This window comes from Marinobacter sp. JSM 1782161 (assembly GCF_011421605.1).
Classification (GTDB): Bacteria; Pseudomonadota; Gammaproteobacteria; order Pseudomonadales; family Oleiphilaceae; genus Marinobacter_A; species Marinobacter_A bohaiensis.
Genome location: NZ_WSSA01000002.1, coordinates 171,756 through 229,226 on the forward strand (window position 1 = coordinate 171,756; position 57,471 = coordinate 229,226).

Here is a 57,471-nt window from a genome sequence, read left to right on the forward strand (position 1 = left end):
AATGATTCTGACATTGATGGTCTTCGCTCTTTACAACGACCTGATGCGGTTGTGAGAATTGCGACCTTCCGTACGCGCATAAACAGGCGAATAATCTGAATGAGACGTTCTCTTCTGAGTGTGGCTCTGGGCCTCATGTCGACAGTAGGCTCTTTGCCGCCGGCTCTGGCCGATGAGTTTGTAGTTTCCGATATCGAAGTCGAAGGCTTGCAGCGGGTATCCGCCGGTACCGTCTTCGGGGCTTTTCCGGTCAGCATCGGTGAGCAGGTCAATGAAGTCACTCTGGCGGATGCCATCAAGAACCTGTTTCAGACCGGCCTGTTTACGGATCTGAGTGCCAGCCGGGATGAGGACGTTCTGGTGCTGTCGGTGCAGGAGCGGCCGGCCATCAGCTCTATCGATATTGAAGGCAATAAGGCCATCGAGACCGAGATGTTGACGCAGGCGCTCAACAGTGCCGGGCTGACGGAAGGGCAGGTGTTCAAGCGCGCGACGCTGGAGCGCCTGGAACTGGAGATTCTGCGTTCCTATGTGGCACAGGGGCGCTACAACGCCCGGGTCAAGGCGACGGCGCAGGAACTGCCGCGGAATCGGGTTGCCGTTAAACTCGACATCAATGAGGGCAGTGTCGCCTCGATCCGCCACATTAACATCATCGGCAACGACGCCTTTTCCGATGAGGAACTGCTGGACCAGTTCGAGCTGGAGACGTCCGACTGGTGGTCTTCCATTACCAGTTCCGACAAGTACGCGCGGGAGCGCCTCAGCGGCGACCTGGAAACCCTGCGCTCCTGGTACTTCGACCGGGGGTATCTCGACTTCAATGTGGAATCCAGCCAGGTTTCCATTTCCCCGGACAAAAAAGACGTCTTCATCACCCTGTCGATCAACGAAGGGCCGAAGTACACCATCTCCGAGATCAATCTGCGTGGCGACCTGATCCTCAAGGAAAGCGAACTGCGTGAGCTGATCAAGATGAAACCGGGCGACGTGTACTCCCAGCAGCTCGTTACCAGTACTTCCGAGGCGCTGTCCCGGCGACTGGGGCGTGAGGGCTACACCTTCGCAAACGTGAACGCCCGACCTGAAAAGTCGGACGACAACACCGCTGCGATCACCTTTTATGTTGAGCCGGGCAATCGGGCGTACGTGCGGCGCATCAATTTCGAGGGCAACGTCTCGACCCGGGACGAGGTCTTGCGCCGTGAAATGGTGCAGATGGAAGGCGGCGTCGCCTCCACCGACCTGATCGAGTACTCCAAGACCAAGCTCGAGCGGCTCGGCTTCTTCAAGACGGTCGACGTGGAGACCGTGCGCGTTCCGGGCGAGGACGATCAGATCGATGTCAACTACACGGTCGAAGAGCAGCCCACCGGCAGCCTGTCAGCGTCCCTCGGTTATTCCCAGAGCTCGGGCGTTATCCTCGGTGCCAGCGTGTCGGAGAACAACTTCTTCGGTACCGGTAAAGAGGTGACTATCGGCGCCACCCACAGTGACTCGGTCAAGAGCGCGAAGTTCTCCTACACCAACCCTTACTATACGGTCGATGGCGTCAGCCGGGGCTTCAGCATCTATGCCCGCGAAACGGACTACGACGAGGAAGACATTTCCTCGTACCTGCTTGACGAATACGGTGCGAGCCTTGACTTCGGTTACCCCATCGACAGCATCACGCGTCTGAATTTCGGCGTCGGCTATACCCGAACCAATATCAAGCTGGACGAGTTCCCGGCCCAGGAGGTGACGGAGTTCATCGACGAATACGGTGACTCCTTCAATACCTACCACCTGACGGGGTCATGGAGCCGCAACTCGCTGAACCGGGGTGTCCTGCCAACGGATGGTTTCAGCCACTCGCTGTCGTTGGACGTCGCGGTGCCGGGCAGTGACCAGACCTATTACAAGCTGACGCACCGGACCAACTTCTTCCAGCCGCTCAATGATGCCGAGAGCTGGGTGTTCCATACCCGCACCAAGATCGGCTACGGCGATGGCTATGGCGACAGCAGCGAGCTGCCGTTCTATGAGAACTACTATGCCGGGGGGTACGGCTCAGTCCGTGGGTACGAGGCAAACTCTCTGGGGAACCTGGCAACCAACGCCGCCGGCGATGATTCGGATCCGGATCCGTTTGGCGGTAACGTGCTTACCGAGGGCAGCGTCGAGTTGATCTTCCCGACGCCGTTTGCCGGCGATACTCGCTCGATGCGGACCGCGTTCTTCCTTGACGGTGGTCAGGTCTTCGATACCGCTCGTGGTTATGACCCGGAAACCGGCGAGCTGCGCTTCGCAGCGGGTATTGGGTTTCAGTGGATCACGGCGATTGGGCCCCTGGCATTCAGCCTCGGCGAAGCACTTAATCCCGGCGACGACGACGAAACCGAGATTTTCCAGTTCTCACTGGGCTCAAGTTTCTAGGCCGCCGCCGTTTCCAGGCACGGCTTAACCGGTACAATGCCAACAAAACGAGACGCACAGACAGGAGTTTTTCCATGCTCAAGAAGATGATGACCGCCGCCCTGGCCCTGATGCTGGCGGTGCCGGCACTGGCTGACACCAATATTGGCGTGGTCGACCTGCGGCACGCGCTGTTCGCGTCCGACAGTGCCCAGAAGTTCAGCCAGAAGCTGGAAACCGAATTCAAGGACGACGAAGCCAAGGTGCGCGAAGCCCAGGAAACGGCCCAGAGCCTCAAGGAACGACTGGAGAAAGATGGCGCTATGATGAATGAATCAGAGCGCAAAGAGTTGTCCGGCCAGTTCCAGGAAAAGGTGCAGGAATACCAGTATCTCAAGAACCGTCTCAACACCACGGTCAGCAATCGCAAAAAGCAGTTCCTGGAGGATGCCCAGCCGCAGGTGGATGAAGCGGTGAAAGCGCTGCTCGAAGAGCACGATCTCGACATGATCCTTCCGCGACAGGCGGTCGTTCTCGCCAAGCCGGACATGGATCTGACCGAAGAGCTGATTGAAAAGCTGAACCGGTAAGACGGCGGAAACGGGCAGGTTTCAGATAATTGGCCGGGGCCTGTCCGAGGTGTTGTGGAACCGGTTATTTGCAGGGAAAACGTTAGGTGGAACGCGTTAGGTGGGAAGGGCAATGACGAACACAGTCCATACGTTGGGTGATATCGCCGAGGCGCTGGGAGGCCGGGTCATCGGGGATGCCAGCACCGAAATCTCGGGCATGGCGACGCTCCAGAATGCCGGCGCCGGCCAGATATCCTTTCTCTCCAATCCTTCCTATGGGCGTTTCCTCAAAGAAACCGGCGCGTCGGCGGTCATCGTCGCCCCGGGCATGGCTGATGAGTGTCCGACCAATGTCCTGTTACTGGACAATCCCTACCTCGGTTATGCTCGTTTGAGCCACTGGTTTGATCCGGCACCCAAGCCCGGAGCAGGCGTTCATCCGTCGGCGGTCGTCGATCCGGCGGCCACTGTTGCAGACTCGGCGGCCGTTGGGCCCAACGCGGTGATCGAGGCGGGCGCCACGATCGGCGAGCGCGCTGTGATTGGTCCTGGTTGCGTCGTTGGCGAACGGTCCTGTGTGGGGGACGACACCGTCCTGGAAGCCCGGGCCGTGCTCTACCACGACGTTAGCGTGGGGCAGCGTTGCCTCATCCTCAGCGGTGCCGTTATCGGCTCGCATGGGTTCGGCTTTGCCAACGAGAAAGGCGTCTGGCATCGAATCGCCCAGTTGGGCGGTGTGGTGATCGGTGACGATACTGAAATCGGCGCCAACACCACCATTGACCGCGGCGCGCTGGACGATACCGTGATCGGCAATGGGGTCAAAATCGACAACCTGGTTCAGATCGCTCATAACGTCAGCATCGGTGACCACTCGGCCATGGCGGCGCTGGTCGGCATTGCCGGCAGCACCAAGGTGGGGCGGCATTGTGTGTTCGGCGGTGCAAGCGGTATCGGTGGTCACCTGGAGATCGCCGATCAGGTGCAGTTGACCGGTATGACGATGGTGACCCGCAGCCTGAAAGAGCCCGGCGTCTATTCTTCGGGGACGGGTGTGGATACAAACAAGCGGTGGCAGAAGAGTGTCGTGCGGTTCCGCAATCTGGATCAGATGGCGCGGAAATTGCGCGAACTGGAAAAGAAACTGCTTAAACGAGCCTGAGGCCGTACCTGATGATGCACATTGAAGAAATCATGGAATTCCTGCCCCACCGCTATCCGTTCCTGCTGGTGGATCGCGTCACGGAAGTTGAAAAAGGGCAGTCCATCGCCGGATACAAGAACATTTCCATCAACGAGCCGTTCTTTAACGGGCATTTTCCGGGCAAGCCGATCATGCCGGGTGTCCTGATTATCGAGGCGATGGCGCAATTGTCCGGCATTCTCGGGTTTGTGACCGTTGACCGGAAACCGTCGGATGGCGTGATACACTACCTCGCCGGCTCCAGTAAGGCCCGCTTCAAGCGACCTGTCGTGCCGGGAGACCAGTTGCGGCTTGAGTCCCGTTTTCTGTCGGACAAGCACGGCATCTGGAAGTTTGACTGCCGTGCGCTGGTCGGCGAGCAAGTGGCCTGCGTCGCGGAAATCATGACCGCTGAGAGAGAAGTTTGATGGCGACAAAGGTTTGGTCGGGAGTCCATCCTCAGGCGATTGTCGACCCGTCTGCAAAGCTGGGCAAGGACGTCACTGTCGGCCCGTGGAGCTTTGTCGGACCAGACGTGGAGATAGGAGACGGAACCGAAATTCTGTCCCACGTCGTGATCAAGGGGCCGACTGTGATCGGCCGCAATAACCGCATTTTCCAGTTCTCCAGTATTGGTGAAGAGTGCCAGGACAAGAAGTACGCTGGCGAGCCCACCACACTTGTGATTGGTGACAACAATGTCATTCGCGAGAACTGCACCATCCACCGCGGTACGGTGCAGGATCGCAAAGAAACCCGCATTGGCAGCGACAACCTGCTGATGGCCTATGTCCACGTGGCCCACGATTGCGTGGTCGGCGACAACACGATCCTGGCGAACTGCGCCACCCTGGCCGGTCATGTATCGGTGGGGGATTGGGCCATCCTGGGCGGTGGCACCATGGTGCACCAGTTCTGTCATATCGGCGCCCACAGCATGAGCGCCGGCGGCAGCATCGTTCTCAAGGATATCCCGGCTTATGTGATGGCCAGTGGTCAATCGGCGTCAGCGCACGGGTTGAATGCCGAAGGTCTGAAACGTCGTGGCTTCTCGCGGGAAATCATCTCCGAGCTGAAACGGGCCTACAAGGTCATCTACCGTCAGGGGCTGACTCTGGCGCAGGCCATCGAGACGCTCGAAAAGGACTTTGCCGAATCCTCGGAAGTCCGGATGCTGACCGATTCCCTCCGAAACGCCCATCGCGGCATCGTTCGTTGACGAAATGGCCGTAACCCTGGCGGCTTCCGTCGACGAACAGCCGGTGGAGTCTTCTTCTCCACCGGTGATCAGCGATCGACACCTCACCATTGGTATCGTGGCTGGCGAAGCGTCTGGCGACCTTCTCGGTGCCGGTCTGATTCGTTCGTTGCGTAAACGCTATCCCAATGCCCGCTTTGCCGGCATCGGCGGTGAGCAGATGGAGGCCGCCGGGTTTCACTCACTGGTTCCCATGGACCGGCTCTCGGTCATGGGGCTGTTCGAAGTGCTGGAACGTATTGGCGAGCTGGTGTCGATTCGCCGGCGGGTACGAGACTATTTCCTGGCGACACCGCCGGCGATTGTGATTGGTATCGACTCACCGGACTTCACCATCGGCCTGGAGCTTCAACTACGCCAGGCCGGCATCCCCACTGCCCATTACGTCAGCCCGTCGGTGTGGGCATGGCGGCGCAAGCGCATCTTCAAGATCGCCCGTGCGGTGGACAAGATGCTGACGCTGTTTCCTTTCGAAGCACGGTTCTACGAAGAACACGGCGTGCCCGTGGCCTGCGTCGGCCATCCACTGGCGGACGATATTCCGCTGACCCCGGATACGGTGGCCGCTCGTCGCGCCCTCGAGCTGGAGCCCGGGCAGCCGGTGCTGGCGATTCTCCCCGGCAGTCGGGCGGGGGAGGTCGATCGGCTGGGGTCGCTGTTCCTGGCGACGGCGCACTGGATTCAGCAACGGCGCGATGATCTGCAGATCGTCATTCCCTGCGTCAACAAAGCCCGGCAGCAGCAACTGCGAACGTTGCTTGATGAGCAGGACGTGCAGCTTCCGGTCAAGCTGGTTCTGGGACGCTCCCGGGAGGTTATGGCTGCCGCCGATGTTGTCCTGTTGGCCTCCGGCACGGCGACCCTGGAAGCCATGTTGCTGAAAAAGCCGATGGTGGTGGGTTATCGCCTCAACCGCATGACGTTCTTGCTGGCCTCACGACTGGTCAAGGTGCCCCACGTATCGCTTCCCAACCTGCTGGCGCGGCGTGAGCTGGTACCCGAGTTGCTGCAGGAGGAAGCCACCCCGGAAGCCCTGGGGCGAGCGGTGCTGGATCGCCTGAAACCCGGTCCTGACCTGGACGCGTTAAAACAGGCTTTTGCGGAATTGCATGAGACCCTGCGGCGCAACGCCAACGAGCGGGCCGCTGATGCCCTGGTGCCTGTAATCGAGGGGAAAGAACGTGGCCTCTAAACCACTCCCGCCGTTTGTCTGTCGTTATCAGGGGCGCTTGCTGGCCGGCGTCGACGAGGTCGGTCGAGGCCCGCTAGCCGGACCGGTGGTCACCGCCGCGGTCATTCTCGATCCGGAAAAGCCGATCGAAGGGCTGATGGATTCCAAGAAACTGACGGAGAAACGTCGGGAGGCCCTCGCCGAACAGATTCGCGACCGAGCCATGGCCTGGAGTCTGGGGCGTTGTGAAGTGCATGAAATCGACCGGCTCAACATCTACCAGGCGACGATGCTGGCCATGGAGAGAGCCGTCGGTGCGCTGGGGCCGGCTCCCGAGTTTGTGTTGGTGGATGGCAACCGGTGTCCGCGCTGGCGCTGGCCCAGCGAAGCGGTGGTGAAGGGCGATGGTCGTGTCGCTGCTATCTCGGCGGCCTCGATCCTGGCCAAGGTGGCGCGGGACCGGGAAATGGTGGAACTGGATCGCCAATATCCAGGTTACGGTCTCGGTGGCCACAAGGGGTATCCCACTGCGGCGCACCTTTCGGCCCTGACGGAGCTGGGGGTGACACCGATCCACCGCCGCTCCTTTCGTCCGGTGCGTGAAGCTCTCGACGCCGTTGGTGTCGCCTCCGGGGAGAATGCGCCGGTTTTCCCGGCTGACCTCTTCGATGCCTGACGGCCGTCAGGGCGACGGGGCGTCGTATGCCCGTTTCATCTCGTAAAGCCTCTGATCCGCCAGTCTGATGACGTCGGCAACCGTTGCGTTCTGCTCGGGTGTGACGCTCGCCATACCATAGCTGAACTGGATGGCTGTTTTCGAGTCGCCGAAGCGGAAGGGAGCGTCCCTGAGAGCGTTCTGCATGCGTGACGCGACGCGGCTTGCGTTGTCCTCCTCCTGTCCCGGCAGAAGGGCGACGAATTCGTCGCCGGCAAAGCGGAACAAACTGTCGTCTCGCCGAAGTTGTGATTGCAGTTGCCGCGTCACATGGATCAGGCAGGCGTCGCCGGCTTCATGGCCCAGTTCGTCGTTGATGGCCTTGAACCGGTCCAGGTCGAGAAATAACAGGGTGATGGGGTGATTCTGACGGCGGCCACGGCTCAGTTCCTGTGCCAGCGCCGACTCCATTTCGCGGCGATTGCGCAACCCCGTCAGGGGATCCCGGGTAGCGAGCCGTTTCAACTGTTCCCGGGCCCAGATGCTGGTCAATCCCGCTGATGTCTTCACGGCCAGTTGGCGCAGGAAGAAAGCATCCAGTCCCGGTTGGTAACGGCTGGGATCCGCAGCGCCCAGAACCAGGGCGCCTACCGGGCGGCCTTCCATCTGCAAAGGAAGCAGGGCCAGCGACTGAATGCGGCTGCTGAGGTGAGCGGGAATCAATGCTCGCAGCGGGCCGCAATCGGCGCTCAGTAGCGGTTGCTCGTGGTTATCGACGAGTTGAAAGAACACCTGGGTGTCGACAATCAGTCGCTCGGAGAGTGCGCCCTGGGCGTCCATCAGCTCCATGATTCGACGGTTGTCGTCGATATCGGTGAGAACAAACCAGGCATCGTCCAGGTCAAACCGTTCGCGGGCCTGTTCGGTGAGGCGGTCTGCGAACGTCGAAAGATCCGGGGCCTGCATCATCGCCAGTTCCATATCAAAGAGTTTGCTGGCAATGGCCTCGTTGTGTCTGACGCGCTGGATAAGCGACTCAACCTGGCTCGATGTCGATTTTTGATTGTCGTTCTCGGACATATCGGATTGGTTTCTGCTGATGAATCAACGGAGACAGGCGCTACCCGGAACCTCTTGAATACCCCGTATCGGCCGATCAGGCAAGGTCTATCCGGAAAACAGCACAGCGTTTTGCAATGTGTGAAATCCGAAGTGAGAATACGTTGACAGGTGTGGGTTTGGGCCGTATTATACGCGCCACTGAGATCGAGGCGGTTAAAGGCAACGCTTTGATTTGCAAAGGTTTGATACAGGTAAGGCAGTCTGTTAGTACGTCGGGCTCGCCATACCTGAAAAAGCCGAAGGGAGTCATAACGGCCTTCGGGTTTGAGGCCGACCTTAAGCGCTATCGCTAAGTTTGGTCTGGGAAGAAAAGTTTGATGCGGGGTGGAGCAGTCTGGTAGCTCGTCGGGCTCATAACCCGAAGGTCGTTGGTTCGAATCCAGCCCCCGCTACCAATTAAAGTCCGAATGAGTCATTCGGCCGTTTCCGGGATCGATATCCAGATAGATCGGTCCAAGTAATTAAGCGGAGCGACAATCAGTTTGATGCGGGGTGGAGCAGTCTGGTAGCTCGTCGGGCTCATAACCCGAAGGTCGTTGGTTCGAATCCAGCCCCCGCTACCAATTGAAAAAGGCCAGTCGAATGACTGGCCTTTTCTTTTTTGTGCGCGAGGGATTTTAAAGCATCGCTTTTATCGCTCAGCATTCGGCGAAGTGATTGACGCAAGTGCTTTAGAGGGCTTGCTCCCCGGTGCCCATCGATAAAGGCCGATCGGGTGACCTGTCTTTTCCTCCTGTTGCCGAGTCGCCCGGCGTGCGGAGGGGCGCTGCTCTCGTCGGAGCGATCCATTCTTTCTTTTTGTCCTTACCTGTCCCCCGAAAACTGCAATGTCATGGGGAATCGCTCGATGCGCAGATTGTCGCGTTCCACCCATTCCGGACTGTCGCCCCGAAATCCGTTTTTCTCGAAGAGCGAGCGGGAGATACGGCTGGCGTCAACGGACAGTCCGGACAGGCCCTCCCGTTTTGCCGCGTCGATCATTTCCTCCAGAAGCGCCTGACCGAGTCCCCGCTGCGCAAAGTTCGGATGGGTGTAGAGCATGTTGATGTGACCGGCGGGGTGGCGCTGGCCAAAGGCGGCAATACGGCCGCTGTGCTGGGCAATGAGCGTCATTCCCTGGCTCAGGAGCTGGGCCACGGCGTGAGGGTGGTCCGCCCATCGGCGCCAGGCTTCGATTACTTCCGGCTCGTAGTGTCCGGCGCCAAGCACGGACACGGACGCCTCGTAGAGCTGGCCGATGGCGTGGCTGTCGAATTCCGGTCGAAAGCGGCGGATGGTGAAGTGTAGGGTGTTGGTCGTCATGGTCTGGTCGATTCGGTGATGTCAAAAAAATGGCTAAAAAATGATCTGCATAATGACGTAAAGCGCATTAATGGACGCGTAAAATCCGTACAGTGACCCCGTAACGTCAATCTTATGGTGTCATGTAATGGCAAATTGCGTCATTAAACGGTCAATGATCGCAGCGGTCGGTCTGTTTTTCTGCCTGTTTCTGGCCGGTTGCGGCGGTGGAGGTGGCTCTGACAGCGAGACTTCAACATCCGCCAGTCCCTCCGAGTCTATCGTGGTTAGTGGTGGCGCGATCAAGGGGGTCATCGGCCATGGCATCGTCAATGCCTGGAATATCACCCGGGATGGTCGTAGTGGTCGTTATGAGCTGGCTGGCAAGCTTGGGCGTGCCGTAACCACGGATAGCCAGGGCCGTTTCCAGTTGCCGATCAGCGGTAAGAAGGACGGCTGGGTCCTGGTCGAGCTGACGGCCGACAATGAAACCCGCATGACCTGTGACGTGGTGCCCGCCTGTTTTTCCGGAACGCCGAACGCCGTCGCCTTTGGCGAAACCTTTCCTCTTTCCGCCGGTTTCCGGCTGCGCGCGGTGGTCAACCTGACGGATTCGCGTGAAGTCTACCTGACGCCCTTGTCTTCCCTGGCGGTGGCGCTGGCCGGTGGATCCGACGAAGGGCTGTCTCCGGACGCCCTGTTGGCGGCCTATGGCGAGCTGGAAGCCCACTTTGGGTTGAGCGCCGGCACCCTGCAGTTGTCGCCCCCGGATCTGGTGCGGCTGGACGGGTTCAGCGGCAGCACCGACGCGATTCAACTGGCCGTGATCAACGCGGCGTTTCTGGCGATGGTGGATGGCACGACCTGGAGCTCGATCGACGAGGTGCTGGCCGACAGTGAGGCATGGGTGCAGTCGGAAGGCATGCTGCCCGACAGCGGTGAGGCGACGGCGCCGACTATTGAACAGCTTACCCTGGAGGCCGCAGTGATCTCCCAGGGGCTTCGGAGTGAGGTGGCCGACGGTCAGGTACTGGCGGCGCTGGACGAGGTCTCAGACCGGACTGAAGCCTTCTATGCGCTGGTCGCCGGAGCGGATCAGGGCGACGGGGCAGGCAGCGGCGAACAAAGTGGGGAAGAAAGCGTCGATGGAGGCACGGTCATCATCGATCGTTCGGCAACCCTGAGCTGGGAGGCGCCGTTGACGCGCCAGAGCGGCGTGAGTATCGCCATGGGCGAACTGCAGGGCTACGAAATCGTGTACGGCCAGAGCGCCTCAGCACTGACGCATAGCGTCGTGATCGAGGATGCCAGCCTGACGCAGTTCACCATCGAAAACCTGGCTGACGGCGACTGGTACTTCGCCGTGCGCGCGATCGATACGGAGGGGCTGGTCAGCCCGATGTCGGACGTCGTCAGCAAGTCAATTCAGGGATGATTCACTCGGGGTGATGGTGGCCAGAGGATCGGCCACCGGCAGGCGCAGGGTAAAGGAGGATCCTTCACCTTCACGCGAGTGAACGCTGATCTCACCCTTGTGCTTGTCGACCACCACCTTGACGAACGACAGTCCCAAACCCGCGCCCCGGTTACCGGACAGCTCCGTGCTCTTCTGCCGCCGGTAGCGGTCGAACAGGTGCGGCAACTCATGGGCGGCAATGCCCATGCCTTCGTCGGAAATTGTCAGGCAGACCTGGTGCCCGGCGCGGAACACCTGGATGGTGACCGTCGATCCAGCCGGACTGTACTGCACCGCATTCGTCAGCAGGTTTATGACCGCCCGCTCCAGCAGTTCCGCATTGCCCCTGAGCCAGATGTCGTCGGCGCCGTGCAGTGCCAGATCGATCCCCTTGCTCTGCGCCTGCTCGCTGACGCTGTCACGGGCGTTCTCCACCACGGCCAGGAACTCGCAATCGTAGAATCGCGTCTCGGTCAATTGTTCGGCGCGGGCCAGCTGCACAAATTCTTCGGCCAGTTGATAGCTGCGCCGTGCCAGATTGCCCAGGTGCTCCAGTTGCTCCGGGCCGATGGATTCCGGCCGGCGCTTGAGCTGGGCGATCAGGGCCAGTTGCGAGACCAGCGGTGAGCGCACGTCGTGGGAGATGAAGTCGATGGCCTCCCGGTGTTGGCGTTGCTGCTCGCGCAATTCGGAAATATTCGAGATGTTGGCAATGATGCCGTGCTGGTCGGCGTCTGACATGCTGAACGGTGCCAGGTGAATCAGCAGATCCATGCCCTTGACCTGCAGGTCGACGGTTCGCGTCTGGCCGAGGGTCAGGGTGTCGGAGATGGTTTCCTGCCAGGGTGCCGCGTCCCGCGGGTCGTGGGCGTTGAGCAGTCCGGGCAACGACATGCCGATGAGGCTCGGTCGCGGCTCGCCGAACCATTCCTCAATGTGGCCGTTGACGAACTGGATCGTTGCCATGGCGTCGGTCACGATGACGCCGTCGGGCATGCGCTCGAAGCCCCGGGCAATGAATTCCCGCATGTCCGTCAGGGATTCGATGGCACCCTGCACCCGTTCGATGCGGTCCCCGATGTTCTCGCCCGGGTAGTTCCTTTCCCGGCCCTGGAAATACCCGGGACTATCCAGTCGCAGGCGTTGCAGGTAGCGCCGGCTGGCCTCCCGTCCCAGGGAGGCGGGCAGCATCAGCCCCAGCTCGAACGACCGGTCGCCGCGAGCGAAGCGGATCCAGCTCTGATCGCCCCGGTGGGTCCACAGACCGCTCTCCAGCGACTTGGGGCGATCGCGCCTGCTCAGGCCATGCTGCGCCATGATCAGATCGTCCTGGGAGAGCCACCAGCCTTCGGCCTGGAGCAGCAGGCGTAGCTCCTCAACGATGCGGATCGGTTGCTGCTGGTGGATGTCTTTAAGGCCGAGGCCCGGATCGCGGCTGAGGATATCCAGTTGGCGGTTGAGGAAGGTGTTGAGGAGCGTCAGCCGGCGCGTGCTCCACAGCGGGTAGGCGATCAGCGGCACCAGTAGCGCCTGGGACACGGGCACCCAGGTGCTGGCGTGGCGGAACAGCAGGGTTACCGCCAGCAGGAGCAGCGCGCTGGTCATCAGGCATACCCAGAGCGTGTGAGACGGCTTGAGCTGGGGCAGGGCCAGGCTGATGAATACGATGACCGCCGCCGCCAGCAGGAACTGCTGGTAAGCCGGGATCACCAGCATCAGCTTGTCCTGCACCAGGGCGGAATAGGCGTTGGCGTGGAACTCGACCCCTGACATCGGGCTGGCCAGGCCGGACAGCGGGGTGGGCAGGACATCGCCGAACCCGGGCGCGGTGGCCCCGATGAATACGGTCTTGCCGGCGAAGCGTTCCATGGACACCCGGCCGGCCAGTACATCACTGTAGGACGTGGTGGGGATGGAGCCCACACGCCCGGCCAGCGGAATGTAGGCGTACTGGCTGCGCACGTTGACGTAGGGGGAGACCTGCTGGTCGTCGCGCAGTGAGACCCCTTGGGCGTGATCGGCCAACTGCGCCGCGGCCAGCGAAATGGCCGGCCACGAGGCGCGCCCGAGACCGCTGTAGAGGTAGAGCCCGCGGGCGATGCCGTCCTCGTCCAGCTCGACGTGGACGTGCCCCAGGGCCGCCGCGGCCCGGGTGAGTGTGGGGGTGGGGAGCTGTTCGGACAGCGGCGCGTCGGCCGAGGCCGGATACAGGTGCACCGGCAGGATCACGCTCCCCTGTTCGCGCATGGCCCGGGCCATGGTCGGATCTTCGGTGCCCGGCTCGGTAAACAGCACGTCGAACACCACGACCCTGGCGCCGGCGTCGCGGAGTCGGTCGATCAGTTGGGCGTGACGTGAACGGGGCCAGGGCCAGCGGCCCAGCTCGCGCAGGCTTTTCTCATCGATGGCGACCAGTTCCAGGCTGCTGGACGGCGCCAGGCTGGTGCTGAGGGCGAGGGTGTCGTAGAGCCACAGATCGAGACGCTGGGGGATGCCGGCGAGTTTCAGGAGGATCGCAATGCCTATCAGGGGGAGGGCCAGTTTCCAGGCAGTACGTGTCAGTCTGAACCAATCCCTTTGCATGCGTCTCGCTTGATACGGTCCGCGTCATGCGGATCAATTGACGAAAAGCTCCCTGCCCGGTCCCCATCGACCGTTGATCGGGCCTTCAGAAAGCGCTTTTAGGCGCACAAAATACCGTCTTCCGGGAATGAGGCGCAAGGCCGCCGTGGTGTCGGCGACGCTGGCTTCCTTGATAATACGCTGAAACGACGGGTCTTCGGAAAGCTGTAGACGGTATTCGTCGGCTTTATTGACCTGTTGCCAGAAGATACGGACCTGGCTGTCCACGTAGTTGACGTTGATGATCCGGGTGGGTGGCAGCGTTCCGTTGATCATCAGCTTGCGCGGTTCGCTGGTGGCCTGCGAGGTGCCGCCGGCCTTGGTGACCACACGCCAGTAATATTCGCCGGGTTCCAGGGCGCGCGACGGGATGGCGTTGCTGTCGGGGGCCCACTCGCTGGTGGCGACCAGCCGGCTGAAATCCGGGGACTCGGCGAGTTCGATGCGGCCCAGCTCGTTGTTGCCCTGGTAGGACCAACTGAAAGACGGCATCTCGTCGTCGAGTTTGGCGTCGGGGGACGGCTTGTCCAATGCGGCAGCCAGGGCTTTCTGGTCGACCGTCAGGCTTTTGGTGACCGGCATGCCCGGCGTGCCCTGGTGGCTGATCGCGGCGAGGCGGATCTCATACCGGCCGTTTTCCAGGTTGCCCAGGTTCAGCTCGGGGCGATGCGTGGTCTCGCGGGACAGCCAGTCGCCACTGTCGGCGTCGAAGATGTCCACCTGGTAGCCATTGGCGCTGGCAACGGCCGGCCAGGTAATAGGCAGCGGCAGCTCGTGTACGGTCGCCGGCAAATCGCCCGGTGCCGGAGCCGCGGGCAGGCGGCGTATGTCCACCGGGCTGCGGGTGCCTTCTCCGGCCGTGCCGCTGTATCCGGCCGGCACGCTCACGGTCCGTCCGGCAGGGCCGAATGCCACGCGGCCTTCGATGACACGCAGGTGCGTCTGCTGCCGGTTCGCCTGCAGACTGAACTTGGTGCCACGTACCGCGGCCACCGCCGATGGCGTGTCCACCTCGAAGCGTGAGCCGTCCTCGACCAGGGTTTCCACCTCGGCGTCGAGTTCCCCCCGGTCCAGGCGCATGCGGGTGTCGACCATTCCGGTTTTGCCGAAACGGGACAGGCGGTTGAAAACCAGATGGGTATCCCGGCCCAGGCGGATCAGCGAGCCGTCCGCCAGCTGCACCACCGTGAACCCTGAACCGGTGCGAATTTCATCGCCGGCCCGTAACTGGATGTCAGTCGTGAGAATGCGCCGCTTACCGTTCACCCCGTCAATGTGCTGGACCGGGCCGGACACTGTTACCGCACGAGCCGGCTCCGGCTGTTTCTCCAGCCAGTTGACCGGGATCCGCAGACTCTGCCCAGGGGACAGGTCGCGGGATTGCTGGAAGCCGTTGTACTGCATCAACTGAGCCAGCGTATGCGGTTCGGACAACAACTCGCGCGCCACCGTATCCAGGTTCTCTCCCGGACGCAGCGTGTAGCGCCATTCGGTGACCGGTGATGTCGGGTTGCCTGGGGTTGCGGTCAGTTGTGACCCCATGGCCACAGGCAGTTCGCCGCGAGTTGCCGGAGCGACCAGCATGGTAATCAGGCCGGCAATCAGGCCAGCTTGCCTCAGGCGCTGTGCTTTGTGGGGTCGCTGCAATGCGGGCATACGGCGTTTCGTCAATTCAGGCTCGTGTGATTCGATCAGGGCGTGACCGGCTCCGCCAGGTCGGCGTCACCGGTCAACTCATCCATGGCTTCCAGGCGATAGCCGCGCTGATAGATGGTCTTGATGCGGAATCCGTTCTCCGGTTTGATCCCCAGCCGGCGTCGCAGACGGCTCATGTGGGTGTCCACCGTGCGCGTGTTGATGTCGCGCGTTACCCCCCAGACCCGCTCCAGGAGCATTTCCCGGGTCAGCAACCGGCCCTTGTTCTGGAACAGGAACAGGGTCAGGTCGAAGTCCTTGTCGGTCAGCGTCAGCGCCTCGCCGTGCAGGAGGATGACCCGCGATTTGGTGTCGATCCTGAACGGGCCGAATTCCTGGACCTGGCGCTCGACGTCCGGATTGCTGCGACGGGCCAGGGCGTGGATGCGGGCGAGCAGCTCCGCCGGCCGCGCGGGCTTGGACAGGTAGTCGTCGGCACCGGCATCCAGCGCCTGGACGATGTCCTGCTCGCTGTCCCGCTGGGTCAGAAAAACCACGGGAATGGGCCAGTTGAGCTGCTCGCGGACGCTGCGCAGCACGTCGATCCCGGTCATGTCGGGAATCTGCCAGTCGAGGATGAGCAGGTCATAGCTGCGGTGGGTGACGGCGCTCAGAAAGGACTGGCCGGTCTGATAGCTATCGCACTGATGATCATTGTCTCCCAACAGGCTCTCGATGTTGCGTGCCTGTGCCAGTTCATCTTCCAGTAATGCGATACGCATTGGGTGTCTCCTGCAATATTAGGCCCGGTTGTCCATGCGGTATCCGGGCCAGTATGGAAAACATTCTTGCAAATTGCCTCGGGGCGGTCAGTGTCAATGTGTTGCCGACTGTTAACCAAGCGTCGCGATTGTGCCACATCGTTGTAATAAAGGGCGCGGTTGCCTATACGGCGCGCATGCCGCGTCCCGCTTTTATCCGGCGGGGCCGGCCGTGGCTGGCCTGCCGTCCACATCGCTCACTGTTTGTCGGCACCCGGGGTAATTACTGCAGCCCCAGAACCAACCTTTTTTGCCGTGGCGCCGGACCAGCGGGGAAAAGCAGGCCGGACAGGGCGTCGGAGCCTGATCGGCGCCGTCAGCATGGTCCGTTGCGTCCTCGATGGGGCGGGTGCCTCGGCACTGCGGATAGCGTGAACAGGCCCAGAAGCGCCCGAACTTGCCTTCCCGCTCGCGCATGGGCGAGCGGCACTGGGGGCAGTGGACGCCGGTCTGCTCGGGCGCCCAATGCGTCGTACCCCCCATTGTAGTGCCGTCACGCAGTGGGGCCAGCAATTCGCGGATCTGGTCCTCAAGGGAGCCGAGGAAGGCGCGCGGGTCGCCTTCGCCCTGACGGATCCGCTCCAGCGTGGACTCCCAGACGGCCGTCATGTCCGGCTTGGCCACCGCCGATGGCAGGGCGGCGATCAGGTCCAGCCCCTTGTCGGTGGCCTTGATATAGCGCCCTTCGCGATACAGGTACTCGCGCTTGAACAGGGTCTCGATGATGCTGGCGCGGGTGGCCTCGGTGCCCAGTCCGTCGGTGTCGCGCAGGGTCTTGCGCAGCTCACTGTCGGCAACGAAGCGGGCGATGTTGGTCATCGCCGACAACAGCGTCGCGTCGGTGAAGTGCGACGGCGGCTGGGTCATCCTGTCTTTTATCTCGGACGACCGGCACTGCACTTCGTTGCCCTTATCCAGTCGGGGCAGGGCCCTGGACGGTTTTTCCGACGCTTCCTTCTTGCGCAGTTCCAGTTCTTTCCAGCCTGGTGCCACAACGCCGGTTTCGGTGGCGCGGAACGCATGGCTCTCGATGGTCAGATCCAGGCGACCTTCACGATGGATCGCCTCCGGGAAGAACTGCATCAGGTAATAGCGGGCCACCAGCTCGTAGACGCGGCGCTCGTTACGGCTCAGGTTACCGGCCGGCCGCTGCCGCATGGTGGGGATGATGGCGTGGTGGGCGTCCACCTTCTCGTCGTCCCACGCCCGGGAATGGCGGTTCAGTTCGGCGCGGTCGGCGAATTCGGTCAGCCCGGGCGCGACACCGCACAGCCCACGGATCACATCGTGTCGCTGACTGAAGTGCTCTTCCGGCAGGTAGCGGCAGTCGGAACGGGGATAGGTGATCAGTTGGTGCTTCTCGTACAGGTTCTGGGCCGAGTCCAGAACCGCCTTGGCGTTCATGCCGAACAGTCGGCCGGCCTCGATCTGCAGTATCGATAGCGACAGCGGCAACGGCGGGGCTTCCTGGCGTTCGCGGAAGCGGGCGTCGGTGATGGTGCCGCTCTGATCCTGGACGGCCTCGGCAATCGATTCGACGACCTTGCGGTCGAGGACGCGGTCTTCCTCATCCATGGCCGAGCGGAAACGTTCGTCCGGGCGCCAGCGTGCCTGGAACGACTGCGGTGTCTCCGACGGGGTGTCGCAGTTGATGGTCAGGGTGAAGAATGGCTTCGGTTCGAAATCGGCGATGGTCTGGTCCCGCTCCACCACCAGCCCCAGCACCGGGGTCTGGACGCGGCCGACGGAATAGACCCCTTGCTGACCCTGCTGCTGGTAACGCAGGGTGTAGGCGCGGGTCAGGTTGATGCCGTAGAGCCAGTCGGCGCGCTGGCGGGCCAGGGCGGAATGGGACAGACGCCGGAAATCGCGGTTGTCGCGCATCTGGTTGAGCGCCCGGGACACCGCCGCCGGCGTCAGGTCCTGGATCAGCAGGCGTTCGACCGGGCGGCCATAGCGGCAGTATCGCAGGACTTCGTCCACCAGCAACTGGCCCTCGCGGTCCGGATCGCCTGCGTGGATCACGGTGTCGGCCTTGGCCAGCATGCCTTCGACAATCTTGAGCTGGTCGCGCACGCTGTTCTTGGGCGCGAGTTCCCATTGTTCCGGGAAAATCGGCAATTCGTGCAGGCGCCACTTGAGCCAGCGTGGATCGTAGTGGCCGGGTTCTGCCGGCTCCAGGAGATGGCCGATACACCAGGTCACCACGTCGCGTTCGCCGCAGCGGAGCCAGCCGCGGCCTCTCTGGATTTCGCCGGGCAGGGCGCTGGCAATGGCCCGTCCGAGGCTGGGCTTTTCGGCAATAAAAAGACGCATGGCACGACCGCGGTTAAAACAGGCGATGGAAGATGGCGAAGCCGCTGTTGAGTGTCAAGCCGGGGAGGCCCGGATTACGTTACAATAACGGCATTCAGCAAAGGGAGGACTATTATGCCCGAAACAGCCGCACCCATTCAGTCGGCCATCGAGAAGAAACTGACTGACGGATTCCAGGCCGACCACCTGCGGGTGGAAAACGAAAGCCACATGCACAGCGTGCCGCCCAACTCCGAAACCCACTTCAAGGTCACCCTGGTCAGTGGCGACTTCGAAGGCAAGAATCGGGTCAAGCGTCATCAGGCCATCTACGGCGCGCTGGGCGCTGAGCTGCAGGCCGGTGTCCACGCACTGGCCCTGCATCTTTATACCCCGGAGGAATGGCAAACCCGCAATGGCGTTGCGCCCTCATCGCCACAGTGCATGGGCGGTTCGAAGCATGACAAACACTGAGTGCCCCGGGCACCGTCCGGTCGTCAACCAAGTAAGGATGCACAATGAGCCAGTTTTTCCAGATTCATCCCGAAACGCCCCAGCTACGGCTGATCAAGCAGGCGGTGGACATTCTCCGCAACGGCGGTGTGGTGGTGTATCCCACCGACTCCGCCTATGCCATCGGCTGCCAGCTGGAAGACAAGCAGGCGACGGACCGCATCAAGCGGATCCGGCAACTGGACGACAAGCATAACTTTACGCTGGTGTGCCGGGACCTGTCCGACATCGGGCAATACGCGAAGGTGGACAACACCCAGTACCGGCTGCTGAAAACCTACACGCCGGGGCCGTACACCTTCATCCTGGATGCCACCAGCGAAGTACCGCGGCGGCTGCTGCACCCCAAGCGTCGCACCATCGGCCTGCGGGTGCCGGACAACCCCATCGTCCAGGCTTTGCTGGCTGAGCTGGGGGAGCCGATCATGAGCAGTACCCTGATCCTGCCCGGGGAAACCGACCCGATGACCGACCCCTACGACATTCGTGAAACCCTCGAACATGAGTTGGACCTGATCATCGACGGCGGTTTCTGCGGACTCGAGGCGACGACGGTGGTTAACTTCTGTGGGGAAGTGCCGGAGTTGGTCAGGGAAGGCAAGGGCGACCCGACGCCGTTCCAGTAACGGCGCCTCAGGGCGGTCGGATCAGGCGCGTGCGTTCAGGCTGAACGCATACTGTCTGGCCTGGCCGGCCGCTTCAGCTGTGGTCGAGCCTACATTCCGACGCAGGCTGTCGTAGCGGTGGGCGAGATCCTGCAGGCCGTTGAACTGCTGATTCTCGCTCACCATCTGGTCCAGAACCGCGTTGTTGGCGCCGTAGGCCTGATTCAGGCGCAGGGCCGTGTCGACGAAGGAGACGGTCGGTTCGTTGACGCTGAGCCGGTTGAATGCCTCCCGGAACGCCTTGTTGTTGTCCAGATCTTTCTCGATCTGTTGGCGGGTGCTTTCCGGCATCATCGCCTTCACTGCAAAACCGCCGCTCTCGTTTTTTTCCACCGCAATGCGCGTTGCCGGATTCAGGTTATATTCGGCAAGTTTATGCCGCAGGGTATCCTGCACAAAGGCATGATCCTGCCCCACATTCTGCTTGTAGGACGTCACCGACAGGCGGTTTTTCGAGGATGATGGGGCGTCGCCGGTCAGGGTGACGCTGTCGTCGGAACCGGTTTCCTGCTTGGCCGGCGTCGCCTTTGCAGCGGCCTGGGCGGCGTTCTGTTTCGCCGCGGCGCGATTTTCCGCGGCCTGTTGGAAACTGGCACTGGCCCGGGCCAGCGATGACAGCAGTGACATGGTGGTACGCCCCTGATCGGCAAAGTGATTTACTCTGCCTTGGCCTTTGCACAAAGTGGGCCAGAATGGCGAGGGGGGGCTGGGGCGTTGCATTGGCCAGCGGGGGCGTCGTCAACGTGTGCCCTGTCGGGTGCCGGAAATCTGACGAGAGGCGACGCGGCGGGCGCTTAAGCTGTGGGGATTCAATAGGAATGGTACCCCCGGCAGGGATGGTCGCCTGAATTGGGTGTTCTAACTTGCTGAATCTACGAGCCAAATGCTGTGGGCTCAGTTTAATGTATCACGTTTTGTATCACAAAATGCACGACTATCAGTTCTGCGAACTTATCCATCGGGTATTGGACTTCAACCTTTTCAGAACAGTTTTCGCTGCTGGGTCTGTATGTCCGCTTTCTCCACGAATTTGAAGAGAAACTTCTCGCCATCCAACTCTACCGTCAGGGCATAAGTTGATTTTGGTTTCTGTTCAAAGCGGGTCGTGCGGGATTGGAAGCGGCCGCTGTAGCTCTGATCTGGGAATACAGTTGTCTTCTGCAAATACCCGTCCATTGAATTCAGGTCGCGTTGAAGATTCGATTCGATGTTAGCAACGCCCGATTGCACGTTGGATTGGATTTGAGCCTGAGCCGCCGCTGAAGCCGCAGAGTCATAGGTGTACGACTGAGAAGAACCGTAGTAGTTTGCAGTGCCTCCGGTTCCATACGCGGTGCCTGAACCGTAGGTGGTCGTGGTCGTGGGTTGGGCAGCGCTGAAGCTTTGAGCCATTGCGCTGAGCGCCAGAGCAGTGCGTCTGGTCTGAGCACGACTGATGTGTCTTTGCTTTAGCTGGTTGTAAGAGAGGAGTTCGATAGTGTGTTCGTCCTGCCGAAAGGAAATGTTCTCAACGCTGACATTGATAGGCTCCTCTGACTTATTCATCACGAACACCAGTCCGTGAACTTCCTCCCACGCCTGTTTTCCATCTCGTACTGCCATCTGAACCACAAAGTCTTCGGATTCTTGCTTCTGGATTATCCAACCATCGGAAAAGTAAGCCATGGAGTTCTCAGATGGGACGGCGCTGAAGCTGGTGTTGATTGTTGTGGTGGAGCATCCAGAAATGAGTGAGAGACTCAGTGCGAGAGGAAAGAGCAAATTAGGGTGACAAGTCATGATGTAAATCCTGCGTGCCAGAGACAATACTAAGACTAGTAATGGCGAAAGCGCGTGGTCCAGAGCGAGAGGGTTCTTATATCCTTATGCGGGACATAAAGTTGTTTATCTGAAGCCTTTTACACGTCGATAAAAAGATAGACCTGAGCTGCTACGGAGGCTTTGCTCCCTTCGTCTTAAGTCCCTCATTTGGGGCCCATACTCTCTGACCATATTGCACGCCCAAGCTGCTGCGCCAATAAAAATGAGCGGCACACTAGCGCCTGTAAATGCCGTACTGACTCCTATTGTTGCAGCACCCGCACCAGTTGCAAATGGAATGCTCGCTCGAAGGTCCATCGCTTGAGGGATGATGTCTGCATAGAGTTGTAATCGGAAGTTATTGCGATCATGCGCGAGATCCTCTGCCTGTTTAAGGTACCCTGATAGCTCGGATGAAGCCTGTTCTTCAAAGTTCTCTTCTTCTCTCGCCATCTCGTGTAGTCGCTCTAGCAGACCGTCTTTTTTCTCCTCTGATTTTAACCAGCCCGGGGTCCGTGCACGGAGAATGTCGCTTATGGAAGCCTCTTCTAGTTTTTTACCGTCGAGAGTTTCGGAAAATAAAATCTGCTGAAGCCGCTGAACCCGAGCCCACGGGGCGTCTTGGTCAGTCGAGGTGGCTTGATCCATAGAAGAGTTTGCGCAGGAAATAATCCTAGATACAAAGTGCATCGTTTGAGGGTCATAAAGAAACGGAACGATGTTTTTGTTTTCGCAATAACCATAGTACTTGATCACTGACGCAATTCTGCTCAATGCCAGCTTTGTGAGTGCCGCCTGATGCTGCTCCAATTGTTGGGGTACGTCGAGCATGGGTAACGCCGGTGCGCCGTTGATTTGTCCAGAGGCAGCACCGAAGCGTATGTCGCTAGCTCGCTCAATTATCGCAGGATCGATCGGTTGAGCTCCTAATGCTTCTTTTAACAAACTTTGATTGCCGCCGAGCTGTCTTAAGAACCAAAGGACGGCTTGGGGATTTAATGGATAGCCTGTAGCGCCTCCATGCGAAAACGCGCCAATAGCAACGGTCCCTGGCTTTATTGATTCTTTGTAGGTGGTCGTTACTTCTAAGCAACCAGCCTTTAATGCGGGCTGGAATGTTTCCAGTAACCTGTCAAAGTCGTTCTCATATGATTGAGATTTAATGATAGGGCAAACCGGCGCACCCATGTTGATTGCGAAGGGTGAGAAGGGCATTCCGGGAGGCATCATGGCCTGAGTCATTAGTTCGGGAGGCATGATGTCGTTTTCCTTTGGGTCGATCAGGAAAACTTTATTGTATGTAAGCAGTGCGCGTTTAAGCTCGATTTCAGGAGTCTGGTAGCTCTCCGGAAATATCATGGTGTCTAGAGGCATTCTGCTTTCCTTGCATTGAAGTCGCTGTTTCAGCGTAGTCTATCGATCTTTGTGAACCAAACAGAGAGGTATTTCTTCGCGCCAGCCAATCCGGATAGATACTGGTGTGAGCGTAGTTGCGTGCATGGACTTCACTGATGTACTCGATTGGGGAGAAATCTTAGGAACGAAAATTTCTCAGCCCTCTCTCATCGAGCAAGTGTTCTATTTCTTCCCCCCTCTCCCTGCATCCATCCTCTGTGCCAGTGGACTTCCCCCGCTAAGCATGACACGCCTTAGCCTCAAACGGAGGCCCGCTCAAAGGCCTCGGGGCTGACGCCTCCCAAGTGGGTATGACGCCGAAGCCGGTTATAGAATACCTCGATGTAGTCGAACACATCCGCCTTGGCCGTCAGAGAGCTTGGTGCGCTTCCCGTACTTCTCAAAGGTTGCGGACTTTACCTGTCTGTCGGTTAGCTTGTCTGTAGCCATGAGCGTGCTCGGTTCTGCAGTGGGGGTATAAATTTCACTATAGCTAGGTGAATTTTGTTTTGCCCCCCCCCCCATAAGTACCCCCAGAGCGCATGGCTCAGGACAGAATTTGGTGGATCTCGGTGGACTGAAAGGTAAGGATAAAGTGTTTAAAAACAGTGTTGTGCGGAATTGTATAGATCTTGATGGATGTTTAGGTGGTACCCCCGGCAGGACTCGAACCTGCTACCTGTCCCTTAGGAGGGGACCGCTCTATCCAGATGAGCTACGGGGGCGAAGGACGGGTATCATACCCATCGGGTTGCCACGGCTCAACCGCGCTGCGGGTTGGACGGGAACCTTGGTGTTGGAGCCGCTGTCCTGTTAATTTAACTGTCCCACCGTCATTCGAAAGTTCTGGAGTCCTTCTTGGTTACCGTGCCCCTGCATGTGTCGTTTATCGTTCCCGTACTCAACGAGGCGCAGAGCGTCCGAATGGCGCTGAACGACCTGCAGGGATGGCGTGAGGAGGGGCACGAGGTGATTGTGGTGGATGGCGGCAGCGACGACGCCACCGTCGAGCAGGCTCGTCCGCTCTGCGATCGACTGGTGGAGTCGCCGCGTGGCCGTTCACACCAGATGAATGCCGGTGCCGCTGTTGCTGGCGGTGAGGTGCTGGTGTTCCTGCATGCCGACACGCGCCTGCCGCTGGACGCCCTCGAGCACCTGCAGCGCTTCGTCGACAGCCCGGCAGCCTGGGGGCGGTTCGACGTGCGTCTGTCCGGCGATCATGTCCTGCTGCGGGTGATCGGTCACGCCATGAACCTGCGATCGCGCATCACCGGCATAGCCACCGGCGACCAGGCGATGTTCGTGCGGCGCGTCATCTTCGAGGAAGTGGGCGGTTTCGAGACCGTGCCGCTGATGGAGGACATTGCCCTGAGCCGGCGTCTGCTGCCACTCTCCAAGCCCTTTTGCGTCAATTCCCGGGCGGTGACGGACAGCCGTCGCTGGGAAAAACACGGCATCCTGCGGACCATCCTGCTGATGTGGCAGCTGCGTTTCCGTTACTGGCGTGGTGAGGACCCCATCCACCTCGCTCGCCTCTACTATCCCAACGTCACACCCTCCAAGGCTGCGTCCCCCAATGCCGCGACCAAAGCCAAGTGATTTTGACGGCGTTCGCCTGATCCAGTTTGCCAAGTGGCCGGAACCCGGTCGTGTCAAGACGCGGCTGGCGGCGGACCTCGGCGAGCGCGGCGCGCTTGACGCCCATATCCGCCTCACGGGTGCTGTCCTCGACAATCTGCTGGCGACAGGTCTGCACGTATCGTTCTGGTGGGATCGTGCCCGGCCAGACGACCCGAGCCATGCCACGTCGATTCTCCACCGCCTGCAAGCGGCCGATGTGGCGCAGCGCATCCAGGTAGGGAAGGATCTGGGAGCACGTATGTCAGGAGCGCTGGATGCCGAACTGAAACAGGCCGGGGCGGCGGTCATCGTAGGCAGTGATTGTCCGTCGGTGGATGCGGCCTACATCGCTGAGGCCATCCGGGCATTGGCTGATGATGACGTGGTGCTGGGACCGTCGGATGACGGCGGCTTTGTTCTCATAGGCGCCCGGCGGCCGTTGGGTCCTGTTCTGAACGGCATAGCCTGGGGCACCGACAAGGCGCTTGAGCAAACCCGGGATGCGTTGGTCGAGGCCGGCTGCCGCGTGCATTGCCTGCCGGCCCGCTGGGACGTGGATACGTTGGCCGACTGGCAGCGTTTCCTGGACTCGCGGCGGCCCTGACATCAGCCAAAGGGCCGCCGTTCCGAGAGGTCTTAACGACGACGCATGAAATAGAGGCCCAGAGGCTGGCCCCAGACGCTCTGCACATCGCTGCCGCTGGCCTCGGCGCGCAGTTGCCGCTGTACCGGTGACAGGGCCAGGCCGTGACCGTCGCTGTCCTGGGCACGGACCAGCTTCCAGTCCACCTCGTTGCACATCAGTGCCAGCAGCGAGCGAAGCTGGTGCGGATCCTGCGGCCGGAACCAGCGGTTGTGGCAGCCGCCCAGACCGTAGAAATCCTCTTCTTCGAGCAGCGCCGCCAGGGCCGGGTCCTGGGCGTTCTCTGTAATCAGATTACGCAGTTGACGCAGGGAATCGTTGGTTTCCGGTAGTTGGTGCCGGGCAATCAGCTGGCGGATCTGGGCGTCGGCGGTGGAATCGCCGGCCATGCTGGTCCGCAGGTGCACGATGCTGCCTTGCTGGCACGCCTGGTTGACCACTCCGGCGAGCGACACGTGGCTGGCGTGGGTAGAGGGCAGTCGGCCCAGCTCGATCCAGTCGACCCGGTTGCCGTCGGCAATGAACCGGCTCGCCAGAGACCATGGCCAGAACACGATCTGTTCGAGGCCCATATCCTGGGCCGTGCGACTGGCGCGGGCAATGTTGGACAGGTTCTCGTCCACGGCGATGATTTCCACATCGCTCAGGCTGCGCGCCAGCTCCAGGGCTCGCTGGCCGGAATCCGCACCGCATACCATCAGACGCAGGGTGTCCGGCAGGTTGTCGGTATCCAGGCGCAGGCGCGAGCGCATGATGGCCTTGAGGCTGGTTTGGGGATGTTGACTCAACGTCTGCCAGTGCGGCCAGGCCTGGGGCACATCTTCTGGCGCCAGCGCCAGCTCATCCTGCTTTTCCTCAAAACCCTGTTTGATGGCTTCCTCGGTGGCGCGGTGATAGTAGCTGGCTGCCAACAGCGGTTGCAGGCCTGTCGGCCACTCGGTCAGTCCCCAGCGGCCCAGTTGCGTTGCGAACGGCTGGTGGAACAGGGCGCCATAAAGAGCGCTGATCATCAGGGAACCGGCAATGGCCTCCATGCTTTCGCCCAACGCGAATTGCGCGCAGACGCTGCTGTTGATGGCGTCGATCACCCGAGCCTCGTTGTCGCCGGCGGGCAGGGCGTAGCCGGTGCGGTCCGCGTAGAGGGCAATGCCGATGGCCAGCCGGTGCAGCCCGTCCCGCAGGGTGGCGGTGGTCGCCACTTCGCTCAGGATGGCGTTACGCAGCAGCGTCACGAAGGATTCCACGGCCGGGTCCGGCATCAGGGTCTTTTCCAGGGCCAGCAGCAGGAGCTCGTCGTCAGCCGCGGCTTCAAGCAGCACCCGGGCATCGGGGTTGTCCAGGTCGTACTGGTGGCGCAGGATCGCCGCCACGAAGCGTCCCAGGTCCTGGTGCGGAATGTCGTCGCGCGAGAGCAGGGTGATGGCGTCGTAGGCCAGTTCCTGGTCCGCCTGATCAACGCTGAGCTGGGCGGCACAGGCCACCATGCCGCTGTAGATCGACGGCCATTCCAGGTTGAGCTGCAGCAGTTTGCGGTAGTGCAGGTAGGCGACATCGAACTGACCGAGTTGGCGCTTGGCGTGGGCCATACCGCAGAAAGCCGAGGCCGACTGGCGATCCCGGTTCAGCGCTTCCTGGAAATACTGCTCGGCCAGGGCCGGGCGTTCCGAGGCCAGCGCCCAGTAACCCAGGTTGGTGTATTGCTGGGGCTGATCCGGGTCGATGGACAGGCTGCGCTCAAACAGCGCCTGGGCGGTGTCCAGGTTGCCGTCGTCCATTTCCAGACGGCCCAGCAGTCCCCAGGCTGCCGCGTTGTCGTGGGTCCGCTCCATTACCTGAGCCAGATAGTGGCGGCTGTCCTCACGAGCTTCCAGCCGGGCCGCATAGCTGTTGCCGGGATCGTTCGACTGGTTGTAGGTCGAATTGGCGGCGAGCAACAGGCGCGCAATCGCGACTCTATCGTTCTGACCAACTTGCGGGTGGTGCTGTGCGTGCATGGATCACCTCGTCTGTTCCTTGCCGCCGGCAGGGTGGCACCGGCAATAATCTGCAGCTTTGGGCCGGGAATGGGCCTTTGGGAGAGGTAGAGCGAAAGGCGTGCCAGTTTTACGACATGGTCGGTGTCGGCAGGCGGAACGTGCGGATTTTCAAAGTTGGTGCAAAAGACGGGCGTAAAAAAGGCCGGCAAGTTGCCGGCCTTTTCGGGTTCCGCTGAGGCTTAGCCCTGCAGCAGCTGCAAGACCTGCTGCGGCTGGGCGTTGGCCTGGGACAGGACCGAAAGACCCGCCTGTTGCAGCACCTGGGTCCGCGCCAGTTCCGCGGTTTCCGCCGCGAAATCCGCATCGCGAATACGGGAGCGGGCGGCTGACAGGTTCTCGGACGTGGTGCTCAGGTTGGAGATGGTGGAATCCAGCCGGTTCTGGGCGGCACCCAGGTCGGCGCGGATGCCACTGATTTTCTCCAGGGCGGCGTCGATCACGGCAATGGCGCTGTTGGCGCCTTCCACGGTGCTGATGTCGATGCTGGAGACATCCTCTGTGGTGGAACCGACGGCGGTGCCACCGGCCTCATCCAAAATGCTGCCGGCGGTGTCGTCAATACTGGATGATACGGCAAAGCTCGAAGACGAGCCGAAAGTGATTTCGCCTGAAGCACGCGCGCTATCGGCGGTGTCGTCTGACCCATCAAGAGTGATGGCGTCTCCGTCCACTTCAGCGCCACCGCGGAAGCTGGCGGTAGGTGTTGTGGCGTTGGTTGTGAAATCCTCAACCAGGATGTCTTTACCTTCCGCTTGCACAAGCGTCAGTCGGCCATCCTCCACTTCAGCGGTAATACCTGTGGTACCTGACGCGGAGTTGATCTCGCGCGCCAAGGGACGCAGATCGTCGACGTCGTCAATCTGGGCGGAGATCGTCGATTTTTCGCCTCCACTCGATATCGTCATGGAAACAGTGCCTGTACCGCCAAGGCCGAATAAGTCAGCCGTGGTTCGGGCTTGTGCTTCGACCCCCGTGGCATCCACCTGTTGGTTGATCGCCGCAGCGATGTCTTCGGCGGTATCGCCGCTCTCAACATCCACAGTGGCCTCACCCAGTGAGCTGGAGACGGTCAGCGTCTGAGCAGCAATGGTGTTTGCCGCTGACGCATCGCCAGCCGCTGCGGCGTAAACAGATCCACTGCCTTGTCCGGCAGTGGTGTTTGAGGCGCTCACACTGTTGTTGGCCAGATCCGTGGTTCGTGCGCCTTGAATAGAGACGGCAATGGTCTGGTTCTCGTTGGCGCCGGCCTGGAACTGCTGGGCCTGGAAAGAGCCGTCGAGCAGCTTGAGGCCGTTGAATTCGGTGGTGGTAGCCACCCGCTCCAGCTCCTGCTTGAGCTGGTTGACCTCGGATTGCAGGGCCCGGCGGTCGGAGGCGGAGTTGGTGGCGTTGGCGGACTGGACCGACAGTTCGCGAATCCGTTGCAGGATATCGCCGGATTGTCCCAGCGCGCCTTCGGCAGTCTGTGCCAGGGAGATGCCGTCGTTGGCGTTCCGAATCGCCTGGTTCAGACCATCGATCTGGGAGGTGAATCGCTCCGAGATGGCCAGGCCGGCGGCGTCGTCTTTGGCCGAGTTGATGCGCAGGCCGGAGGACAGACGCTGCATCGCGGTGTCCGAGTCCCGTTGGGTCGTGTTCAGGTTGCGCTGCGCATTCAGCGACGCAAGGTTCGTATTAATGATCTGAGGCATGCTGTTTCTCCTTGCCAGGAAAAGCCGGAACCCAAGTGCCCGATCAAAAGGACGCCCTACCGGCAAACGTTCGTTAAAATGCAAGCGTTGCCGTGCCAGAAGCGAAGTGTGTGCCAGTTTCTTTTTTTTATTTATAAGTCACTGATAATGATTGTAAAAAATAATTTGTCGCGAGACGGGTCGGCTTGCGGGCGCCGATATTTTGACTGACCGGCAGGAAGGGAATTGCCGCTTTTTCAACCGAGTGTGGGGAAGTCACGAGCGGCAGACGCACTCGATGGGAGTGCCGGGTCTTGCACCCGCTTTAGGCGTTGAGGCGATATGAGGAAGGATTTTTTATCGACCTATCTTTATGAAAAGTAAAATAAAACTGAAAGCGTGATAGTGATTTACATTAGTTAACAAGAAAATCCGAAATTCTTTCTAAAGGATTCTTAACCCTCGCCGCTAAGCATTACAGCAGGGCGGCGCACCCAACTGATGAAAACGGGCGCCAGACCTCTTTCCAGTCAAAACTGACGGTTTCAAGGAGAAGCATCATGGCTCTCGGTATCAACACTAACGTTGCGTCCTTAAGCGCTCAGAACAACCTGAACAAGTCCCAGTCTCTCTCGGACCAGGCTCTTGAGCGTCTGTCCTCCGGTCTGCGCATCAACTCGGCTAAAGACGATGCGGCTGGTCTGGCGATTTCCTCTCGTTTCGATTCACAGATCCGCGGCCTGAACGTTGCCCAGCGCAACGCCAACGACGGTATCTCCCTGGCACAGACCGCTGAAGGCGCGCTGGGGCAGGCCGGTGACCTGCTGCAGCGGATTCGTGAGCTGTCGGTCCAGTCGGCCAACGACACCAATTCCTCTTCTGACCGGAAGTCGCTGCAGGCCGAAGTAAGCCAGTTGCAGGCGGAACTGAACCGCGTCGCCGACACCACCAACTTCAACGGCCAGACCCTGTTGAACGGCGACTTTACTAACGCCCAGTTCCAGGTCGGCGCCAATGCCAACCAGACTATCAATGTCACCATGGGCAGCGCGCGTGGAACGGATATTGGCAACTATACCTTTGGTGCAAGCGGTACCGCGCTTGGTCAAGCGGCTGCATCTAACGCTGTTGCCGGAAGTGAGGCGATAGAGGTTTCTGGTAATGGTGCCAGCGGCACCTACACGACAGTGGCCGGAGATTCAGCGCAGGACATTGCTGCGGGTATTAACGCTTTCAGTGCCGATACTGGTGTAACAGCGAGTGCAAGAACTGAGGCAACTCTGAGCGGTATTGCTGACGGTACAGTTAGCTTTGATTTGGCCGGTGAGAACGATGGAACTGGGGAAGAGGTCTCGATTTCCGCGACCGTTACTGGCGGCGACTATTCCTCACTTGCAGATGCGATCAATGATAACTCCGCGGTAACCGGTATTACGGCTCAGGTTGTTACGGAATCCGGTACTGAGCAACTGAAGCTGACTAGCGAGAGTGGTGCTGACATCAGTATCTCGAGCTACGCAAACACCGGAACGGCCGCAGCCACCATGGCTGGTAGTGAAGGTGGTAGTGTCGATTTCAGCTCTGCGACCGCAGGTACTGTGACGGGCACTGTTGACCTTTCCTCTAGTAGCGCTTTCAGTGTTTCTGGCGGAACAACAGCAATCGCTGACGGGGGTGGTACGTTGAGCTCCGTAGCTGAAATTGACATCACGACCACTGATGGCGCGAACGCCGCTATCGAAACGATCGATGCCGCGCTGTCCTCGATTAACAGCCAGCGTGCGGACCTCGGTGCGATCCAGAACCGCTTCGAGTCCACCATCGAAGCGATCGCGACCACCTCTGAGAACCTGTCCGCTGCCCAGGGCCGGATCCTGGACGCCGACTTCGCATCCGAAACCGCGAAGCTGTCCAAGTCCCAGGTTCTGCAGCAGGCCGGTATCTCGGTCCTGGCTCAGGCCAATGCCCGTCCGCAGCAGGTTCTGTCCCTCCTGCAGTAACAGGGATAGCACGGTAAAAGCCGGCCCTTTCGGGGGCCGGCTTTCCGCCGTATCAGGATAGTGGGGTGAGCTATGACTGACGTAAACCTGAATGGCCCGGATTTGAAGCTGGTTCGCTCCAGTGATCAGCCTCCGGCTCGGGCGTCTGCGTCACCTCAGGCTGAAGGAAACACGCCTTCCGCTCGAGCCCAGGCGGCTTCCGATTCCAGGGTGGTGGCACTGCGACAGGCTTCTGACCAGTCCCGTGTGCAGCGTCTTGAGAATCAGCAGGAAGCCCAGAAAGAATCTCTGGATAAGGCGGTCTCCCAACTCAACGACTTCGTGCAGACGGTTCAGCGCGACCTCCAGTTTGAGGTCGACAACGACTCCGGCAAGACAATCGTGAGGGTGGTGGACCAGCAGACCGATGAGGTCATTCGGCAGATTCCGGACGACGTGGCTTTGAGGTTGGCCGAAAACTTGCAGCAGGACGAACCGCTGACGCTATTCAATATCGAAGTGTAGGGTCTTGCCGGTGTCATGCCGGGCCCAAATAGCGGTATTTCAGCACCGCCGGCTCCTATGGGGTCGGCGGTGTTTTGCATCCAGGGACCTGAAATGGCAGTGCTTTTCTGGAGGCTTCAATGGCTGGCGCGGTTGCGGCGGAGTGTCGTAAGCGTACTGTGAAATCTCGCAGTGTGGATACATATTGTTACAAAGCGATCGGAACGAAGGGCAAAGTTTTGCCGCTTTTGGCCGATAAGCGTACAAAGGGATAGGTTGCCTTCTTGAGGGGCTGAAACTATGGCAGGCATTTCATCACTGGGTATCGGTTCCGGGGTCCTGAATTCGGATCTCGTCGATCAGCTGGTGGCTGCGGAGAAAGAGCCGGTCACCAACCGGCTGGACAGCAAACAGCAAAAGGCGGAGACGCTGATCTCAGCCTACGGCACGCTGCGCAGCGCGATTACGGAATTGCGCCTGCCAATGCGTCAGCTGAGTGCAGCCGACAATCTCAAATCCTTCTCCGCCTCCTCCTCCAACGAGGATGTGGCAGTCACCGTCGACAGCACCGAAGCCAGCCGCGGCAGCTACACCGTGCAGGTGGACAGCCTGGCCCAGGCCCAGTCTCTCGCGTCCGGCACCTTCGAGGATCGTGACGCCACCCCGGTCGGCACCGGTACCCTCAGCATCAGCGTCGGCGGTGAAACCAAGCTGATCGATATCGACAGCTCCAACAACACGCTGCAGGGCATTGCCGACGAGATCAACGATTCCGGCCTGGCCGTGTCCGCCGGCGTGATCGACACCGGCGACGGTTATCGTCTGGTCATGTCCTCGGACGAAACCGGTACCGACAACGCCATTCGCATCGGCGTTAATGACAGCGACGGCAACAACACCGACGCCGCCGGCCTGTCCCAGTTCGTCTTCAACGACACCGCCCAGAACCTGACCGAGACGGTTGAGGCCAAGGACGCAGTGGTCCAGGTCAACGGGATCAGCATCACCCGTTCCAGCAATACCATCGACAACGTCATCGACGGGCTGACCTTCGAGGTGAAGGCTGAGGGTGTCACGTCCACGGTCAAGGTCGAGCAGGACACCGGCGCGGTGACGGATCGTGTGGCGAGTTTTGTTGAAAAATTCAACGCGCTGCAGGACACCATTTCCGGTCTGGCGGGTTATAACTCCGAGACGCAGACGGCCGGCGTTCTGTCCGGCGATTCCACGGTGCGCGGTATCCAGAACGGGTTGCGTAACATGCTGACCCGCATCGTGCCGGGGCTGGAAGATTCTGCGGTGCGCACCCTGGCGGACGTGGGCATCACCACTGACTACGAGACCGGTAAGCTTGAGTTCGACCAGGAGAAGTTCGTTGAGCAGCTTGAGGCGAACCCGGACGACGTCACAGCCCTGTTTGCCGAGCAGGGGCGGACCAGCGATGCCCAGGTGGAGTTCGTCAGCAGCGGTATCAATACCGAGCCGGGTGAGTACAGCATCAACATCACCCAGGCGGCGACCCAGGGCTCGCTGACCGGCACCAACGTGGGCGCAGGATCAGTCACCATCGACGGCGACAATGACAACCTGACGTTCAAGGTGGATGGCGAAACCTCCGTCAGCATTACCCTGGATGCGGGCACCTACACCCGTGAGGAACTGGCCGCCCAGATCCAGGAGCAGCTCAACACCAATACGGCGCTGAGCAGCTCCGGCAAGTCCGTGCAGGTGGATTTCGACAGCACCAGCGGTGCCCTGTCGTTCAAGTCCGGCGCGTTCGGTAGCGAATCCAACGTCAGCATCACATCTGTAGACACCAATTCCGCGGCGGACCTGGGGCTGAGCGTGGCCACCGGTACGGTGGGCAAGGACGTGGCGGGCACCATTAACGGCCAGCGTGCGACCGGGGAAGGTCAAATCCTGTTCGTGGAAGGCTCTGTCGGCGCCGCCGGCATGCAGGTTCGCATCACCGGGGACCAGACCGGTTCCCGCGGCACCGTGTCCTTCATCGAGGGGATCGGTGAGCAGACGGTCAATATGGTCACCGATATCCTGGGCTCCGATGGCACCCTGGAGAACCGGACCGACAACCTTCAGGACGACCTGGCCGAGATCGAGGAAGAGCGTCTCGAACTGGAAGATCGCATGACCCGATACCGGGAGCGGCTGGTCAGTCAGTTCACGGCGGCCGATTCGCTGATTGCGCAGCTCAATAACACCCAGGAATACATCAGCCAGCAACTGGCCGCGCTGGCACCCAACAACAGCAATGACAGCTAATCATCGCTGGCTTGCAGGAGAAGTGAGAGGTTCATCATGAACGGTTTACAGGCTTATCAGCGCGTCAACACCCAGACCAGCATCACCGATGCGGATCCGCACAAGCTGATCCAGCTTCTGTACAACGGTGCCCTGGAGCGGATCAACATGGCCAAAGCGCGCATGCAGGCCAATGACATCGCTGGCAAAGGGCAGTTGATCAGCAAGGCGATCGAGATCATCGGCGGCCTGCGCGGCTTCCTGAATTTCGAGCAGGGCGGCGAACTGGCCGAGCGGCTGGAATCGCTCTATGAGTATATGGAGCGCACCCTGTTCGAAGCCAACCGGCACAACGACGCGGCCAAGCTGGACGAAGTGTCCAGCCTGCTGCGCCAGATCAAGGACGGCTGGGACGGCATTCGCGAGGAGGTTATGACCTCCTCGGGTCAGCAGGCGGCGGTCTGACGTCTGCGGTCCGGTAAAAGCGGCAAGGTGGGTCAGACCGTGCTAGATTGGCAGCTTCGATGATTGCCTGAGAGCACGAGTTTGAACCTGACCGCCTTGCTGCGATTGGCTGCCCTGGCTCTCGTGCTGGGGAGCGCATCGGTCTACGCGACCGATGCCGATGAGCCCGCCATCTTTGCCATCCCCGAAGTCTGGCCCTGGGGTTACGCCGGCCGCTACGGCTCCCCCGAGGGCTCGCTGGTCGACCTGGCCCACCAACTGGTCACCCGGGCCGACCTTCCCGTCAAGTACGAACTGCGTCCCCATCGCCGGGCCATCACCGAGCTGTTGCGCGGCGAGGTGGATTTCGTGGTGCTTTTTGAAAGTCCCCGGCTGGCGGACGAGGCTATTGATCTGGGGCCGGTTGTCACGACGCGCGCGATCATGACAGGCCTGAGATCATCGGACGTCGTGTTGACCCTGGAAGGGTTGCGGGGCAAACCCGTCGCCTTCGTTCACGGAACCTATTACGGCGAGGCGTTCGCCCGGGCACAGGGCATCCACAAGTTTGCCGTGCGGGATATCTTTCAGGCGCTGGAAATGCTCAAGCTGGGGCGTGTCAGTGCCATTCTGTGCAGTGACCAGGCGATCTATCACACCTTGGCGTCTCTCGATCTGTCACCGGAGGATTTCCGCATGCGCAACTTTCGGGCCGGGCAGGAGGGGCACCTGTATATGTCCCGTCGAGCTCTACACCCCGAACTGGAAGACGAGATGAGGGCGGCCCTGGAAAGTCTGCGTCAGGATGGCACTCTGGACAGTATCTTCGCGTTACCCGGCAACAACTCGCCGCTCAATCCTTGATGGCGGTTAGCCCCTCAAGATGCGCCGTAACACCCTCGGACAGCGCTTTCAGGTGATAGCCACCCTCCAGTGTCGACACCACCCGGTTGTCGGCTGAATCGGCGGCCACGCTGGTGATCAGGTCCGTCAGCCAGCGGTAGTCGTCCACTTGCAGTTGCAGCTCCGCCATGGGGTCCGCGGCATGGGCGTCGAACCCGGCGGACACCAGCACCATCTGTGGTTTGAAGTCCTGCAGTTTCTGCAGCCACGCGTCCTCCACCAGCCGACGATAATCGGAGCCGGTGGTGCCGGCGGAAACCGGCGTGTTCACGATGTTTTCCGCGCAGCGATAGACGTGGGAATGCGGGTAGAACGGATGCTGGAAGCTGGAGCACATCAGCACCCGCTCGTCGCCCTGCACGATGTCCACTGTGCCGTTTCCCTGGTGCACGTCGAAATCGACGATGGCGACCCGTTCCAGCCCATGGAAGTTCAGGGCATGACGCGCCGCCAGCGCAATGTTGTTGTAGAAGCAGAAGCCCATGGAACGTCCGCGCTCGGCGTGATGGCCCGGCGGGCGGGCGGCGATGAACGCGTTGGTGGCCTGGCCGGAGACCACCATGTCGACCGCCTGCACGTTGGCCCCGGCGGCCAGTCGGGCGGCGCGCAGGGTGTGGGGCATCATCGCGGTGTCGGGATCGGTGAACACACGGCCGCGGGTCGGCTGCATCATGTCCAGCTGGCGCAGGTAGGTGTCGGGATGCACCTGCAGCAGTTGGTCACGGGTAACTTCTTCCGGGCGCACCCAATCCAGTGCCTGGTCCAGGCCGTTGTCGGCCAGATAGCTGATCAGGTTCGTCAGGCGGTCCGGCGACTCGGGGTGCTCCGGCCCCATGTCGTGTTTGAGGAAATCCTCATGATAGAAGAACGCTGTTGTCATTATTGATCCCGTGGTGCTGTATCACTGGAGTGCGTCTTTTATAGCCATATTAACAGGGATGCCCCGGGGCCGCTTTTTTTCTTTGCTGGATTTTTGTAGGCGGGCCAGTGGGTTCCGGGGCGGCACGCCGGGCCGGAATTTGCCTTGGAAACGCAAAAGTTTCGTTTTCAACCGGCCGTCGACCGCCTACCATGAGAGCAGGCCAAAGGGGGGGAAGAAACCGTGGGCACGCGTTATCTGGAAAGCCTGTTCAATCCGGATTCCATCGTCATCGCCGGGGCGTCGGAGCGCACCGACAGCCTGGGCGGTATGGTTCTGCGCAACCTGATGGGCGGCGGGTTTCCCGGCAAGCTGCTGGTGATCAACCGCAACGAGTACCAGACCGTCCACGGTGTGCCCTGTGTGCCCAAGGTCGCCAAGATGCCCTTCAAGCCGGATCTGGCGATTGTCTGTACGCCGCCGGACACCGTGCCGCGTATGGTGCGCCAACTGGGTGAGGCGGGCGTGCGCACCGCCATCGTCATGACCGGCGGCATGTCCCGGGCCCACAGCAAGACCGGTCAGCCACTGATGTACTCGGTACGCGACGCCGCCCGCGAGGCCGGCATCCGGGTGCTGGGACCGAACACCATTGGTCTGATGGTGCCGTTCCGCTCCCTTAACGCCACCTACGCCCACATGGGCGCCATTCCCGGCAAGGTGGCGTTCGTCGGTCAGTCCGGCACCGTGGCCAGCAGCATCATCGACTGGGCCTTTGCCCGGGGCGTGGGCTTCTCACATTTCCTGACCCTCGGCGACGGCATGGACATCGGTCACGATGACCTCATCGACTACCTCGCCCAGGACACCCGCTGCCGCGCGATCCTGTTGCACATCGAAAATATTCCCAACCCGCGCCGCTTCATGTCGGCGGTGCGGGTGGCCTCCCGCACCAAGCCGGTGATTGCGGTCAAGAGCGGCCGGGTGCCGGAATCCGAGTGGATGCCGGCGGAGCGACCGATCGGTGTCACCCGCACCGATCCGATCTATAACGCCGTGTTGCGCCGGGCCGGTGTGTTGCGGGTGGATGGCCTGAGCCAGATGTTCGACGCCCTGGAATCGCTGACCCGTATGCGTCCGGTGCGGCGCGAGGAACTGGTAATCATGGCCAACGGCGTTGGCCCCGGCGTGCTGGCGGTGGACCGCCTGGCGGCGCTGGATGGCGAACTGGCCAGCCTCTCCAGCGATACCATCGACGCCCTGGCCAATCACCTGCCGTCCTACTGGACCCGCAAGAACCCGATTGACCTGAACTACGACGCCTCGCCGGAACTGTACGCCGAGGCCATCCGCATCCTGGCCAAGGATTCCAACGTCTCCAATGTGCTGGTGATGTACGCGCCCAGCCTCACCGAAGACAGCCTGCAGATCGCAGACGCTGTGGTGCAGGCCGCCAAGGGCACGCGGCTCAATATCTTCACCTGCTGGCTGGGACAGGCCACCGTGCTGGACGCCCGCGACGAGTTCTACCGCGCCGGCATCCCGTCCTTCTTCTCGCCGGAGAAGGCGGTCAAGGCCTTCATGCAGCACGTCCATCATCAGCGCGTGCAGAGGCTGCTGCGGGAGACCCCCGAGTCCTTTACCGACCACTACGCCGACCGGGCCCTGGCGCGCAAGATCGTCATGAAGGCGCACCGCTCCGGGCGCAACCACCTGTCCAACAGCGAGGCGAGGGCGGTCATTGCCGATTACGGCATCCGCACCGTCGACACGGTGTATTGCGACGATGTGGACGGCGTGGTGGAGAGCTTCCAGGTGGAGCGTCGACCCATCGACGTCACCCTGATCCACGAGCGCGGCTGCCACCCGTTCCTGGAAGAGCAGACCGGCCGCGGCCGCTACAAGTCGACGATCCAGGGGCTCAATAGCGAATCCGCCATCATCGAATCCTGCAACGTCCTGATGGAAGAGTACCGCGCCCACTTCCCGCGCAGCGGCTTCCTCGGTTTCGCGGTCCAGCGCACCTATCAGCACCTGGGGGGCATCGCCTTCAGTACCGGCATCACCCGCGACGCCCTGTTCGGGCCTTTGGTGGTCTGCGGTGCCGCCGGCGCCAGCGTCAACGTCATGACCGACCGCCAGATCGCCCTGCCGCCGCTGAACATGGTCCTGGCCAAGGAACTGCTGCGCCGCACCTACATGTACCGCCTGCTGCGGGAATACAGCCTGCAGCCGGAAGACGACATCCGTGCAATCTGCGAGACCCTGGTGACCCTGTCGCAGATCGTCATCGACATTCCCCAGATCAAGGGGCTGGAAATCCTGCCGCTTCTGTTCGATCGTGATGGCGCCGTCGCGGTGGACGTGGCCATCGATCTGGCCAGGGAACCGGGCCGGCCGATCATCCAGCCGTACCCGCGCGAGCTCGAAGAGTGGGTGGTGCTGCCCAAGTCCGGCCGCAAGGTCATCGTCCGCCCCGTGCTGGCGGAGGACGAACCGGCGCACCTGGAATTCCACCAGCGCCAGTCGCCGGAAAGCATCCGCTATCGCTTCTTCCAGTACCGCAAGCATTTCTCCCACGAAGACGTGGCCCAGATGGTCCAGATCGACTATGACCGGGAAATGGTCTTCATCGCCAACGCCGAACGGGAAGACGGCAAGGGTGAGGAAACTCTCGGCACCGTGCGCGTCTGGACCGACGCCGACAACCTGCAGTGCGAATTCGCCGTGATGGTGCGCGACCACCTGAAAGGGGAAGGGCTGGGCTACATCCTCATGCGCAAGATGATCGACTATTGCCGCTCGCGGGGCACGGTGGAGATGATCGGCAACGTCCTGCCGGACAACCAGCCCATGCTCAACCTCGCCCGCAACCTGGGCTTCCAGCTCACCTACAACATGGAAGAAGACGTCATGGACCTGCGCCTGCCGCTCAACGAGCCGGAGACGGATTGGCAGCGGGAGAAATTGAGGGGGTAGTAGGGCGCCTTTCTGGCGCCTCGGAAGCTAAAGCTCCCGCTACATTGCCTGGGAGAAGCCCCCAGAGTGTAGCCGAAATTTCAGTTTCGGAGCAGTCGCCAAGGCTGCCGAATGCACGTCAAAGATAAACCGAGTCCCAATGTGGATACTCCCGCACGGAGGCAACAAGACCCGCTCGCACGGGATTCAGAATGATATACCGGGCAATATCCTTTCGATCATCCGCTTTCCGCAATGTTCGCTCATGAAATCCCTTTTGCCACGGAATTCGGCGGCTGGCACATCGGGACGCATCGATCTTGAAGTGAGCGACCGTATTGCCTAGCCCTTTAGGGTTCGACAGTGAAATCAGAGCATGCAGATGGTCCGGCATCACAACCCAGGCAAGAACGGATGCCTGAGCTTGGGCTTCCATTTTTCGGAAGGCATGGACAACAGCGCGGGCTAAATCAAAGTGCTGGAAGAGGGGCTGTCGATCCTGAAGGCAGATCGTGATGAGGTACTCTTGGCCGATCACCGATTGACGGTGCCGAACGGCTTCTTTGTACGACATGTGAATTCCATCCATGGAATCTGGGCGCCTGTTAGGCGCCTCGGAAGCTAAAGCTCCCGCTACATTGCCTGGCAGGTGCCCCAGAGTGTAGCCGAAACTTCAGTTTCGGAGCGGCCCCGCGGGCCGCCCCAGCGGCGACCTACGCCGCGTCTTCCTCAACAATCGCCGAACGGTCCTCGCCGCCCAGCGCTTCCAGCATCGCCGGGAACAGGCGCGCCAATTCCAGGGTCATCAGGCTGAAGGAGGCATCGAACTTGGCGACCGCATCGTCGGCGTCGATGTCGTCCAGCTTTTCCTGGAAGTCCTCGCCGAATTTCAGGCGGCGCAGAGTCAGTTCCTCGTCCAGCACGAAGGAGATGTTGTCCTCCCAGCTCAGTGACAGCTTGGTCACCTGCATGCCGGCGTTGAGGTGATTACGGATCTCGTCGCCCAGCAGGTCCAGGCCCTTGCAGCGTACCACGCCGCCTTCCTCTCCTGTGTCCTTCAGCTCGCACTCGTTACCGAGCTCGAACGCCGGCGCCAGATCCACGGTCTCGCTGAGCCAGCCGGAGAAGGTGAAGGTCGGCGCCTGCTCCAGTGCGGGCGGACGCACCGGCAGGGAACCGATCGCTTTGCGTAGCGTGGTGGCGATTTCTTCCGCCTGCTTGTCCGAGCCGGCGTCCACCACCATGAAACCGTCTTTCGGCGCCAGGTAGGCAAAGGTGCGCTTGGACTTGGTGAAGGCGCGGGGCAGCAGCTCCTGGGTCAACTGCTCCTTGATCTCGTCTTTCTCCTTGCGCGGTACTTTGCGCATCTGCTCGGCCTCGATCATCTCGACACGCTCTGTGACCGCCTCCTTGATCACAGCTGCCGGCAGCACGCGCTCTTCTTTGCGCAGGGCGATCAGGTGGTAGCCGTTGGCGCTGTGCACCAGCTGCTGGCCATGACGCCCCAGCGGCGGTACCCAGCCCTGGCGGAAAGACTCCTGCGGACCGCAGGGTTTGAAAGCGTCCGCTTCCAACTGGCGTTCCAGCTCATCAAGAGCGACATCAAACGGCTTGGTGAACCGATAGATTCGGGCGTTACGAAACAGCATTCGGATGTTCCCTGAGTTACGTGGTTACTGAGCAGAGCGCCCGCCGGAGCCGGCACAGACCGGGCCGGATAAAGGCCAGAAACGACGGCGGACACTCTCGAAAACGGAGACCGGGCATTGAAGCAAATACCCGCGGGAAAAGACAGTGTCGGCAAAGACGGATGGTGGGGGAAGGGCGATATCGGTGTTCAGCGATCCTTCATCACTCCCACGAGTCCTGCGGCATCCCCGAACTTCCCACCGCGTGCCCACCTATTGCATAATCCGTGACCATCAAACGCCGCCAGGGCATCCACGGTGTCCGTGCGCCCGTAATGTCTCCACATACACCAAAGCGATTGATTGAGATGAAGAAACTGCCGCGTCCTTTCTATTTTGTCTTCGCCATTCCCCTGCTGGGCTGCGCGCTGTTGGGCGCGACGATTTTCGGGGGGCAGGCGCTGTCGGAGACCAAGGAAGGGTTCGAGATCCAGCGGGCCATTGCCAAGACCATGCCGTTGGCCAGCGCGAGTATGGTGGAGCTGGCCAACCTTGAGGAGGTGCGGGTTGGCTACGGCATCTGCGGGACTTATCGGGTGGCGGACAGCGATAAGGGCTTCAAGTCTTTCTTCTACGACACCGCCAAACATCAGATCGTACTGGATGTTAACTCCCGCCAGTTTACCTCCAACTGCGGCCTGGCGGCCTTCTGTTAGAGATCGTCGGTGCCGATCGTCAGCACGCGCTCTCAGACCACAACAACATTCGAGATAAGGATGACTCCATGCGTAACCTTGCCAGCGTTTTGTTGATGGGCGCCACGGCGTTCGTGCTGTCCACCGGAATGGCCTTCGCCGGCGACGTTGAGGTGTCGGATGCGCGCGTGCGCCTGCTCCCCGGTGATATCCCTGGGGCGGGTTACTTCCACCTGCACAACGGCAGTGACGAGACCATCAAGCTGGTGGGTGCCCACAGCGATGCCTACGGCAAGGTGGAGATCCACCAGAGCATGGAAAAAGACGGCATGATGCACATGCACGCCGTGCCCGCGATCGAAATCAAGGCCGGTGAGAGCTTCGAGTTGGCGCCGTCCGGCTACCACCTGATGCTGATGCAGCGCTCGGTGCCGCTGGAACTGGGCGACGACGTGGAGGTCACACTGGAATTCGAAGGGCACGACCCTCTGCCGGTGACCTTCGACGTGGTATCGCCGGCGGATATGTGACGCCCGATACCCGAACAAGCTGATAATCTGGATACACGATGTTGAGACACCTTTTCCTGCTGCTGATTGCCGTGATGCTCGTTGGCTGCAAAGCCGATGACTGGCGCACGGCGGATATTTCCGACAAGCTGCCGTCGCTCGACTTTGAGCTGGTCGACGAGAACGGCCGGACGGTGACCGAGCAGGACTACGCCGGCAAGCCGGCCGTGGTCTTCTTTGGCTACACCCATTGCCCGGACGTCTGCCCGACCACACTGGCGCGGCTGATGCAGATCACCCGGCAGCTGGATGCGTCTGATCGGGAGGCGTTCCGGGTGCTGTTCGTGTCGGTGGACCCGAAGCGGGACACGCCGCAAACCCTGACCACCTACACCAACGCCTTCGGCCCGCAGTTCATCGGCCTGACCGGCGATAAAGAGCAGTTGGACGACGTGACCAATCGTTTCCGCGTTTCCTACAGCTACGGCGAGCCGGACGCGGACGGCAATTACGACGTCTCCCACGCCGCGGCGGTCATCGCGTTCGATGCCCGGGGCAACGCCCAGTTCCTGACCCGCGACAGCGATCCGGTCGAGGCCGTGAAGGCCGATCTGGAGCACCTGATCGACGCCAGCCGGGGATAACGGCTCCGTCGCAGGCTACCTTCATCTTGAGAGCGCTCCGCCCGCCGGCGGGGCGCTTTTTCGTGTCCGGTGAGCCGGCCCGGTACGCAGCAACGCGTACGGTGCGCTGCGCAATCGGTGCAGACGCCGCCCCCGCAAAACTGGATAATGGCGGTGGCTCGATCGTTGAGCCCGTCAAATTCTCCGAACCTGGTAATCCCCGCAATGGAAATCAAAGTCAACTTTCTCGAAAACCTTCGACTGGAAGCCAAGTTCGACGACTTCACCGTCGTCACGGACCAGCCCCTGCGTTACAAGGGCGACGGGTCCGCTCCCAGCCCGTTCGACTATTTCCTGGCGTCGTCGGCCCTGTGCGCGGCGTATTTCGTGCGGGTCTACTGCAAGGCGCGGGATATCCCGACCCACAACATCCGGCTGTCGCAGAACAACGTGGTCGACCCGGAGAACCGCTACAACCAGATCTTCCGCATCCAGGTGGAGCTGCCGGAGGACCTGTCGGACAAGGACCGCCAGGGCATCCTGCGCGCTATTGACCGCTGTACCGTGAAGAAGGTGGTGCAGACCGGGCCGGAGTTCCAGATCGAGACGGTCGACAATCTGGACGAGGACGCCCAGGCCCTGCTGATGGTGGACACCGACAGCGCCGACCGCACCTTTATCGAGGGCAAGGACCTGCCGCTGGAAGAAACCATCGCCAACATGACGGGCATCCTCGAAGACCTGGGCATGAAGATCGAGATTGCCTCCTGGCGCAACATCGTGCCGCACGTGTGGTCGCTGCACATCCGCGACGCGGCGTCGCCGGCGTGCTTCACCAACGGCAAGGGGGCCACCAAGGAAAGTGCCCTGTGCTCCGCGCTGGGTGAATTCATCGAGCGGTTGAACTGCAACTTCTTCTACAACGACCAGTTCTTCGGCCAGGAGATTGCCCACAGCGATTTCGTTCATTACCCGAACGAGCGGTGGTTCCAGCCCGGCCCGAACGACGAGCTGCCCGAGGGCATCCTGGACGAGCACTGCCGCGCCATCTACGACCCGGAGGGGGACCTGCGTGGGTCCAACCTGATCGACACGAACTCCGGCCGCAGTGACCGGGGTGTCTGCTCGCTACCGTTCGTGCGCCAGTCCGACGGCGAGACGGTGTATTTCCCGTCCAACCTGATCGAGAACCTGTTCCTGAGCAACGGCATGAGCGCCGGCAACACCCGCAACGAGGCGCAGGTGCAGTGCCTGTCCGAGATCTTCGAGCGGGCGGTGAAGAAGCAGATCATCGAGGACGAGATTGTCCTGCCGGACGTGCCGCAGGCCGTGCTGGCCAAGTACCCGGACATCGTTGAAGGCCTGGAAGCGCTGGAAGCGCAGGGCTTCCCGGTGCTGGTGAAGGACGCGTCCCTGGGCGGCCAGTTCCCGGTGATGTGCGTCACCCTGATGAACCCGCGCACCGGCGGCGTGTTTGCCTCCTTCGGCGCGCACCCGAGCTTTGAGGTGGCACTGGAACGCAGCCTGACCGAATTGCTGCAGGGCCGCAGCTTCGAGGGGCTGAACGATGTGCCGCCGCCGACGTTCAACAGCCAGGCGGTGTCGGAGCCCAACAACTTTGTGGAGCACTTCATCGACTCCACGGGCGTGGTCTCCTGGCGTTTCTTCAGCGCGAAGCACGACTACGAGTTTGTCGAGTGGGATTTCTCCGGTACGAACGACGAAGAGGCCGAGCGCCTGTTCGGCATTCTCGCCGAGCTGGGCAGGGAGGTTTACGTTGCGGTCTATGAGGAACTGGGCGCGCCGGCCTGCCGCATCCTGGTGCCGGGCTATTCCGAGGTGTATCCGGTCGAGGACCTCATCATGGATAACACCAACATGGCGCTGGACTACCGCGAGGATATCCTAAACCTGCACCGCCTCAGCGACGAACAGCTGGCGGACCTGGTGGAGCGCCTGGAAGCCAGCCAGCTCGACGACTACATGACAATCATCACCCTTATCGGTGTGGAATTCGACGAGAACACCGAATGGGGCCAACTGACCATTCTCGAGCTTAAGGCGCTGATCTGTCTGGCGCTGCAGTGGCACGAAGAGGCGCTGGAGTTCGTCGAGGCGTTTCTGCAGTTCAACGACAACACCGTCGAGCGTGGGCTGTTCTACCGCGCCGTGTGCGCCGTACTGGAAGTGGTGCTCGACGACGAGCTGGAACTGGACGACTACCTCTACAACTTCCGCCGCATGTTCGGCGAGCAGACCATGGACGCCGTGGTCGGCACCGTCGACGGCAGCGTGCGTTTCCACGGCCTGACCCCGACCAACATGCAGCTGGAGGGCCTGGACAAGCACCTGCGCCTGATCGAGAGCTACAAGAAACTGCATGCGGCCCGCGCCGCGCGTCACGCTCAGGGTGAACAGGAGAGTCTGAAGAAAACGCAGGGCGCCTGAAACTCAGGCGCGACAGCCCGGACGCAGCGCCGGGCTGTCTCCTTCCAGCCGCTATCCCATCCCGCGGCTCTCTCGCGGTAGCGTGAGTTCCCCATCCGGCTGCCGATTCCGCGCCAGCCAGACGCCCGCCAGACTGAGCAGGAAACCGGCAACCGCCGGCAGCGTGATCGGCTCGCCGAACATCGCAAAGGCCCAAACGGTCGTCACCGGCGGTGTCAGGTAGATCAGGCTGGAGACGCGCGTGGCGGACGTGCGCGCCAGGTTGACCCAGTAGAGCCCGTAAGCCCCCAGTGTCGAGAACAGGATGAACCAGACGACGGCGTAACCGAACGCGGGAGTCAGTTCCGGGGTCAAGCCGCCGTCCATCATCGCCAGTGGCGCGAACAGAGCGGCGGAGGCCGCGCATTGAACCGCCAGCGTGGGGACGATCGGCGTCGCCCGGGCTTTGGCTTTGGTGATCAGTGTGGCGGTGACGATGCAGGCCATGCTCACCAGCGCCAGGCCGTAACCCAGCAGGGGGGCGTCGTTCAGCCCGCCGACAACGGATACCGCTACCCCGAGAAAGCCCAGGGCCAGTCCCGCCCACTGGCGTAGAACAACGCTCTCTCCCAGAATGACGCCCGACAACGCCGCGGTCGCCAGCGGCTGCAGTGCGGCAATCAGCGCCGCGGTGCCAGGCGGCACGCCCATGTCGATGGACGCGATCATGGTGGCCAGGTAGCCGAACATGGCGAAGCTGCCAATCAGTGCCTGCAGGCCGATGTCGCGTGCCGGCATCCGCCGCAACTGCGGCAGGGCCAGCGGTAGGAGGATCAGCGCCGTCAGCAGGAAGCGCCAGAACAGCACCAGGAAGATCGACGCGGTCATGGAGGCCAGGGTCCCGCCGATAAAGCCGGAGCTCCAGGCGATGACCAGTCCGGCCTCCAGCACGGGCGTTGCGGCCATACGGTGCAACAGGTTCGTGGTTGTCGTCGCTTTCATGAGGCCTCCCACTGATCGGTAAAGTGATCGTTCTACTTGCGAAGGTAGAGCGATCGTTTTACTCTGTCAACCATGGAAACGACACAAGAGAAAATTGCGGCGGGGCTGGAGCGCGCCTTTGCCGAACACGGCTTTGCGGAGATCGGCGTGGATGGCCTGCGGGACGCCACGCAGGTCAGTCTGCGCACGCTCTACAAGTACTGCCCGTCACGTGAGGACATGGTGCTGACGGCCCTGGAACACCGGCATACCCGGTATCTGGCGCATTTGTTCGGGGATCTGTCCGGCGGACCGGAACAGGTGCTGGGCGAGATGTTCGAGCGGGTTGGTCGGTGGATGGCGGAGAACGCGTCCTACGGCTGTCTGTTCCACAGCGCCGTTGCCGCGCATCCGGACAAGCCGGCGCTACGGGAGATGCTGCAACGTCACAAGGGCGAAGTCGCTGACGGCATGGTGCGCGCCACGGGACTGGAGGCGTGCCGCGACGAGTTCATGCTGCTGCACGAAGGGCTGACGCAGACCTGGCCACTGACGGGCGAGTGTGCCGTTGAGAGTGCCAGGCTGCTGGCGCGACGGTTGTTGTAGGCGGGTTGAGGCGGGGGAGGAGAGGAAGGGGCGATTCAGATCCCCATCACTTCCACCAGGATCGTCTTGATCACGAAACCCAGGACACCGGCGCCCAGCACGATGAACAGCGCCATCGTGCCGAAGCGGCCGGCTTTGGACTTCTTCGCCAGATCCCAGACGATGAAGCCCATCCACACAATCAGCCCCGTCAGCAGGACGTAAAGTGCGATTTCCGAGAACAGGGCTTCATTCATGGGTCAGGTTCAGGCCGGTTCGTCACGCAGGAACACCCAGTTGTCGCCGCTGGATTGTTCCTCACTGAAGTAATAGCCCGCCACATCGAACTTTTTCAGGTCTTCCGCCGAGTTGATGCGGTTCTTGATGGCGTAGGCGCACATCAGACCGCGGGCCTTCTTGGCGTAAAAGCTGATCATCTTGTACTGGCCGTTCTTCCAGTCCTTGAACTGGGGCGTGATGACCCGCGCGTCCAGCTCCTTCTTCTTGACGCTCTTGAAGTACTCGTTGGAGGCCAGGTTGATCAGCACCTGACCCTCGTCCGCCAGTTCGTCGTTCAGGGCCATGGTCAGCTTGTTGCCCCAGAACGCGTACAGGTCCTTGCCGCGGGTATTCTCGAACCTGGTGCCCATCTCCAGGCGGTAGGGCTGCATCAGGTCCAGCGGGCGCAGTATGCCGTAGAGGCCGGACAGGATGCGTAGGTGATCCTGGGCGAACTCGAAGTCGGCGTCGCTGAAGGACGGCGCATCCAGGCCGGTGTAGACGTCACCGTTGAAAGCCAGCACGGCCGGGCGGGCGTTGTCCGGGGTGAACGGTGTGTGCCAGTCCTGGTAGCGCTGGGCGTTGAGCTCGCCGAGCTTCTCACTGATGCCCATCAGGTTGCTCACCTGGTGCGGCTCCAGCGGCTTGAGCTGGTCGATCAGTTCGCAGGCGTCGTCCAGGAAGGCCGGCTGGGAGTATTTCTGCGTCGCCAGGGGGCTCTCGTAGTCCAGGTTTTTGGCCGGGGAAATGACCATCAGCATGATTGGTTCCTCACTGTCGGATCGGATCTTCGGAATCGGGTCTGTCGCAGCAATCGATTATCAACTTTTGATAATAATAAATTATAACCTATTGCTGTTTAAATTGAGTATTTCTATCTAATGCATCGCTTCAGGTTTTGCCCAGAAACGAGAGCAGATCATCCCGGGTGAACGGCCAGTCCAGCTCCTGGCCGTTGTCGGCGCGCCGCAGTACCGGGATACGCTCGCCATAGCGCGCCACCAGGGCCTCGGACTGGGCAATGTCCACCGCGTCCACGGGAATCGGCGGATCCATGGGCGTTTGTACGAGCAGCGCCTCGGCCAGTTCACAAAGCTGGCAGTGGTCGGTGGTGTAGAACACCAACTGCATCGGATGAAGGTTGTCCCGGCTCATGGGATCAGCGCGCGTCGAACTGTTGGCCGGTGACGCCGTGGCTGTCCTGGCCCATCAGGTAGAGGAACATCGGCATGATGTCCTCCGGCGTCGGGTTGCTGTCCGGGTTTTCCGCCGGGTAAGCGTGGGCCCGCATGTTGGTACGGGTGGCGCCGGGGTTGAGGCTGTTGGCCCGTACGTTGTGGCGCTCGTCGTCCAGCTCGTCGGCCAGCAGCTGGCTCAGGCCCTCCAGGGCGAACTTGGACACCGAGTAGGCGCCCCAGTGGGCGCGCGCCTTGCGCCCCACGCTGGAGGATACGAACACGATCGAGGCGTCGCTGGATTTGCGCATGGCCGGAATCAGCGCCCGGGTGAGCAGGAAGGGCGCGGTGACGTTCACCCGCATGACCTGGTCCCATACTTCCGGGTCGTAGAGCTCGATCGGCGTGCGCTGCCCCAGCAGGCCAGCGTTGTGCAGGATGCCGTCCACCTGGCCGAACTGTTCCTCGATGGTCATGGCCATCTCTTCGTAGTCCTTGACCGCGGCGCCTTCCAGGTTCATCGGTACGATGGCGGGCTTGGGATGGCCGGCGGCCTCGATCTCGTCGTAAACCGACTCCAGCTTGCTGATGGTGCGCCCCAGCAGGATGACCGTCGCGCCGTGGGCAGCGTAGGTCTTGGCGGCGCAGCGGCCGATGCCGTCTCCGGCGCCAGTGACGAGGATAATGCGATCTTTAAGCAGGTCGGCCGGTGCTTGGTAGTCTTGCATGGTTCGGTCTCCTTACTCGGCCCGGCGGGGCGGTGCATGAATCGCCCGATGGGAGCGATCCGTCATCTCTGATTGTAGCCTGCCCGATTTACCGGGATCGATCACTGTCTGATTCGAAAAACGATTGGATAACAGCATGCTGCGTGCCTGTGCCTGTGCCCGTGCCACTAGCGGCCCTGTAACAGGCTCAGCAGCTGGGCGGCGGAATCAATGATGTAGTCGGCCTGCCACTCGCCGATTTCTCCCGGGTGGCGGACGTAGCCATAGCGGGCGGCAATGGTGATCATGCCGGCGCGTCGTCCGGCTTCGATATCGCGGATGTGGTCACCCACGTAGATGCATTGCGGCGGCGGGACCTGGAGCAGTTCGCTGGCCAGGAACAGGGATTCGGGATGCGGCTTGCGCTGATCCACGTCGTCCGGGCACACCAGGGCATCGCAGCGGTCGTGCAAGTCCAGGGCGTGCAGCAGCGGCACGCTGAAGCGGCGCGGTTTGTTGGTGACGATGCCCCAGGCGATGCCGCTGTCCTCGAGCCAGCCCAGCAAGTCCTCCATACCCGGGAAAAGGCGGGTATCGACGGCGATCTCGCTCTCGTACATGTCGAGGAATTCGCTGTGCCGGTCGAAGTAATCGTCGTCGTCCGGCGTCAGGTCGAAGCCCACCTGTATCATCGCCCGGGCGCCGTCGGATACGGCTTCGCGGATCACGTCTTCCGGCAGGTGAGGCAGCCGGTAACGGGTGCGCACGGCATTCAGGCAGCGGACGAAATCCGGCGCCGTGTCGATCAGTGTGCCGTCGAGGTCGAAGAGGACGGCGCGCGGGCGGTTCAAACCGTGTCGCTCCGGTCGTCGTGCCGTTTGGCGTGCATCAGGTAGTTCACGTCCACGTCCCGGCCCAGTTTGTAGATGCGGGTAATCGGGTTATAGGTCATGCCGGTCAGGTCGTTCACTTCGAAGCCCGCGTCACGCAGGAAGTTCGACATCTCCGAAGGCCGGATGAACTTGCGCCACTCGTGGGTGCCCTTGGGCAGCATGTTGAGCACGTACTCGGCGCCGACGATGGCGAACAGGAACGACTTGGGGTTGCGGTTAATGGTGGAGACGAACAGGTCGCCGCCGGGGCGCAGCAGTTTGGCGCAGGCGCGGATCGCCGAGCCAGGATCCGGCACATGTTCCAGCATCTCCAGGCAGGTGACCACGTCGTACTGGCCGGCGTGCTCCGGATCCTCGGCCAGCTCTTCGACGCTGACCCGGCGATAATCCACCTTGATGCCGGACTCCAGCCCGTGCAGCTTGGCCACCGACAGTGGCGCTTCGCCCATATCGATGCCGGTGACGTGAGCGCCGCGCTGGGCCATGCCCTCGCTGAGCAGGCCGCCGCCGCAGCCGACGTCGAGCGTCTTGCGGCCGGGCAGAGGGGCGCGCTCGTCGATGTAGTTCAGGCGCAGCGGGTTGATCTCGTGCAGGGGCTTGAACTCGCTGTTGGGGTCCCACCAGCGGCTGGCGAGGGCCTCGAATTTGGCGATTTCGTTCTGGTCTACGTTGCTACCGCTCACGTTGTTACCGCTTGTGTTGTTACCGGTCATGATTCTCAGGTTTCCTGTCAGCAAGTCTGTCGGCATCGACGCCGGGCGGCTCTTCAGCCCTGGCGGATGCGTTGTGCCCATTGATCTACGCGAAGCATCAGGTCCGGCACGTCGATCCGCGTCAGTCGTCCGTCCTGTACCTGGGGTACGCCGCCGATCCAGCTGTGGCTCAACTGGCGTCCGTGACGGCTGTAGACCAGGTGCGAGGCCGGGTCGTAGATCGGCTGGTTGAACGGGTCGCTCAGGTCGATGGCGATCACGTCGGCCAGTTTGCCTGCTTCCAGCGAGCCGATCTCGTGGTCGCGACCCAGTGCCCGGGCGCCGTTGAGGGTGGCCATGGCCAGCGCATCGTGGGCGGAGAGGGCGGCGGCGTCTTTCGCCACGGCCTTGGCCAGCATGGCGGCGGTGGAGACTTCACCGAACAGGTCCAGATCGTTGTTGCTGGCGGCCCCGTCGGTGCCGATGGCGACGTTGACGCCGGCCTTCTGCAGCTTGTCCACCGGGCAGAAGCCGCTGGCCAGTTTCAGGTTGGATTCCGGGCAGTGCACCACGTGGGCGCCGCTCTCGGCCATGCGCATCAGGTCGCCGGGATCCACCTGGGTCATGTGCACGCACTGGGTGTTGGGCGTCAGCAGGCCCAGGTCGGCCAGCCGCTGGGTCGGGCGGATGCCGGATTTCTCCAGGGCGTCGGCCACTTCGAATGCGGTTTCATGCAGGTGAATCTGGATGGCGGCCTGCTTGTCCTGCGCCAGCTCGACGATGGCTTTCAGCGGGCCGTCGGAGACGGTGTAGGGCGCGTGCGGGCCGATGGCGATGCGGGCGTGGCTGTGTTGGCCCCACTGATCGATCAGGTCGGCGCCTTTGCTCAGGTAGTCGTCCGGCCCGCTGCCCCAGGCGGTGGGAAAGTCCATCACCGGGAAACAGATCTGGCTGCGGATGCCCACGTCGGTGGCGGTCTGGGCCGCGATCTCGGGAAAGAAGTACATGTCCGAGAAGCAGGTGGTGCCGGTGCGCAGCATCTCGGCAATGGCCAGCCGGGTGCCGTCGGCGATGAAGTCGTCGCTGACGAACTTGGCCTCCGCCGGCCAGATGTGGTCGTTCAACCAGGTCATCAGCGGCAGGTCGTCCGCCAGGCCCCGCATCAACGACATGGCGGCGTGACCGTGGGCATTGACCAGCCCCGGCAGCAGCACGTGGTCGCCCAGGTCCAGGGTTTCGCGGGCGCGGTAATCGCGGTCGGCGTCGGCCTGGGGCACGATGGCTTCGATGCGGTCGCCCTGGATCAGCAGGGCGTGGTGATTGAGGACCGTGCCCGAGGGAACGACGGGGATGATCCAGCGCGCGTTGATGCGGGTGTCGACAGCGGTGATGGTGTCTGCGGTCATGCCAGTCCTGGTTGGGAGAATCCGGTTCTGACGCCGTGAACGGGCGGCGTCGGCGTGTCCGCCAGTATAGCGATACGGACCGGACGGAACCAGCGGATCGGGTGCCCGGAGTCGTCCGGACGGGCTATAATCGGGGGCCAGTAACTCCTCAGTTTCAGGACGCTTTTCCATGACCGATTCATCCGCTTCCGACAGCCTCGGCACCCTGGCCATCCTCTGGCATGGCGACCACCTGGCGCTGCTCGACCAGCGCCTGCTGCCGGATGACGAAATCTGGCTGACCTACAACGACGCTCAGGGCGTGGCCGACGCCATCCGCGATATGGTCGTTCGCGGCGCGCCGGCCATCGGCATCACGGCCGCTTACGGTGTGGTGCTGGCGGCCCAGCGAGCCGGCCGGGACGCTGATTGGAAAATGGCGGTGGGCGATGCCATCGATCGCCTGGCGGCCTCCCGGCCCACGGCGGTGAACCTGTTCTGGGCGCTGGAGCGGATGCGCACGCGGCTGCAGACCTGCGCCAGCGCTGCGGATGCGGTCGCCAGCCTGACCGGTGAGGCGGAAGCCATCCACGCCGAGGATGTGGCCGCCAACCGGCTGATGGGGCAACACGCCCTGGGCATCATGCCGGACAGCCCATTCGCGGTGCTGACCCACTGCAACACCGGCGCCCTGGCCACCGGCGGCTACGGCACGGCGCTGGGCGTGGTGCGCAGCCTGTGGCGCGCCGGTCGGCTGACGCGGGTCTACGCTGACGAAACCCGCCCCTGGCTGCAGGGCAGCCGCCTGACCGCCTGGGAACTTCAGCAGGAAGGCATTCCGGTGACTCTGAACGCAGACAGCGCCGCCGCCCAGATCCTGCGTCGGGGCGAGGTGCGTTGGGTCATCGTGGGAGCGGATAGGATCACCGCCAACGGCGATGTGGCCAACAAGATCGGCACCTACAGCCTGGCGGTGCTGGCCCGGCATCACGGGGTGAAATTCATGGTGGTGGCGCCGTCCAGCACCGTCGACATGGCGCTGCAGTCCGGCGCGGACATTCCCATCGAAGAGCGGGATGGCAGTGAGGTCAGGGCGGTACGCGGCGTGTCCGTGGCGCCGGACGGTGTGAGCGTCTATAACCCCGTGTTCGACGTGACGCCGGCGGACCTGATCGATGCCATCGTCACCGAGAAGGGCGTCATCGAACGGCCCAGCCTCGAGGCCATGCGCGCCGTATTCTGACCTGTGTGGTCAGTGATTCAGTGGGCAGCGGCTAAGCTTCAGATTGAAACGAAACGGATAGAGAGGGCGGGGCGGCTCGTGGCAGAGCCGCCCCGCCAGGTTGGCGGGATCAGTACACGAAGGACGCGCTGCGCAGCGTGTCCAGGGCGGCCCGGTCATCGGTGACCTGCTTGCCAGCGGTGACTTTCAGGGACCGCAGGCGCGGCTCGATCTCTTCGCGGTAGGTGTGGGTCAGGTCGTCCAGGGACACTTTGCGAATCGCCTCGGCCATCTTCTGGCGGCTGTCGAAGTCAAACGCCTGGCGGTCAATCTCGCGCCAGTAGCGCTCGGAAACCTCGCCGAGCTGGCGGTCCTGCGCCAGCAATTGGCTGAGCACCGCCTGCTTTTCCCGCGCTACTTCGGCCGGGCTCATGTCGGCCAGCTTGCCTTCGAAGTTTGTCAGGAACTCGCCAACTGCCTGGTCCAGCTTGTCCGCACCGCTGTTGGGTGACTGGATCATGAAGCCCAGGGCCGGCACTTCCAGCATCTCGAACGACGAGGATTGCACGATATAGCCCAGCTGTTGGCGCGTGCGCAGACTCTCGTAGAACGGGCTGCTGATGATTTGCGCCAGCACCGCAAAGCGGGCTCGCTCGTCGAATTCGGTGGAATCGCCCTGCACGTAGAGGGCATAGCCGGTGTCCGGATGGTCCACCTGCAACCCGATATCGGTCTCGCCCTCCGGCAGCTTGCGTACGCCGCTGCGCGGCACCGACTTGATGTCGCTGTCGTCGAACAGCAGGGCGTTGGCCTGACGCTGCAGGTTGATGGCGGCGGCTTCCGTCAGGTTGCCGTGGACGAGCATCACCGGATCCACTTCCTTCAGGTAGTCACGGGCAAACTCACGCAGCTCGCCAAGCGTGACCGATTCCGCTTCCTCCAGCTTGGCTCCGGTCGGCCAGGCGCCCTCGATCAGCGCGCTCTGCATTTCCGACATGGCCTGACTGACCGGCTTGCTCTTCGCCTGGTTGCGCAGCTCGTCGATCATGCGCTGGCGATTGATCTCGAAACGGGCGGGGTCAATCTCGCCATTTGCCACCTGGGTTATGATTCGGCGCAGCAGCACGTGCAGCTTGTCGTTGTAGCCGCCCACGCGGAGGGTGATGCCGCGCAGGTGCGAGTACACCCGATAGTCCAGCCCGGCCAGTTGGGCGGGATAGGCGTAGGCGTTGAGGTTGTCGCGGATGCTGTCTACCAGCAGCTCGGTGAGCACCTGGCCGTGGGCGGAATCCCGGGTCAGGGGCGAGCGCAGACTCAGATAGACGTTGGCCTTGGGGGTGCCGAAATGCTTGTCGCGCGCGTACCAGACCGTCGGTGCACCCGGCGCGTCCAGCTTGATCGGGTGAGCCATGGTCTGGCCCGGCACCATGCTGAAATCCTCCGGGATAAACGGGTTGCGCTCCGGCAGGCCAAGCTGGGCCGCGAGGGCTTCGGGCGCGTCGTCCAGTTGGGCCGGGTCGAAGTCGGTCACCTGGTAGGGCGTGTCATACCAGTCGGTGCGCGGGGCGTCCTTGGGCAGGGCCTGCGGCGTCATCAGGGAGATCAGCACGTTGTCCGGGGTGAGGCGATCCAGCACGGCGCGGTATTTCGCCGGCGTGTAATCCTCCATCATCCAGGGCGCGCGCAGGGCGTCGGCGGGTTTGACCCGTTGCATCTGCATGGCCAGCGAGCTGACGGTGTGGATCGGCGAACGCTTCTCCTGGAAACGGAAGCCGGTCTCTGACAGCTGCCGCAGCTCGTCGAAGTAGGTTTCCTGGATGCCGTCCTGACGGATCCGGTCGATGTAGTCGAAGGTGAGGGCGATGACGTTGCGCCAGTTCTCCACCCCCTGGGGCGTCAGTGACAGGCTGATGTTCAGGCTACTCTCGTGGCCGGTGTCCTGACCCTGGCCGGCGGCCAGGCTGTTGGCCAGACCCGCCTGCTTGAGCACGTTGAGCAGGCTGCCCTGGCCCTCGTGGCCGAGCAGGTTGGCGATGTAACCCACCGGTTTGTCGGCGTATTCGTCCTGCTGGGACGGCAGCGGGAAGGTCAGCTCCAGACGGCGCACGTCCTTGAGGGACTGCACCTGCAGGAACGCCGGCAGGAAGCCCGGCTTGAAGATGGGGGCCGTGTGCTCATGGGGCGCCAGCTGGCGGTTCTCGATCGCCGAGAAGCGGGGCTTGACCATCGCCTCCAGTTGATCCAGTGACTGTTTGCCCAGCACCACCAGGCTCATCAGGTTTGACGAATAGTGCGATTTCCAGAACTGCACCAGATCGTCACGGATCGGATCGCCCGGACGGTCGGCCAGGGTGTCCAGATCGCCGACCGCAAACCGGCTCATGGCGTGTTCCGGGTTCATGACGGCTTCCTCGGCGGAATGGAAGCGGCGGCCGTCCTCCTTCAGCTTGGAGGAGTATTCGGAATTGACGGCGTTCTTCTCCCGGTCCACCAACTCGGCGGTGAACAGGGGTGCGGCGAACTGCTGGGCGAAACGGTCCAGCGCCGGTTCCAGCTCGTCGGCCTGGATATCGAAGAAGTAGTTGGTGTCCTGGAACGCCGTAAACGCGTTGTGGGACCCGCCATGACTGGCGATGAACTGCTGGTATTCGCCGGGCTCCGGGTATTTCTCCGTGCCCAGGAACAGCATGTGTTCGAGGAAGTGCGCCAGTCCCTGGCGATCATCGGGATCGTCACCGCTGCCCACCGACACGTTCATGGCGGCGGCCGCCTTGTCGGCGTCCGGATCGGAAATCAGCAGTACGTTCAGGCCGTTTTCGAGCTCCAGATAGCGATATTGGTTGTCGTCGTTGGGACTCTTGACGGGTGCCGTTGCGGCCAGGGCCAGCGCGGGCAGTAACAGGGACAGGATGACCAGGTGACGGAACAGGGACCTGTGACCGATCAACACGATACTCCTTTTCTTGGGTGCAGTAGTCCACGGGCGAGCGCCGAAGCGCCCGCACGGGTCTGGTTGGAACCCCGGTGTCTCAGTGGATGGGGCGGCTGCTGACGTTGTGGCCGGAGCCTGCGATGGTTTTGCGGGCCAGCTCGGCCGCCGCGTCGGCACTGAGTTCGCCGGAGGCAATGCGTTCCAGTACCGAGCCCATGACAGCCAGGGATTGCTGGTACTCGGTCAGCTCCGCCTGGAAGGCTTCATCAATGGCCTGGTACACCTGCTGGATCTTCTGCTCGCGATCGTCGCTGCTGGTACCGGCGTCATTGATGGCGCGCAGGCAGGCCCGGGCAATCTTGATGTAGCGCTCGGAATTGGCGTCATGCTCTGACATGGAGGACTCCTGAAAAGTTCAAAGGGGCGGATTATCTCACCGCATTCCGACGCTGCCTATGCCCGTCCGGAAAAATCGGGACAGCACCGCCGGATCATCCTCGAGCGGGCAGGTGGCAAGGCCTGTGCTAGGCTTGTTCTGAGCCGCCTGAGAGCTTCGGGGCCCCGTCTCCGACCGCTCAGGTACCGCGGTTTTCCTTTCTGCTATTAGAGTTAAGATTCTAATAAAAACAGTTAACTACGGAGTAAAAGCTCTAATAAATCACATTACTCTCAACCCGGCATTGCGTAAACTGCGATCAACCCGGTGTCCTGTAGCCGGGTGAGCAGACACAAACAAAGGGAGCCGGTCGGCTCGCGCCCTGGCTCCGGACAATAAGCACCACAAGAATGGATGGGCAACCTATGGAGTACTTCCTGACGGGGGGAACCGGTTTCATCGGCCGGTTTCTGGTAGAGAAACTGCTGCAGCGGGGCGGCACGGTGCACCTGTTGGTGCGGGAGCAGTCCCTCGACAAGATCGACCGGCTGCGCGAGCGCCTCAGGGTGGACGATTCCCGTCTGCAGGCCGTGGTGGGGGATCTCACGTCGCCGGAGCTGGGCATCGCGCCAGAGGTGATGAAAAGCCTCAAGGGCCGTATCGACCATTTCTTCCACCTGGCCGCGCTGTACGACATGGGCGCCGACGACGACGCCCAGCGCGCCGCCAACATTGACGGCACCCACCAGGCGGTCGCTGCCGCCGCTGCGATGGGGGCGGGTTGCTTCCATCACGTCTCTTCCATCGCCGCTGCCGGGATGTTCAAGGGCACCTTCCGCGAGGACATGTTCGAAGAGGCGGAGCATCTGGAGCATCCCTACCTGCAGACCAAACACGACGCCGAGCGGGTGGTGCGTTACGAGTGCACGATTCCGTTCCGCATCTACCGTCCGGGGATGGTGATCGGCCATTCCGGGACCGGCGAGATGGACAAGGTGGACGGGCCTTACTACTTCTTCAAAATGATCCAGAAGATCCGTGCGGCGCTGCCGCAATGGGTGCCCACCATCGGTCTGGAAGGCGGCCGACTCAATATCGTGCCGGTGGATTATGTCGTGGCGGCGCTGGATCACATTGCTCACCTTGAGGGGGAGGACGGCAACTGCTTCCACCTGGTGGACAGCGATCCCCACAAGATGGGCGAGATCCTCAATATCTTCTGCGAGGCCGGCCACGCGCCGCGCATGGCCATGCGCGTGGACAGCCGCATGTTCGGTTTCGTGCCGCCATTCATCCGCCAGAGCCTGAAGAACCTGCCCCCGGTCAAACGCCTGACCACCGCGGTACTGGACGACATGGGCATCCCGCCGTCGGTACTGTCCTTCCTCAATTACCCGACGCGCTTCGACGCCCGCGAGACCGAACGCGTGCTCAAGGATACGGGCATCGAGGTACCGCGCCTGGCGGACTATGCGCCGGTGATCTGGGACTACTGGGAGCGCCATCTGGACCCGGACCTGTTCAAGGACCGTACCCTGCGCGGCACCGTCGAAGGGCGGGTCTGCGTGATCACCGGCGCGACCTCGGGCATTGGCCTGGCCACCGCCCAGAAGCTGGCGGATGCCGGCGCGATCCTGGTGATTGGT

General features: G+C 61.6%; 50 protein-coding genes, 3 tRNA genes and 1 pseudogene (2 of these 54 running past the window's edge). 28 read left to right on the forward strand and 26 right to left on the reverse strand.

The window, feature by feature from the left end:
• From rseP to rnhB, 8 genes are all read left to right on the forward strand, one after another.
• A protein-coding gene (gene rseP, locus GQB00_RS00750; protein WP_165854894.1) for an RIP metalloprotease RseP crosses the window boundary here: on the forward strand, nt 1-55 show its final stretch. The gene continues 1,295 nt to the left of window position 1, outside the view; 55 of the gene's 1,350 nt are visible here — the last part of the coding sequence; its start codon lies beyond the left edge, outside the window; its stop codon occupies nt 53-55.
• Between the two features lie 44 nt (nt 56-99).
• Complete coding sequence (gene bamA / locus GQB00_RS00755; RefSeq protein ID WP_165854895.1) at nt 100-2,418, forward strand: outer membrane protein assembly factor BamA; 2,319 nt, start codon at nt 100-102, stop codon at nt 2,416-2,418.
• Between the two features lie 74 nt (nt 2,419-2,492).
• Complete coding sequence (locus GQB00_RS00760; protein ID WP_111496566.1) at nt 2,493-2,987, forward strand: OmpH family outer membrane protein; 495 nt, start codon at nt 2,493-2,495, stop codon at nt 2,985-2,987.
• Between the two features lie 112 nt (nt 2,988-3,099).
• Nucleotides 3,100-4,131, forward strand: a complete 1,032-nt coding sequence (lpxD, locus tag GQB00_RS00765) for a UDP-3-O-(3-hydroxymyristoyl)glucosamine N-acyltransferase (protein ID WP_111496565.1) — start codon at nt 3,100-3,102, stop codon at nt 4,129-4,131.
• Between the two features lie 11 nt (nt 4,132-4,142).
• Nucleotides 4,143-4,580: a 3-hydroxyacyl-ACP dehydratase FabZ gene (gene fabZ, locus GQB00_RS00770; RefSeq protein WP_111496564.1), complete on the forward strand. Its 438-nt coding sequence runs from the start codon at nt 4,143-4,145 to the stop codon at nt 4,578-4,580.
• A complete protein-coding gene (lpxA, locus tag GQB00_RS00775; protein WP_111496563.1) occupies nt 4,580-5,371 on the forward strand; it encodes an acyl-ACP--UDP-N-acetylglucosamine O-acyltransferase in 792 nt (263 codons plus the stop codon). The genes fabZ and lpxA overlap by 1 nt, the downstream gene beginning before the upstream one ends.
• Before the next feature lie 4 nt (nt 5,372-5,375).
• Entirely contained in the window at nt 5,376-6,602 is a 1,227-nt protein-coding gene (gene lpxB / locus GQB00_RS00780) for a lipid-A-disaccharide synthase (protein ID WP_111496562.1), read from the forward strand.
• A complete protein-coding gene (gene rnhB / locus GQB00_RS00785) occupies nt 6,592-7,257 on the forward strand; it encodes a ribonuclease HII (RefSeq protein ID WP_111496561.1) in 666 nt (221 codons plus the stop codon). The genes lpxB and rnhB overlap by 11 nt, the downstream gene beginning before the upstream one ends.
• 6 nt (nt 7,258-7,263) lie before the next feature.
• Here rnhB and GQB00_RS00790 read toward each other — a convergent pair whose 3' ends face one another.
• The gene (locus GQB00_RS00790) at nt 7,264-8,316 is read right to left on the reverse strand and encodes a DUF484 family protein (RefSeq protein ID WP_165854896.1); all 1,053 of its coding nucleotides are present in this window, start codon (nt 8,314-8,316) and stop codon (nt 7,264-7,266) included.
• A gap of 360 nt (nt 8,317-8,676) precedes the next feature.
• On the opposite strand from GQB00_RS00790, the gene GQB00_RS00795 reads away from it, so the two are divergent.
• A tRNA-Met gene (locus GQB00_RS00795) sits at nt 8,677-8,753 on the forward strand.
• 91 nt (nt 8,754-8,844) lie between these two features.
• Nucleotides 8,845-8,921 (forward strand) — tRNA-Met (locus GQB00_RS00800).
• A 241-nt stretch (nt 8,922-9,162) separates the two neighbouring features.
• Here GQB00_RS00800 and GQB00_RS00805 read toward each other — a convergent pair.
• Complete coding sequence (locus GQB00_RS00805) at nt 9,163-9,660, reverse strand: GNAT family N-acetyltransferase (protein ID WP_165854897.1); 498 nt, start codon at nt 9,658-9,660, stop codon at nt 9,163-9,165.
• Between the two features lie 262 nt (nt 9,661-9,922).
• Between GQB00_RS00805 and GQB00_RS00810 the strand changes: the two genes are divergently transcribed.
• On the forward strand, nt 9,923-11,074 hold the full coding sequence (locus GQB00_RS00810) for a fibronectin type III domain-containing protein (RefSeq protein ID WP_165854898.1): 1,152 nt from the start codon (nt 9,923-9,925) through the stop codon (nt 11,072-11,074).
• Here the strand turns inward: GQB00_RS00810 and GQB00_RS00815 are convergent.
• From GQB00_RS00815 to GQB00_RS00830, 4 genes are all read right to left on the reverse strand, one after another.
• On the reverse strand, nt 11,060-13,678 hold the full coding sequence (locus GQB00_RS00815; RefSeq protein WP_165854899.1) for a CHASE2 domain-containing protein: 2,619 nt from the start codon (nt 13,676-13,678) through the stop codon (nt 11,060-11,062). The two genes, GQB00_RS00810 and GQB00_RS00815, sit on opposite strands and share 15 nt — an antisense overlap.
• Nucleotides 13,679-13,711: 33 nt before the next feature.
• On the reverse strand, nt 13,712-15,373 hold the full coding sequence (locus GQB00_RS00820; RefSeq protein ID WP_165854900.1) for a FecR domain-containing protein: 1,662 nt from the start codon (nt 15,371-15,373) through the stop codon (nt 13,712-13,714).
• 35 nt (nt 15,374-15,408) lie between these two features.
• Nucleotides 15,409-16,134: a response regulator transcription factor gene (locus GQB00_RS00825; protein ID WP_165854901.1), complete on the reverse strand. Its 726-nt coding sequence runs from the start codon at nt 16,132-16,134 to the stop codon at nt 15,409-15,411.
• 192 nt (nt 16,135-16,326) lie between these two features.
• Nucleotides 16,327-18,489, reverse strand: coding sequence for a DNA topoisomerase 3 (locus tag GQB00_RS00830; RefSeq protein ID WP_165854902.1), 2,163 nt, complete (start codon nt 18,487-18,489; stop codon nt 16,327-16,329).
• A 114-nt stretch (nt 18,490-18,603) separates the two neighbouring features.
• Between GQB00_RS00830 and GQB00_RS00835 the strand changes: the two genes are divergently transcribed.
• Nucleotides 18,604-18,942 carry a BolA family protein gene (locus GQB00_RS00835; RefSeq protein ID WP_165854903.1) on the forward strand — a complete coding sequence of 113 codons (339 nt, stop codon included), beginning with the start codon at nt 18,604-18,606 and terminating at the stop codon, nt 18,940-18,942.
• 44 nt (nt 18,943-18,986) lie between these two features.
• Nucleotides 18,987-19,607, forward strand: coding sequence for an L-threonylcarbamoyladenylate synthase (locus GQB00_RS00840; protein WP_165854904.1), 621 nt, complete (start codon nt 18,987-18,989; stop codon nt 19,605-19,607).
• Between the two features lie 21 nt (nt 19,608-19,628).
• Here the strand turns inward: GQB00_RS00840 and GQB00_RS00845 are convergent, their stop codons facing one another.
• The 5 genes and pseudogenes from GQB00_RS00845 to GQB00_RS00865 form a co-directional block, all read right to left on the reverse strand.
• Nucleotides 19,629-20,273 (reverse strand): hypothetical protein, encoded by a 645-nt coding sequence (locus tag GQB00_RS00845; protein ID WP_165854905.1) that lies wholly within the window; start codon nt 20,271-20,273, stop codon nt 19,629-19,631.
• A gap of 354 nt (nt 20,274-20,627) precedes the next feature.
• Nucleotides 20,628-21,311: a hypothetical protein gene (locus GQB00_RS00850; protein WP_165854906.1), complete on the reverse strand. Its 684-nt coding sequence runs from the start codon at nt 21,309-21,311 to the stop codon at nt 20,628-20,630.
• A 219-nt stretch (nt 21,312-21,530) separates the two neighbouring features.
• Entirely contained in the window at nt 21,531-22,820 is a 1,290-nt protein-coding gene (locus tag GQB00_RS00855; protein ID WP_165854907.1) for a hypothetical protein, read from the reverse strand.
• A 281-nt stretch (nt 22,821-23,101) separates the two neighbouring features.
• A pseudogene (locus GQB00_RS00860) lies at nt 23,102-23,209 on the reverse strand (IS3 family transposase); the annotation flags it as partial.
• Between the two features lie 280 nt (nt 23,210-23,489).
• Nucleotides 23,490-23,566: transfer RNA gene (locus GQB00_RS00865), tRNA-Arg, on the reverse strand.
• 142 nt (nt 23,567-23,708) lie between these two features.
• On the opposite strand from GQB00_RS00865, the gene GQB00_RS00870 reads away from it, so the two are divergent.
• Nucleotides 23,709-24,440, forward strand: a complete 732-nt coding sequence (locus GQB00_RS00870; protein WP_416234148.1) for a TIGR04283 family arsenosugar biosynthesis glycosyltransferase — start codon at nt 23,709-23,711, stop codon at nt 24,438-24,440.
• Nucleotides 24,418-25,065, forward strand: a complete 648-nt coding sequence (locus tag GQB00_RS00875) for a TIGR04282 family arsenosugar biosynthesis glycosyltransferase (protein ID WP_165854909.1) — start codon at nt 24,418-24,420, stop codon at nt 25,063-25,065. Before GQB00_RS00870 ends, GQB00_RS00875 begins: the two co-directional genes overlap by 23 nt.
• Nucleotides 25,066-25,097: 32 nt before the next feature.
• Here the strand turns inward: GQB00_RS00875 and GQB00_RS00880 are convergent, their stop codons facing one another.
• Together GQB00_RS00880 and GQB00_RS00885 are read right to left on the reverse strand one after the other, a co-directional pair.
• Nucleotides 25,098-27,098 carry a tetratricopeptide repeat protein gene (locus GQB00_RS00880; protein ID WP_165854910.1) on the reverse strand — a complete coding sequence of 667 codons (2,001 nt, stop codon included), beginning with the start codon at nt 27,096-27,098 and terminating at the stop codon, nt 25,098-25,100.
• 221 nt (nt 27,099-27,319) lie between these two features.
• Nucleotides 27,320-28,831, reverse strand: a complete 1,512-nt coding sequence (locus GQB00_RS00885) for a flagellin (RefSeq protein WP_165854911.1) — start codon at nt 28,829-28,831, stop codon at nt 27,320-27,322.
• A gap of 539 nt (nt 28,832-29,370) precedes the next feature.
• Between GQB00_RS00885 and GQB00_RS00890 the strand changes: the two genes are divergently transcribed.
• The 5 genes from GQB00_RS00890 (at nt 29,371) to GQB00_RS00910 (ending at nt 34,860) form a co-directional block, all read left to right on the forward strand.
• Nucleotides 29,371-30,810 (forward strand): flagellin, encoded by a 1,440-nt coding sequence (locus tag GQB00_RS00890; RefSeq protein WP_111496546.1) that lies wholly within the window; start codon nt 29,371-29,373, stop codon nt 30,808-30,810.
• Nucleotides 30,811-30,882: 72 nt separating this feature from the next.
• Nucleotides 30,883-31,314, forward strand: a complete 432-nt coding sequence (locus GQB00_RS00895) for a flagellar protein FlaG (RefSeq protein WP_111496545.1) — start codon at nt 30,883-30,885, stop codon at nt 31,312-31,314.
• 279 nt (nt 31,315-31,593) lie between these two features.
• Nucleotides 31,594-33,573 (forward strand): flagellar filament capping protein FliD, encoded by a 1,980-nt coding sequence (fliD, locus tag GQB00_RS00900; RefSeq protein WP_165854912.1) that lies wholly within the window; start codon nt 31,594-31,596, stop codon nt 33,571-33,573.
• A 36-nt stretch (nt 33,574-33,609) separates the two neighbouring features.
• Entirely contained in the window at nt 33,610-34,017 is a 408-nt protein-coding gene (gene fliS, locus GQB00_RS00905) for a flagellar export chaperone FliS (protein WP_165854913.1), read from the forward strand.
• A gap of 81 nt (nt 34,018-34,098) precedes the next feature.
• Nucleotides 34,099-34,860 carry a substrate-binding periplasmic protein gene (locus tag GQB00_RS00910; protein ID WP_165854914.1) on the forward strand — a complete coding sequence of 254 codons (762 nt, stop codon included), beginning with the start codon at nt 34,099-34,101 and terminating at the stop codon, nt 34,858-34,860.
• Here GQB00_RS00910 and GQB00_RS00915 read toward each other — a convergent pair.
• Nucleotides 34,850-35,779, reverse strand: a complete 930-nt coding sequence (locus GQB00_RS00915; protein ID WP_111496541.1) for a histone deacetylase family protein — start codon at nt 35,777-35,779, stop codon at nt 34,850-34,852. The two genes, GQB00_RS00910 and GQB00_RS00915, sit on opposite strands and share 11 nt — an antisense overlap.
• Nucleotides 35,780-36,001: 222 nt before the next feature.
• Between GQB00_RS00915 and GQB00_RS00920 the strand changes: the two genes are divergently transcribed.
• Nucleotides 36,002-38,737 carry a GNAT family N-acetyltransferase gene (locus GQB00_RS00920; protein WP_165854915.1) on the forward strand — a complete coding sequence of 912 codons (2,736 nt, stop codon included), beginning with the start codon at nt 36,002-36,004 and terminating at the stop codon, nt 38,735-38,737.
• A 118-nt stretch (nt 38,738-38,855) separates the two neighbouring features.
• On the opposite strand, the gene GQB00_RS00925 is transcribed toward GQB00_RS00920, so the two are convergent.
• Both GQB00_RS00925 and rdgC read right to left on the reverse strand, forming a co-directional pair.
• Nucleotides 38,856-39,290 carry an REP-associated tyrosine transposase gene (locus GQB00_RS00925; protein ID WP_165854916.1) on the reverse strand — a complete coding sequence of 145 codons (435 nt, stop codon included), beginning with the start codon at nt 39,288-39,290 and terminating at the stop codon, nt 38,856-38,858.
• Between the two features lie 139 nt (nt 39,291-39,429).
• Nucleotides 39,430-40,365, reverse strand: coding sequence for a recombination-associated protein RdgC (gene rdgC, locus GQB00_RS00930; protein ID WP_111496538.1), 936 nt, complete (start codon nt 40,363-40,365; stop codon nt 39,430-39,432).
• Between the two features lie 347 nt (nt 40,366-40,712).
• Between rdgC and GQB00_RS00935 the strand changes: the two genes are divergently transcribed.
• From GQB00_RS00935 to GQB00_RS00950, 4 genes are all read left to right on the forward strand, one after another.
• A complete protein-coding gene (locus GQB00_RS00935) occupies nt 40,713-41,060 on the forward strand; it encodes a hypothetical protein (RefSeq protein WP_165854917.1) in 348 nt (115 codons plus the stop codon).
• Between the two features lie 68 nt (nt 41,061-41,128).
• A complete protein-coding gene (locus tag GQB00_RS00940) occupies nt 41,129-41,569 on the forward strand; it encodes a copper chaperone PCu(A)C (RefSeq protein WP_165854918.1) in 441 nt (146 codons plus the stop codon).
• Between the two features lie 38 nt (nt 41,570-41,607).
• Entirely contained in the window at nt 41,608-42,192 is a 585-nt protein-coding gene (locus GQB00_RS00945; protein ID WP_165854919.1) for an SCO family protein, read from the forward strand.
• A 204-nt stretch (nt 42,193-42,396) separates the two neighbouring features.
• Entirely contained in the window at nt 42,397-44,619 is a 2,223-nt protein-coding gene (locus GQB00_RS00950) for an OsmC domain/YcaO domain-containing protein (RefSeq protein ID WP_165854920.1), read from the forward strand.
• 51 nt (nt 44,620-44,670) lie between these two features.
• On the opposite strand, the gene GQB00_RS00955 is transcribed toward GQB00_RS00950, so the two are convergent.
• Nucleotides 44,671-45,600 (reverse strand): DMT family transporter, encoded by a 930-nt coding sequence (locus GQB00_RS00955; RefSeq protein WP_111496533.1) that lies wholly within the window; start codon nt 45,598-45,600, stop codon nt 44,671-44,673.
• A 72-nt stretch (nt 45,601-45,672) separates the two neighbouring features.
• On the opposite strand from GQB00_RS00955, the gene GQB00_RS00960 reads away from it, so the two are divergent.
• Complete coding sequence (locus tag GQB00_RS00960; protein ID WP_111496532.1) at nt 45,673-46,185, forward strand: TetR/AcrR family transcriptional regulator; 513 nt, start codon at nt 45,673-45,675, stop codon at nt 46,183-46,185.
• A gap of 35 nt (nt 46,186-46,220) precedes the next feature.
• Here the strand turns inward: GQB00_RS00960 and GQB00_RS00965 are convergent, their stop codons facing one another.
• From GQB00_RS00965 to GQB00_RS00995, 7 genes are all read right to left on the reverse strand, one after another.
• Complete coding sequence (locus tag GQB00_RS00965) at nt 46,221-46,421, reverse strand: DUF2788 domain-containing protein (RefSeq protein ID WP_111496531.1); 201 nt, start codon at nt 46,419-46,421, stop codon at nt 46,221-46,223.
• 9 nt (nt 46,422-46,430) lie between these two features.
• Nucleotides 46,431-47,204, reverse strand: a complete 774-nt coding sequence (gene yaaA, locus GQB00_RS00970; RefSeq protein ID WP_111496530.1) for a peroxide stress protein YaaA — start codon at nt 47,202-47,204, stop codon at nt 46,431-46,433.
• Between the two features lie 130 nt (nt 47,205-47,334).
• Nucleotides 47,335-47,574: a glutaredoxin family protein gene (locus tag GQB00_RS00975; RefSeq protein ID WP_111496529.1), complete on the reverse strand. Its 240-nt coding sequence runs from the start codon at nt 47,572-47,574 to the stop codon at nt 47,335-47,337.
• A 28-nt stretch (nt 47,575-47,602) separates the two neighbouring features.
• Entirely contained in the window at nt 47,603-48,346 is a 744-nt protein-coding gene (locus tag GQB00_RS00980; RefSeq protein ID WP_165854921.1) for a YciK family oxidoreductase, read from the reverse strand.
• A gap of 167 nt (nt 48,347-48,513) precedes the next feature.
• The gene (locus tag GQB00_RS00985) at nt 48,514-49,176 is read right to left on the reverse strand and encodes an HAD-IA family hydrolase (RefSeq protein WP_165854922.1); all 663 of its coding nucleotides are present in this window, start codon (nt 49,174-49,176) and stop codon (nt 48,514-48,516) included.
• A complete protein-coding gene (gene ubiG, locus GQB00_RS00990) occupies nt 49,173-49,931 on the reverse strand; it encodes a bifunctional 2-polyprenyl-6-hydroxyphenol methylase/3-demethylubiquinol 3-O-methyltransferase UbiG (protein ID WP_207950575.1) in 759 nt (252 codons plus the stop codon). Before ubiG ends, GQB00_RS00985 begins: the two co-directional genes overlap by 4 nt.
• Nucleotides 49,932-49,984: 53 nt before the next feature.
• Nucleotides 49,985-51,316 carry a TRZ/ATZ family hydrolase gene (locus GQB00_RS00995; protein ID WP_165854923.1) on the reverse strand — a complete coding sequence of 444 codons (1,332 nt, stop codon included), beginning with the start codon at nt 51,314-51,316 and terminating at the stop codon, nt 49,985-49,987.
• A 169-nt stretch (nt 51,317-51,485) separates the two neighbouring features.
• Between GQB00_RS00995 and mtnA the strand changes: the two genes are divergently transcribed.
• Nucleotides 51,486-52,538: an S-methyl-5-thioribose-1-phosphate isomerase gene (mtnA, locus tag GQB00_RS01000; RefSeq protein WP_165854924.1), complete on the forward strand. Its 1,053-nt coding sequence runs from the start codon at nt 51,486-51,488 to the stop codon at nt 52,536-52,538.
• 109 nt (nt 52,539-52,647) lie between these two features.
• Here mtnA and GQB00_RS01005 read toward each other — a convergent pair whose 3' ends face one another.
• Nucleotides 52,648-55,467, reverse strand: a complete 2,820-nt coding sequence (locus GQB00_RS01005) for an insulinase family protein (RefSeq protein ID WP_323127224.1) — start codon at nt 55,465-55,467, stop codon at nt 52,648-52,650.
• A gap of 79 nt (nt 55,468-55,546) precedes the next feature.
• Nucleotides 55,547-55,846, reverse strand: a complete 300-nt coding sequence (locus tag GQB00_RS01010; protein WP_165854925.1) for a hypothetical protein — start codon at nt 55,844-55,846, stop codon at nt 55,547-55,549.
• Nucleotides 55,847-56,250: 404 nt separating this feature from the next.
• Here GQB00_RS01010 and GQB00_RS01015 point away from each other — a divergent pair, with 404 nt between their 5' ends.
• Nucleotides 56,251-57,471: the 5' portion of an SDR family oxidoreductase gene (locus GQB00_RS01015; protein ID WP_165854926.1), read on the forward strand. 765 nt of this gene lie beyond the right edge of the window; 1,221 of the gene's 1,986 nt are visible here — the first part of the coding sequence; it begins with the start codon at nt 56,251-56,253; its stop codon lies beyond the right edge, outside the window.

Coding starts and splice junctions, on each gene's coding strand:
- GQB00_RS00965 (WP_111496531.1), bottom strand. CDS start 46,421: ATGAATGAAGCCCTGTTCTCGGAAATCGCACTTTACGTCCTGCTGACG.
- GQB00_RS00850 (WP_165854906.1), bottom strand. CDS start 21,311: ATGGCTTACTTTTCCGATGGTTGGATAATCCAGAAGCAAGAATCCGAA.
- GQB00_RS00975 (WP_111496529.1), bottom strand. CDS start 47,574: ATGCAGTTGGTGTTCTACACCACCGACCACTGCCAGCTTTGTGAACTG.
- mtnA (WP_165854924.1), top strand. CDS start 51,486: ATGACCGATTCATCCGCTTCCGACAGCCTCGGCACCCTGGCCATCCTC.
- yaaA (WP_111496530.1), bottom strand. CDS start 47,204: ATGCTGATGGTCATTTCCCCGGCCAAAAACCTGGACTACGAGAGCCCC.
- bamA (WP_165854895.1), top strand. CDS start 100: ATGAGACGTTCTCTTCTGAGTGTGGCTCTGGGCCTCATGTCGACAGTA.
- GQB00_RS00880 (WP_165854910.1), bottom strand. CDS start 27,098: ATGCACGCACAGCACCACCCGCAAGTTGGTCAGAACGATAGAGTCGCG.
- lpxA (WP_111496563.1), top strand. CDS start 4,580: ATGGCGACAAAGGTTTGGTCGGGAGTCCATCCTCAGGCGATTGTCGAC.
- GQB00_RS00890 (WP_111496546.1), top strand. CDS start 29,371: ATGGCTCTCGGTATCAACACTAACGTTGCGTCCTTAAGCGCTCAGAAC.
- GQB00_RS00955 (WP_111496533.1), bottom strand. CDS start 45,600: ATGAAAGCGACGACAACCACGAACCTGTTGCACCGTATGGCCGCAACG.
- GQB00_RS00875 (WP_165854909.1), top strand. CDS start 24,418: ATGCCGCGACCAAAGCCAAGTGATTTTGACGGCGTTCGCCTGATCCAG.
- lpxD (WP_111496565.1), top strand. CDS start 3,100: ATGACGAACACAGTCCATACGTTGGGTGATATCGCCGAGGCGCTGGGA.
- GQB00_RS00855 (WP_165854907.1), bottom strand. CDS start 22,820: ATGCCTCTAGACACCATGATATTTCCGGAGAGCTACCAGACTCCTGAA.
- fliD (WP_165854912.1), top strand. CDS start 31,594: ATGGCAGGCATTTCATCACTGGGTATCGGTTCCGGGGTCCTGAATTCG.
- GQB00_RS00815 (WP_165854899.1), bottom strand. CDS start 13,678: ATGCAAAGGGATTGGTTCAGACTGACACGTACTGCCTGGAAACTGGCC.
- GQB00_RS00840 (WP_165854904.1), top strand. CDS start 18,987: ATGAGCCAGTTTTTCCAGATTCATCCCGAAACGCCCCAGCTACGGCTG.
- fabZ (WP_111496564.1), top strand. CDS start 4,143: ATGATGCACATTGAAGAAATCATGGAATTCCTGCCCCACCGCTATCCG.
- rdgC (WP_111496538.1), bottom strand. CDS start 40,365: ATGCTGTTTCGTAACGCCCGAATCTATCGGTTCACCAAGCCGTTTGAT.
- GQB00_RS00805 (WP_165854897.1), bottom strand. CDS start 9,660: ATGACGACCAACACCCTACACTTCACCATCCGCCGCTTTCGACCGGAA.
- GQB00_RS00845 (WP_165854905.1), bottom strand. CDS start 20,273: ATGTCACTGCTGTCATCGCTGGCCCGGGCCAGTGCCAGTTTCCAACAG.
- GQB00_RS00760 (WP_111496566.1), top strand. CDS start 2,493: ATGCTCAAGAAGATGATGACCGCCGCCCTGGCCCTGATGCTGGCGGTG.
- ubiG (WP_207950575.1), bottom strand. CDS start 49,931: ATGACCGGTAACAACACAAGCGGTAACAACGTGAGCGGTAGCAACGTA.
- GQB00_RS00935 (WP_165854917.1), top strand. CDS start 40,713: ATGAAGAAACTGCCGCGTCCTTTCTATTTTGTCTTCGCCATTCCCCTG.
- GQB00_RS00945 (WP_165854919.1), top strand. CDS start 41,608: ATGTTGAGACACCTTTTCCTGCTGCTGATTGCCGTGATGCTCGTTGGC.
- GQB00_RS00885 (WP_165854911.1), bottom strand. CDS start 28,831: ATGCCTCAGATCATTAATACGAACCTTGCGTCGCTGAATGCGCAGCGC.
- fliS (WP_165854913.1), top strand. CDS start 33,610: ATGAACGGTTTACAGGCTTATCAGCGCGTCAACACCCAGACCAGCATC.
- GQB00_RS00825 (WP_165854901.1), bottom strand. CDS start 16,134: ATGCGTATCGCATTACTGGAAGATGAACTGGCACAGGCACGCAACATC.
- GQB00_RS00790 (WP_165854896.1), bottom strand. CDS start 8,316: ATGTCCGAGAACGACAATCAAAAATCGACATCGAGCCAGGTTGAGTCG.
- GQB00_RS00995 (WP_165854923.1), bottom strand. CDS start 51,316: ATGACCGCAGACACCATCACCGCTGTCGACACCCGCATCAACGCGCGC.
- GQB00_RS00895 (WP_111496545.1), top strand. CDS start 30,883: ATGACTGACGTAAACCTGAATGGCCCGGATTTGAAGCTGGTTCGCTCC.
- GQB00_RS00835 (WP_165854903.1), top strand. CDS start 18,604: ATGCCCGAAACAGCCGCACCCATTCAGTCGGCCATCGAGAAGAAACTG.
- GQB00_RS01010 (WP_165854925.1), bottom strand. CDS start 55,846: ATGTCAGAGCATGACGCCAATTCCGAGCGCTACATCAAGATTGCCCGG.
- lpxB (WP_111496562.1), top strand. CDS start 5,376: ATGGCCGTAACCCTGGCGGCTTCCGTCGACGAACAGCCGGTGGAGTCT.
- GQB00_RS00960 (WP_111496532.1), top strand. CDS start 45,673: ATGGAAACGACACAAGAGAAAATTGCGGCGGGGCTGGAGCGCGCCTTT.
- GQB00_RS00915 (WP_111496541.1), bottom strand. CDS start 35,779: ATGACAACAGCGTTCTTCTATCATGAGGATTTCCTCAAACACGACATG.
- GQB00_RS00820 (WP_165854900.1), bottom strand. CDS start 15,373: ATGCCCGCATTGCAGCGACCCCACAAAGCACAGCGCCTGAGGCAAGCT.
- GQB00_RS00940 (WP_165854918.1), top strand. CDS start 41,129: ATGCGTAACCTTGCCAGCGTTTTGTTGATGGGCGCCACGGCGTTCGTG.
- GQB00_RS00980 (WP_165854921.1), bottom strand. CDS start 48,346: ATGCAAGACTACCAAGCACCGGCCGACCTGCTTAAAGATCGCATTATC.
- GQB00_RS00950 (WP_165854920.1), top strand. CDS start 42,397: ATGGAAATCAAAGTCAACTTTCTCGAAAACCTTCGACTGGAAGCCAAG.
- GQB00_RS00830 (WP_165854902.1), bottom strand. CDS start 18,489: ATGCGTCTTTTTATTGCCGAAAAGCCCAGCCTCGGACGGGCCATTGCC.
- GQB00_RS00925 (WP_165854916.1), bottom strand. CDS start 39,290: ATGTCGTACAAAGAAGCCGTTCGGCACCGTCAATCGGTGATCGGCCAA.